The 57,671-nt window shown below is 40.2% G+C and carries 29 protein-coding genes and 1 pseudogene (1 of these 30 running past the window's edge); 12 read left to right on the top strand and 18 right to left on the bottom strand.

Annotated features, from left to right (window positions below; translation table 11 throughout):
• On the bottom strand, nucleotides 1-9,152 hold the 5' portion of the coding sequence (locus AACV33_RS06795; protein WP_182699995.1) for a retention module-containing protein. The gene continues 5,404 nt to the left of window position 1, outside the view; the window shows 9,152 of its 14,556 coding nt (coding positions 1-9,152); its start codon is at nucleotides 9,150-9,152; the stop codon falls past the left edge of the window.
• 222 nt (nucleotides 9,153-9,374) lie between these two features.
• On the opposite strand from AACV33_RS06795, the gene AACV33_RS06790 reads away from it, so the two are divergent.
• Nucleotides 9,375-9,725: a DUF2750 domain-containing protein gene (locus AACV33_RS06790; protein ID WP_012550323.1), complete on the top strand. Its 351-nt coding sequence runs from the start codon at nucleotides 9,375-9,377 to the stop codon at nucleotides 9,723-9,725.
• A 114-nt stretch (nucleotides 9,726-9,839) separates the two neighbouring features.
• On the opposite strand, the gene glpQ is transcribed toward AACV33_RS06790, so the two are convergent.
• The 4 genes and pseudogenes from glpQ to AACV33_RS06770 all read right to left on the bottom strand — a co-directional run bounded on the left by glpQ (nucleotide 9,840) and on the right by AACV33_RS06770 (nucleotide 14,275).
• Nucleotides 9,840-10,898: a glycerophosphodiester phosphodiesterase gene (gene glpQ, locus AACV33_RS06785; RefSeq protein ID WP_182699994.1), complete on the bottom strand. Its 1,059-nt coding sequence runs from the start codon at nucleotides 10,896-10,898 to the stop codon at nucleotides 9,840-9,842.
• Nucleotides 10,899-11,027: 129 nt separating this feature from the next.
• On the bottom strand, nucleotides 11,028-12,398 hold the full coding sequence (gene glpT / locus AACV33_RS06780) for a glycerol-3-phosphate transporter (protein WP_026025520.1): 1,371 nt from the start codon (nucleotides 12,396-12,398) through the stop codon (nucleotides 11,028-11,030).
• A 199-nt stretch (nucleotides 12,399-12,597) separates the two neighbouring features.
• Nucleotides 12,598-13,351: pseudogene (locus AACV33_RS06775) on the bottom strand (5'-nucleotidase C-terminal domain-containing protein); the annotation flags it as partial.
• 282 nt (nucleotides 13,352-13,633) lie between these two features.
• Nucleotides 13,634-14,275, bottom strand: a complete 642-nt coding sequence (locus AACV33_RS06770) for a thiopurine S-methyltransferase (protein ID WP_023603464.1) — start codon at nucleotides 14,273-14,275, stop codon at nucleotides 13,634-13,636.
• Nucleotides 14,276-14,531: 256 nt separating this feature from the next.
• On the opposite strand from AACV33_RS06770, the gene AACV33_RS06765 reads away from it, so the two are divergent.
• Entirely contained in the window at nucleotides 14,532-15,902 is a 1,371-nt protein-coding gene (locus AACV33_RS06765) for an L-cystine transporter (RefSeq protein ID WP_182699993.1), read from the top strand.
• A gap of 172 nt (nucleotides 15,903-16,074) precedes the next feature.
• Nucleotides 16,075-18,093 (top strand): methyl-accepting chemotaxis protein, encoded by a 2,019-nt coding sequence (locus AACV33_RS06760; protein WP_023603465.1) that lies wholly within the window; start codon nucleotides 16,075-16,077, stop codon nucleotides 18,091-18,093.
• Nucleotides 18,094-18,426: 333 nt separating this feature from the next.
• Here the strand turns inward: AACV33_RS06760 and AACV33_RS06755 are convergent, their stop codons facing one another.
• Both AACV33_RS06755 and AACV33_RS06750 read right to left on the bottom strand, forming a co-directional pair.
• Nucleotides 18,427-18,957 carry a 3'-5' exonuclease gene (locus AACV33_RS06755; RefSeq protein WP_023603466.1) on the bottom strand — a complete coding sequence of 177 codons (531 nt, stop codon included), beginning with the start codon at nucleotides 18,955-18,957 and terminating at the stop codon, nucleotides 18,427-18,429.
• 92 nt (nucleotides 18,958-19,049) lie between these two features.
• Nucleotides 19,050-20,567, bottom strand: coding sequence for a sensor domain-containing diguanylate cyclase (locus AACV33_RS06750; RefSeq protein WP_026025519.1), 1,518 nt, complete (start codon nucleotides 20,565-20,567; stop codon nucleotides 19,050-19,052).
• A 250-nt stretch (nucleotides 20,568-20,817) separates the two neighbouring features.
• On the opposite strand from AACV33_RS06750, the gene AACV33_RS06745 reads away from it, so the two are divergent.
• The 4 genes from AACV33_RS06745 (at nucleotide 20,818) to AACV33_RS06730 (ending at nucleotide 26,647) form a co-directional block, all read left to right on the top strand.
• Nucleotides 20,818-21,450: a DUF2760 domain-containing protein gene (locus AACV33_RS06745; RefSeq protein ID WP_182699992.1), complete on the top strand. Its 633-nt coding sequence runs from the start codon at nucleotides 20,818-20,820 to the stop codon at nucleotides 21,448-21,450.
• Nucleotides 21,450-23,270, top strand: a complete 1,821-nt coding sequence (locus AACV33_RS06740) for an Hsp70 family protein (protein ID WP_012550405.1) — start codon at nucleotides 21,450-21,452, stop codon at nucleotides 23,268-23,270. The genes AACV33_RS06745 and AACV33_RS06740 overlap by 1 nt, the downstream gene beginning before the upstream one ends.
• A gap of 138 nt (nucleotides 23,271-23,408) precedes the next feature.
• Nucleotides 23,409-26,225 carry an Hsp70 family protein gene (locus AACV33_RS06735; protein ID WP_182699991.1) on the top strand — a complete coding sequence of 939 codons (2,817 nt, stop codon included), beginning with the start codon at nucleotides 23,409-23,411 and terminating at the stop codon, nucleotides 26,223-26,225.
• Between the two features lie 119 nt (nucleotides 26,226-26,344).
• Nucleotides 26,345-26,647 (top strand): hypothetical protein, encoded by a 303-nt coding sequence (locus tag AACV33_RS06730; RefSeq protein WP_012550407.1) that lies wholly within the window; start codon nucleotides 26,345-26,347, stop codon nucleotides 26,645-26,647.
• A gap of 63 nt (nucleotides 26,648-26,710) precedes the next feature.
• Here the strand turns inward: AACV33_RS06730 and AACV33_RS06725 are convergent, their stop codons facing one another.
• A complete protein-coding gene (locus AACV33_RS06725) occupies nucleotides 26,711-27,184 on the bottom strand; it encodes a DUF2947 domain-containing protein (RefSeq protein WP_012550408.1) in 474 nt (157 codons plus the stop codon).
• A 195-nt stretch (nucleotides 27,185-27,379) separates the two neighbouring features.
• Here AACV33_RS06725 and AACV33_RS06720 point away from each other — a divergent pair, with 195 nt between their 5' ends.
• The gene (locus AACV33_RS06720) at nucleotides 27,380-28,531 is read left to right on the top strand and encodes a DUF1887 family protein (RefSeq protein ID WP_182699990.1); all 1,152 of its coding nucleotides are present in this window, start codon (nucleotides 27,380-27,382) and stop codon (nucleotides 28,529-28,531) included.
• 152 nt (nucleotides 28,532-28,683) lie between these two features.
• On the opposite strand, the gene udp is transcribed toward AACV33_RS06720, so the two are convergent.
• Complete coding sequence (gene udp / locus AACV33_RS06715; RefSeq protein ID WP_017022469.1) at nucleotides 28,684-29,442, bottom strand: uridine phosphorylase; 759 nt, start codon at nucleotides 29,440-29,442, stop codon at nucleotides 28,684-28,686.
• A 368-nt stretch (nucleotides 29,443-29,810) separates the two neighbouring features.
• Here udp and AACV33_RS06710 point away from each other — a divergent pair, with 368 nt between their 5' ends.
• Nucleotides 29,811-38,594 carry a VCBS domain-containing protein gene (locus AACV33_RS06710; protein ID WP_182699989.1) on the top strand — a complete coding sequence of 2,928 codons (8,784 nt, stop codon included), beginning with the start codon at nucleotides 29,811-29,813 and terminating at the stop codon, nucleotides 38,592-38,594.
• 90 nt (nucleotides 38,595-38,684) lie between these two features.
• Here the strand turns inward: AACV33_RS06710 and AACV33_RS06705 are convergent, their stop codons facing one another.
• From AACV33_RS06705 to AACV33_RS06695, 3 genes are read right to left on the bottom strand one after another with little or no spacing between them, the layout of a single operon-like run.
• Complete coding sequence (locus tag AACV33_RS06705) at nucleotides 38,685-39,977, bottom strand: HlyD family type I secretion periplasmic adaptor subunit (protein ID WP_017023634.1); 1,293 nt, start codon at nucleotides 39,975-39,977, stop codon at nucleotides 38,685-38,687.
• A complete protein-coding gene (locus tag AACV33_RS06700) occupies nucleotides 39,974-42,037 on the bottom strand; it encodes an ABC transporter transmembrane domain-containing protein (RefSeq protein ID WP_017023633.1) in 2,064 nt (687 codons plus the stop codon). Before AACV33_RS06700 ends, AACV33_RS06705 begins: the two co-directional genes overlap by 4 nt.
• On the bottom strand, nucleotides 42,037-43,659 hold the full coding sequence (locus AACV33_RS06695) for an ABC transporter transmembrane domain-containing protein (protein ID WP_017023632.1): 1,623 nt from the start codon (nucleotides 43,657-43,659) through the stop codon (nucleotides 42,037-42,039). The genes AACV33_RS06700 and AACV33_RS06695 overlap by 1 nt, the downstream gene beginning before the upstream one ends.
• A 135-nt stretch (nucleotides 43,660-43,794) precedes the next feature.
• Between AACV33_RS06695 and AACV33_RS06690 the strand changes: the two genes are divergently transcribed.
• Nucleotides 43,795-46,317: an HD-GYP domain-containing protein gene (locus tag AACV33_RS06690; protein ID WP_182699988.1), complete on the top strand. Its 2,523-nt coding sequence runs from the start codon at nucleotides 43,795-43,797 to the stop codon at nucleotides 46,315-46,317.
• A gap of 61 nt (nucleotides 46,318-46,378) precedes the next feature.
• Here AACV33_RS06690 and AACV33_RS06685 read toward each other — a convergent pair whose 3' ends face one another.
• From AACV33_RS06685 to ydiJ, 4 genes are all read right to left on the bottom strand, one after another.
• Nucleotides 46,379-48,700, bottom strand: coding sequence for a zinc/cadmium/mercury/lead-transporting ATPase (locus AACV33_RS06685; protein ID WP_182699987.1), 2,322 nt, complete (start codon nucleotides 48,698-48,700; stop codon nucleotides 46,379-46,381).
• Nucleotides 48,701-48,910: 210 nt separating this feature from the next.
• On the bottom strand, nucleotides 48,911-49,327 hold the full coding sequence (locus AACV33_RS06680) for a CBS domain-containing protein (protein ID WP_023603473.1): 417 nt from the start codon (nucleotides 49,325-49,327) through the stop codon (nucleotides 48,911-48,913).
• 131 nt (nucleotides 49,328-49,458) lie between these two features.
• On the bottom strand, nucleotides 49,459-51,051 hold the full coding sequence (locus AACV33_RS06675) for a hypothetical protein (RefSeq protein WP_023603474.1): 1,593 nt from the start codon (nucleotides 51,049-51,051) through the stop codon (nucleotides 49,459-49,461).
• Between the two features lie 167 nt (nucleotides 51,052-51,218).
• A complete protein-coding gene (gene ydiJ / locus AACV33_RS06670) occupies nucleotides 51,219-54,251 on the bottom strand; it encodes a D-2-hydroxyglutarate dehydrogenase YdiJ (protein ID WP_182699997.1) in 3,033 nt (1,010 codons plus the stop codon).
• A gap of 279 nt (nucleotides 54,252-54,530) precedes the next feature.
• Between ydiJ and AACV33_RS06665 the strand changes: the two genes are divergently transcribed.
• On the top strand, nucleotides 54,531-55,226 hold the full coding sequence (locus tag AACV33_RS06665; protein ID WP_182699986.1) for a DUF3334 family protein: 696 nt from the start codon (nucleotides 54,531-54,533) through the stop codon (nucleotides 55,224-55,226).
• A gap of 231 nt (nucleotides 55,227-55,457) precedes the next feature.
• Entirely contained in the window at nucleotides 55,458-56,147 is a 690-nt protein-coding gene (locus AACV33_RS06660) for a DUF2786 domain-containing protein (protein WP_012550597.1), read from the top strand.
• A gap of 131 nt (nucleotides 56,148-56,278) precedes the next feature.
• Here AACV33_RS06660 and AACV33_RS06655 read toward each other — a convergent pair whose 3' ends face one another.
• Both AACV33_RS06655 and AACV33_RS06650 read right to left on the bottom strand, forming a co-directional pair.
• Nucleotides 56,279-56,965: a GntR family transcriptional regulator gene (locus AACV33_RS06655; protein ID WP_017023627.1), complete on the bottom strand. Its 687-nt coding sequence runs from the start codon at nucleotides 56,963-56,965 to the stop codon at nucleotides 56,279-56,281.
• A 27-nt stretch (nucleotides 56,966-56,992) separates the two neighbouring features.
• Nucleotides 56,993-57,671, bottom strand: a 679-nt coding sequence (locus AACV33_RS06650) for a precorrin-2 dehydrogenase/sirohydrochlorin ferrochelatase family protein (RefSeq protein WP_182699985.1), incomplete at its 5' end; no start/stop codon positions are given.

Raw genomic sequence — 57,671 nt, 5'->3', positions numbered from 1 at the left:
AAGCCACCATCAACAGAAGATGCTCCTGAAACACTATTAATAGTACAACCAGAAGGTAGCCCTAAATCTCCAGCGGTTATTGTCCCACTTCCATCACCACCAATAGGGTCTCCATTCGCGTCTACACCTTCTTCTTTTGCTTCAATATCAATAATTTCATCATATGAGCCACCACCTCCTCCATCAGGATCCGTATTTCCTTTAACAGTAATAGTGACTTCAAACGGTTCAGATACACCACCGTGCTTATCCGTAGCCCTAACCCAGAAAGAATCAATTCCAATCTCATCAAAATTAAGTGCATTAGTATCTGGATCAAAGTTATCTAACAAATAGGTCCATTGCCCATTTTCATCAATGGTTAATATTCCATATGTTCCCGATCCATTTTCAACCTGCCAGCTGACTACCTCATCACCTAAATCGATATCATCAGCAATTACATTACCGGTTACTTTCGTAAATTGACCATTAAATTGGCCATCTGGAACAAATTCGTAAGCATCTTCAATGACCGTTGCAGAGCTATCACCAGAAACGACAGGTTTATCATTCGTGCCCACAATAGTAAAATCGATTTGCTCTGTAGTAAAACCACCGTTAGAATCATGCACAACAGCAGCAAAAGTTTCAGAGATGGTTTCCCCTTCATTTAAAGACTGAATCGCCGTCGAATTTTTATCAATTTCATAACGCCATGAACCGTCAGCTTCAAGATAAAACGTACCATAATTACCTACGTAGGTTCGAACTTCAAAAGACGTTGCATCTCCAGCATCTACATCTGTAGCAATCAATTGACCAGTAACAATATCTGTCGCTTGATCTTCTTTATACTCTCCAGTTGCTCCGCCTGTAATTTCAGGAAGATCATTAGTACCTTGGATTGTAATAACAATATCATCAGTCGAAGACTCTCCCATTGAATCCGTTACGGTTACCGTAAACGTCTCTGTGAAAGTATCATTAGGACCAAGTGCTTGAACAGCAGCGAGAGAGTTCATTAATATGTAAGTCCATCGACCACTTGAATCCATGGTAAGCGAACCGTATTGCCCAACTCCGTTATCCAGGTTCCACGCATGAATGTCACCAACATCAGGATCTGAACTGTTTAACTGACCATTAATAGTAGTTGTTTGATCTTCGATTACGGTTCCAGATAATGCGCCGCTTAATGAAGGGGCATCATTCGTTCCTTCAATGGTTATTTCTATTTCTTTTTCAGACACTTGACCAAATGAATCCGTTACTTTTACGGTAATGGTATCAACAATTTCAGCACCTTCTTTTAGTCCATTAACTGTATTGTTATTATTATTAAGAACATAAGTCCAATGCCCATCTTGACCGAGTGTAAACTGCCCATACTGTCCGGTAGAACCAACAATATCCCATACTAAGGTATCTTGAGAATCTAAATCGCCAGACAATAAATCACCTGATATTTCATTTATTGCTGCATCTTCTTTAATCTCACCAGTCGTATCACCAATAATTCCCGGTGAACTGTTGGTACCTGCAATATCAATAACAACTTCTATTTGGCTCGTTCCACCTTTCCCATCATCCACTTCAACAATGAACTTATCTTGAACAACTTGCCCAGATGAGATACCTATCGTTGCCGGTCTTGAATTGTCTAACTGATAAGTCCACATACCAGTATTAGGATCAATACTTAATGAACCATAGATACCATTAGGAGTAAGCGTTGACCATGTATGGTCATCTAAGTGATCGATATCAACTGCCGTTAATTCACCTGTCGCGATGTCTTTTCCTGTCGTGCCTTCAATCGTGCTGCCTGTTGTTGCTCCCGCAATTGATGGTAGATCATTATCGCCAATAACATCGATCGTAATTTCTTTAGAAGTAGAAGCACCAAAACCATCCGTAACAGTGACCGTAAAGGTATCTTGAACTTTTTCCCCTTCAGATAAAGACTGTACTGAATCTTTATTGTTGCTCAGAGTGTAGGTCCACTTCCCATTAGGATCTAATGACAACGTACCATATGAACCGGTATTTGAATCCAAGCTCCATGTATAAGTATCACCAATATCTTGGTCATCTGGGTACAGTTGTCCATCTATTTCAGTAATAACGGAATCTTCTTCGATAATCCCAGTTAGCTTACCTGATAATTCCGGTACATCATTGGTACCTTCGACAGTAACAGTAACGGTAACTGTATCTATCGCGCCATATTGATCTTCTACCTGAATAATATATTTTTCAGTCTCAACTTGACCAGAAAGTAATCCTTGCGTTGTACTTAACGCATTATCAATCGTATAAGTCCATTTACCATTTTCATCTAAAGATAATGACCCATATACACCTTGTGCATCTGTTAATAATGTCCACTCATGAGTATCTGTTGTATCAACATCACCATCGGTTAATTCACCAGAAACAGAGAGAGCATCATCTTCAGTAATTGTTTGAGTATTAACACCACCAATATCGGGAATATCATTAGTACCAAGAACTTCAACGGTAATCATAATGGCATTAGTTCCGCCATGTCCATCATCGACAATAACAGTAAATGTTTCAAACTCTTGTTGGTTTTCTGCTAGTGATTGTGTATCTGAATTTAATGGATCCAGTGTATATAACCAATTGCCATCTGCATCGACAGTCATATTACCGTATTTACCAGCGCCCCCACCATCAACAACCCAAGTATGCGTGTCATTAAAGTCAACATCGACAGCAGTTAATGCACCAGTCGCTGTGGGAATAATATCTTCGACGGCAGTGCCTGTGGTTCGACCCGTGATAACAGGACGATCATTCGTCCCTTCAATTGTAATTTCAACAGTATGTTGTGCAAAACCACTATTTCCATCGCCCACAACGACAACAAAACGTTCAACAACGCTTTCTCCAGCAGCGAGAACTTGCGATTCAGTTCCATTAAGCGTATATGTCCACTTACCTGTTACTGAATCTACTGAAAAACTGCCTAATTTCGATTCAGAGGCCCCAATCACAAACCAATTATGCACATCGGATAAGTCAACATCATCAACCGTTAATGTATCTGAAATAGTTAAGATCTCGTCCTCTTTAACGGTTCCGGTGTCATTACTGTCGACAACACTTGGTAGATCATTGGTACCTTCTAATGAAATAATGATTTCTTTTTGATCGGTGCCACCTTGTCCATCATCAACCGTAACAATAAAGCGATCTTCGGCTGATTCTCCTTCTGCGAGCTGTTGGGTTTCGTCTAAGGCATTGTTAATGGTGTAAGTCCATTTACCATTTGCATCTACCGTAATTGAACCATAAGAGCCAGTTGCCGGCTGAACTTCCCATGTATGGGTATCTGAAAGGTCTACATCATCAACAATGAGCTGACCTTCTGTTGTTTCTATTGAATCTTCTTTTACGGAACCTAATAATTGCCCTGATAACTCAGGATCATCATTAGTCCCATTAATTGTAATTTCAACGGTTTCTGTAATAACACCACCTGCACCATCACTTAGTTCAACGGTGTAATATTCTTTTATTGGCGCATCTCCAGCACCTAAAGATTGAGCGGCATCATTATCTAAGGTGTAGAGCCAAATACCGGTACTTGCATCTAATGTGAATTTGCCATAAGTCCCAGTATCTGAGCCAACGATATCCCAATTAAACGCACTCGTCGTATCTTCATCTGATGCCGTTAATGTTCCCGTTGTCGTTAGTATTGTATCTTCTGTTACTGCACCGACAACATCGCCTCCGATCACTGGTACTCCATTAGTACCAACAACCGTAATCACTATTTCGATGGAATCTGTACCACCTTGGTTATCATCCACAGTAACGGTAAATTTATCTTCGACACTTTGACCTTCGGTCAATCCTTGTGTTGCTGCTAGTGCGTTATCGATGGTGTAAACCCATTTACCCGTAGCAGGATCTATCGTAATCGAGCCATAAGTACCCGTATTACTACCAACACTCCAAGCGTGAACATCTATGAGATCAACATCATCAACGGTTAGTTGACCTTCGGCCTCTGATTGAGTTGCGGTATCTTCTTTCACTAGACCAGTAGACTGACCTGACACCACAGGTTCATCGTTTGTGCCCGTTACTTCAATCGAAATAGTTTCAGTAGTTAAGCCACCTTCCCCATCATCAACTTGAATTTGATATTCAACAGTATGTGTTTCACCATTTGCTAAAGCTTGAACTTGCGCAGCGGTATTATTAAGGGTGTATTCCCATTTACCAGAGCCATCAGCATTAGTCGAAACGATGATAGAACCATAAGGATCTGTGTTTGAAGAAAGTAATGTCCAAGTATGCGAATCTAATGTGTCCACATCATCAACAAATAAATCGCCACTGGTGCTAAGTGTTGTTTCTTCGACAACAGCACCAGAAATGATAGATGAACCTGAAACTGCTGGTGCATCATTGGTCCCCGTCACTTCAACGGTGACGGTATGTGTGACAGTCCCGCCTTCGCCATCATCAGCCACGATTTCAAAGGTTTCAGTTTTGACTTCACCATTTGAAATGGCTTGCGTTCCTACCAGTGTATTGTCTAGCGTATAGGTCCATTTGCCGGTCGCATCGACCGTTAATTCACCGTACGTACCTGCGCCATTCGTCACTGACCACGTGTGTGTATCGGTAACATCGGCGTCCGTTACACCCAATTGACCTGTCGCTTCGGCCACCGTGTCTTCAACAACGGAGCCCGTATCGGTACCACTGATGGTTGGGCCATCGTTCGAGCCCGTCACCGTGATCGTGACTTCTTGTGTGTCTATTCCACCGTGATTGTCTTCCACTTGAACCACGTACACGATATCAAGAGTTTCGCCCACGCCTAATGCAATCACACTTCCTGATGCAGCGTTTAAATTAAATGTCCATTTACCATCGGTACCAACCGTAAATGTACCTAAATCATCATTTGTGTTTGCTTCAACTGTCCACGTATGCGTGTCTAGTGTATCGACATCTTCAAGCACTAAATCACCGGTCGCACTTTCTGTTGCTCTGTGCTCAACCGCCCCTGCGATCACTGACGTATCGGTGATTTCAGGGAGATCGTTGGTGCCCGTTACTTCAACGGTGACGGTATGTGTGACAGTCCCGCCTTCGCCATCATCCGCAACGATTTCAAAGGTTTCTGTTTTCATTTCGCCATTGGAGATGGCTTGGGTTCCCGGCAGCGTATTGTCTAGCGTATAGGTCCATTTCCCGGTCGCATCGACCGTTAATTCACCGTACGTACCTGCGCCATTCGTCACTGACCACGTGTGTGTATCGGTAGCATCAGCGTCCGTTGCATCCAGTTGACCTGTCGCTTCGGCCACCGTGTCTTCAACAACGGAGCCCGTATCGGTACCACTGATGGTTGGGCCATCGTTCGAGCCCGTCACCGTGATCGTGACTTCTTGTGAGTCTATTCCGCCATGATTGTCTTCCACTTGAACCACGTACACGATATCAAGGGTTTCACCCACCCCTAACGCGATAACACCCGCTGATGCAGCGTTTAAATTAAATGTCCATTTACCATCGGTACCAACCGTAAATGTGCCTAAATCATCATTTGTATTTGCTTCAACGGTCCACGTATGCGTGTCTAGTGTATCGACATCTTCAAGGACTAAATCACCAGTCGCACTTTCTGTTGCTCTGTGCTCCACCGCACCGGCGATCACTGACGTATCGGTGATTTCAGGGAGATCATTGGTGCCTGTCACTTCAACGGTGACGGTATGCGTGACAGTCCCGCCATTGCCATCATCCGCAACGATTTCAAACGTTTCAGTTTTGACTTCACCATTTGAAATGGCTTGCGTTCCTACCAGTGTATTGTCTAGCGTGTAGGTCCATTTGCCCGTCGCATCCACTGCCAATGAGCCAAAGACACCTGTACCATCCGTCACTGACCACGTGTGTGTATCGGTAACATCGGCGTCCGTTGCATCCAATTGACCTGTCGCTTCGGCCACCGTGTCTTCAACAACGGAGCCCGTATCCGTACCACTGATGGTTGGGCCATCGTTCGAGCCCGTCACCGTGATCGTGACTTCTTGTGTGTCTATTCCACCGTGATTGTCTTCCACTTGAACCACGTACACGATATCAAGGGTTTCACCCAGCCCTAACGCGATAACACCCGCTGATGCAGCGTTTAAATTAAATGTCCATTTACCATCGGTACCAACCGTAAATGTACCTAAATCATCATTTGTGTTTGCTTCAACTGTCCACGTATGCGTGTCTAGCGTATCGACATCTTCAAGGACTAAATCGCCGGTCGCACTTTCTGTTGCTCTGTGCTCAACCGCACCGGCTATCACTGACGTATCGGTGATTTCAGGGAGATCATTGGTGCCAGTCACTTCAACGGTGACAGTATGAGTAACGGTGCCACCTTCGCCATCATCCGCAACGATTTCAAACGTTTCTGTTTTGACTTCACCATTTGAAATGGCTTGTGTATCTGACTTGGTATTATCTAGCGTATAGGTCCATTTGCCGGTCGCATCGACCGTTAATTCACCGTACGTACCTGCGCCATCCGTCACTGACCACGTGTGTGTGTCGGTAACATCGGCGTCCGTTGCATCCAATTGACCTGTCGCTTCGGCCACCGTGTCTTCAACAACGGAGCCCGTATCGGTACCACTGATGGTCGGGCCATCGTTCGAGCCCGTCACCGTGATCGTGACTTCTTGTGTGTCTATTCCGCCGTGATTGTCTTCCACTTGAACCACGTACACGATATCAAGAGTTTCGCCCACGCCTAATGCAATCACACTTCCTGATGCAGCGTTTAAATTAAACGTCCACTTACCATCGGTACCAACCGTAAATGTACCTAAATCATCATTTGTGTTTGCTTCAACAGTCCACGTATGCGTGTCTAGTGTATCGACATCTTCAAGGACTAAATCGCCGGTCGCACTTTCTGTTGCTCTGTGCTCAACCGCCCCTGAGATCACTGACGTATCGGTGATTTCAGGGAGATCGTTGGTGCCTGTAACATCAATAGTAACCACTTGAGTTGCTTGAGCACCGCTGCCATCAGTAACAATAATTGTAAATGTATCCGTTTCAGTTTGGCCTTGTGATAACGATTGAGTTGCAGAAAGCGTGTTATCTATTTTATAAGTCCACTTACCATCAGCATCAACACTAATAGAACCAAATGCACCAGTATCAGGCGCCAGTACAGACCATGTTGCCGTGTCACCTAAATCAACATCCGCAGAAGATAATGATCCCGATGCTTCTTCTACTGTATCTTCAACAACGGAACCAGTACTTGTTCCACCAATAATTGGGCCATTATTTGAACCCGTTATGGTTATCGTCACTTCTTGAGTATCAATTGCACCATTATTATCTGCCACTTGAACAACATAAATAACATCAATTGAATCCCCCTCACCAAGAGCAAGAAAAGCGGCGGCAGCTGAGTTTAATCCAAAACTCCATTTACCAGTACTATCGACATTAAACGTACCTAAATCGGCATTACTGTTTGGTTCAACCGTCCATGTATGGCTATCTAATGTATCCACGTCTTCTAAAACCAAATCACCAACAGCATCAATACTTACTTCACTCACATCCCCAGAAACCACTGATGAACTGGTTATTTCAGGCGTATCATTTGTACCTGTAACATCAACAGAAATAGTGTGAGTTACAGTGCCACCTTTTCCGTCATCTACAACAATTTCAAACGTTTCCGTTTGTGTTTCTCCACTAGAAAGAGCCTGGGTCGAAACTAAGCCATTATCTAAGCTATATGTCCATTTACCAGACCCATCGATAGTGAGTGAACCGAAAGCGCCCGCACCATCAGAAACGGCCCACGTAATTACATCACCCGCATCAGGATCAACGGCATCTAATTGGCCTTCAGCAGACGCAATAAGATCTTCAACAACTCGTCCTGAGCTTGTACCATTAACGACGGGATCATCATTGGTACCAGTAATCGTGATCACAACTTCTTGTTGAGCTATGCCTCCGTTACCATCATCAGCCTGAATCGTGAATGTTTCAGTTACCGTTTCTCCGGCACTTAATGCTTGGGTTTCATCACGAGAATTATCTAATGTGTATTCCCAAACACCATCATTAAGAGTTAATACACCATAAGTTGCGTTACCGCCTTCGACAATTGTCCAAGTGTGGGTATCTGAAGCATCTATATCAGTAACGATTAAGGTTTCACTCACTGTTGAGTCTGCGTCTAACACATCCCCTTCAGTTAAGTTACCGGTAGAAATACCAGAAATAATAGGTTCATCATTTGTACCAACAATGATTACACTAACTTCTTGAACACTGCTTAATCCATTACTTGACGTAACAGTGATCTCAAAAACATCAGTAATAACCTGACCATTAGCTAATGATTGAACAGAGAGTGCGTCATTATTAAGTACATACTCCCACGCCCCCGTTAACTCATTGATAGATAATGTACCGAACTCACTCGTTGTATTGCCATTAATTGTCCATGTGTAGACTTGGCTACTTCCCGCATTAGACACAATAAGTTGCCCGCTTGCTTCAGTATCAACATCTTCAACCGTGAACCCAGGAGTCTGCCTTGTCACATCAGGCGTTTCAGGTTGAGAGCTTGAGTCACTACCACTTAAATTATCTATTTCATCTTGATTGTCATAAGAAAAGGCATTTGACGTCGTAAAGTTAGTGGTCGCGATCGAGGAATAGTAGGCGTAATCAATACTAACAAACCCATTGTTAGCAGAACCACCCCCTTCACCCGCAGCGGTTGCTTCTAGAATTTCAGTAGGATCTTCTCCAGATAGAATGGCGGCTTGAATCGCAGCAACATCGACATTATCCGCCGATTGCTCTGGATCAACTTTAATAGCACCATCCACTTGCTGAACTTTTAATGGATCATTTTCTTTTGTTTCATCAAGACAACTGACGCAGTTTTTATCGATGGTAACTAATTTACCATTAATTTGAACCACGACTTTGGCATTATAAGGAGTAAACAATACTGAATCACGATCAATGTTTTGACCAACAGCTACTTTTGTTGGTACACCGTCTTTATTCAGTGAATAAGCTTCACCTTCTATTGTTTTTATTTCTATTTGAGAAGGAATAACTGTTTCTTTCATGTAACCACCTAAAATCCATTTAACCGCATCAACAAATTAACTTTTACTTTAGTAGTCTAAGCATAGAATAAAAATTCACAAACACCCAAAACACTAGCCGGTTAATTTATTGTTATAAAATTATTAACTGATAGTTTTATAACATAATTTTTTCTAAATTTAAGTATCAAATTTCTCATAATCCTTTATTCTTTACGTGTTTATTTTAATCGAGACATCATCATGAGCAAATTAACGTCAGATACTCAAGCAAACCTAGATCTTTTCATTGCTGAAACAAAAGAAACTCAACTAGTTTGGAGCCTTTATAACGATGAAGGTTGGATTTCTGTTGAATCTACTGAATTTGAAAACGCTGAAGTAATGCCATTTTGGTCGAACAAAGAAGATGCCGCATTTCATAATGTTGAAGAATGGGCTGATTTTGAAGTCACAGAAATCCCACTAGATATCTTCGCTGAAGATTGGTTAGTGACTTTATCTGAAGATGGTGTTTTAGTTGGTACTAACTGGAACCAACAACTTGAAGGTAAAGAAATAGAAGCGACTGAGCTTGCAAAACTATACCTTTAAGCTACCACTTATCATTTGATAGGTAGTAAAAAGGCAGTATTTATTACTGCCTTTTTTGTGCTTACTCACTTGAGAGCACGTTATAAATTCAAAACAACCACCAATGTATATTAATTATTGTTTGTCCAAAAATTTCACCGCTTTATCTGGATAATCCGTAAATACCCCATCGACTTTCACTGTGTTATAAAACACATCTAGCATATTTTCAAAACTCGTCGCGTAAGGTGCAATACGATCAGGTTCAGCACGGAAAGTAAATGGATGAACCACCAATCCGGCCTCTTTAGCTTGTTTCATTAATGGCTTGATAATAATGTTATCTTTGGTTGATGCATCGTCAACTAACATTGGTTTCCAAGGACCAATTCCATCAGCGTAAGCGGCAACTTTTTTCATTCCATCCGACTTAAACATCCAATCGTAACTGTAAGGCTGTGCGAGCTCACCATTGTACGTCATAGTTTCATCCCAATCCGTATAGGCAATCAATTGAACGAGTTTCAAATCCATATTCATGGCAGGTAATAACTCATCATTAATTCGTTTTAGCTCTATCGGATCAAAAGATTGCAGATAGATTTTGTCGTCTTTGCTGTCGTAACCGTAATCTTTTAATACTTTTAACACCGCTTTACTGATGTCTTTCCCTTCATGCCGATGAAACCAAGGTGCTTTAATTTCAGGATAGAGGCCAATGTCATATCCTAATGTTTGATTTAATCCTTGGATCAATTCAATCTCTTCAGCGAAAGTAGGCACTGTGAAGCTCGATTTCCACATAGGAAAGCGATCTGGGTAGCCTGCCACTTTATTCCCTTTATCATCAACGTTAAAACCTTCAGTTACGCGTAAGCTTTTTATCTCTGCCAACGTAAAATCAATCGCATAATAACGACCGTCATCACGAGCACGATCGGGAAATCGTTCAGCAACGTCAGTCACACGATCCAAATAGTGATCATGCAACATCACAAGTTGATCATCTTTAGTCATAACGACATCTTGTTCGATGTAATCCGGTTTCATCGCATAGGCAAGCGTTTTTGCTTCCAAGGTATGCTCAGGTAAGTAACCCGACGCTCCGCGATGTGCAATAACAAGAGGATCTGCGTGACCCAATGCAGAACAAGCCAAAGTGAGAATTGAAAAAGTGAGAGCTTTACGTTTCATTATTTAATCCTTTAAAGCCCCCTACAACGGTAGGGGGAAAGCCATTATAATTTAGTTACTGATAATCACAGTTTGTGTATACAAAAACTAAACTCATATAACTTCATATTTATGATGTTTTGATTACGATTACGCTATCGTCGCTTGCTCTTTATCTTTAGCTTTAGCTTTATGATGTGCACGCTCTCCTAAGAAGGCATAACACAAGCACACGATAGACAACACACAAGAAGCAACCAGAATCATAAAGCCACCATCCCAACCAAAGTGGTCTACGGTATAACCTAATACAATGTTTGCGGTAACTGCACCACCAAGATAACCAAACAACCCAGTAAGGCCAGCCGCAGTACCTGCTGCTTTTTTAGGAACAAGCTCAAGTGCATAAAGGCCAATAAGCATCACAGGGCCATAAATTAAGAATCCAATAGCCACTAATGCAATCATATCAATCGTTGGATTTCCCGCAGGGTTAAACCAATAAACTAATACCGCAGCAGTTACAAGAACCATAAATAAGATGCCGGCAGGTGCACGACGTCCTTTAAATACTTTGTCTGAAATCCAACCACATAACAATGTACCAGGGATACCAGCCCACTCATATAAGAAATACGCCCAAGACGATTTATCAACGGTGAAACCTTTCGCTTCTTTTAAATACACAGGAGCCCAATCAAGCACACCGTAGCGAATCAGATAAACAAACGCGTTTGCAATCGCGATAGACCAAAGCAGCTTATTATTGAACACGTATTTAAAGAAAATCTCTTTTGCTGTCATCTCATTTTCATGAGACTTATCGTAATCATCTGGATAATCATTTTTATATTCTTCAATCGCTGGTAAACCACAAGATTGAGGCGTATCACGCAATGTAGCCCAAATGAAAACAGCAACTAACGTGGCAAAAATGGCTGGTACATAAAATGCTGAGCGCCAATCGTCGTTAAATGCCCAAAGGCCCAATAAGAAAAGAGGACCAATTAACCCGCCCCCCACATTGTGTGCAACGTTCCAAACCGAAACCAGTTCACCACGCTCTTTACGTGACCACCAATGCACCATCGTTCGACCACATGCAGGCCACCCCATGCCTTGAAACCAACCGTTCAAGAATAATAAAATGAACATTGCCGTAATACTGTTTGTCGCCCAAGGCATAAAACCAAAGCAGAACATAACAGCGGCAGACATCAATAGGCCCGCACTGAGAAAATATCGAGGATTAGAACGGTCAGACACACTGCCCATTAAGAACTTTGACAGCCCATAAGCAATAGATACCGCCGCTAAAGCAACACCAAGATCCCCACGGCTAAAACCTTGGTCAATCAAATAAGGCATTGCTAAACTGAAGTTCTTACGAACTAGGTAGTAACCGGCATAACCGACGAAAATACTGAGGAACAATTGCCAACGTAAGCGAGTATAGGTGCCATCTATCTGATTAGAAGCGAGGCGTGCTATATGCGCTTGGGGTTTAAATATACCAAACATAGTTAACTCCGTTATTATATTTGCGATGGTGAACAACATAAAGCTCGAACGATCAAATAAAACATTTCGTTCGAAAGTGATGCGCATTGTGCTGTTCAAACGAATCTATTTCTGTGACAAATATTACAAGTTGACTAATTAGTTTATTTAATAGGCAAAGGTGACCTTTATCGAGCACCTTTTTGGGAGGAAGGTTGGATTAATTCAATACGTTAGCTATTATCTGATCACGTTGAATACGTGCTTTTTCTGATTCTGTCGTGGCTATTTTAAACTCTTTTTCTAACTGAGATAAATAAACCGCTAATTCTTCTTCATTTTGGAACATTTTGTCTTTAACATTAATTGATGCCACATTGGTATAACGACCATCACTACTTTTAGGTACACTAATTTCACCACTGTTGATCAAATTTTTTATGATTTCACACTTTTTCATATCCCTCAAGACCACTTAATGCCCAACGGTTCATTGGTTTACCTTCGTATTTACCATTTTTCACTTCGCTTAGATAACGAATGGTTAAATTACGGATAGTTCCTTCATCTTCGCCAAACTCTTCTTCAGTATCAAATAATACAGGGAAAAAACGTCCTTCAAGAACACCGCCCACTTTGGTTAAATGTCCCATACGGTAGCTGTTCATCCCTATGCGAATAGGCGTTGTGTCTGTTATGGGTTTTCCATCAGCAGAGTGAAGGTCTGTAATACGTGATCCTGCAGGTTTAGTGAGATCAATGGTATACGTTACACCTGCAAAAAAATCATTGGTAGAATATTTAGATGAACGACGTTCAAGATTGAAGCTGTAAGTCACATCCCCTTCTTTTACGCTATTAAAGTAACCAGCTGACCACTCCATATATACTTTCAAATCTTTGCCGGTCATCTTATAAACTGTAATTTCTCCGCCTGCATATTGATAGTTATACGCGATGTCTATGGCTTTCAATGCCACTTAGAGTTTTTAACTGATAACCTCACGGATCTCATTCATTACAGTACGAATGATGTTTCGAATTTGGAGCTTCATCAGTTCATTCAAAACCCAGCAGAAATAGTGAGCACAGCGACAGAAAATATGAATCATTTATTAAAAGACTTTCTTAATAACATAACAAATGAATACTGCTTATCGAAAAAATAAACGTTAAATTATATTAAAAATACTTATTAAAAAAGCCGTCAAATTAATCATCTGACGGCTTTTTATTGTTCAAGAGTTTTTCGTTTTCTAACTCTTAATCAACCACACTTCTTCTGCAAAGCGAGTTAATCCTTTTTTAATTCTAGGATGCTCAGCATCTGCTTCATCACGTTGTAATTTTGTGATGCTCATACCTGAAAACAACGAACGTACTTCATCCTCTGGTACTGAGAAAGGAGGCCCTGACATTTCATTTTGGTCATAATCTAATGTCACTAACAAGATACGCCCTCCCTCTTTTAAACGAGAACGTAATACTTGCACATATTCAGATCGCATCTCTTTAGGCAACGCCACTAAGGCTGCACGATCATAAATCAGATCGGTCGCCTCAATGGGTGCAGTAAAATAATCGCCAGCAAAAATAGTAAATTCGTCAAAATCATACAGCTCAAGCGTACTACTTAATGTCGTCACCGTAGGTGTGTATAAACGCTCTGCAAAAAATGCACGTACTGCAATTTGGCTTAACTCAACACCAGAAACTGAGTTGTGTCTCTCTGCAAGCCAATCTAGATCCATTGATTTGCCACATAATGGTACAAACACTGTTTGTTCACGAGTGGGATTTAAGGCTTTCCAAAACTCCGACAAGACGGGATTGGTATCTGGTAAATGAAAACCAATGACGTTACTCGCCCATTTTTTTTGCCAAAATTCTTGATCCATTTGTTTTCCTTTTTGATAACTTTTTATTATTTAGAAAGGGTAACTCATCCCCTTCTTCTGTTCTATAGATTCTCTATTTCAGGGGGCTTATTGACTTAAATATAACCTAATAAATGATTTATATTCCATTTGGTTATATAGAATAACTTTTTCTAATTATCATACTGAGTAGCTTATCGTTACTATGATTTTAAATATAAAGAGCTTGTGTCAAATCGACAAAATAACGAGCACATAAATAAACAGGAAAAGCAGTATGTCATTAGCCGTTATCATCAATTTGATCGTCTTTATCGGTCTTATCTTTTTTCTTAATACGCAACAGCGTAAAGAATACACCTTATCCCGCCTTGTGCTTATAGGCTTAATTGCGGGTAGCGTTTATGGGTTAGCACTTCAACTTATTCATGGTGAAGGCAGTGCTATCATTAAGACCACGCTTGATTGGGTGAATGTTGTTGGCAGCGGTTATGTTGGCTTACTAAAAATGGTTATCATGCCATTAGTATTAGTCTCTATGTTTTCTGCGGTAGTGAAACTGGATAAATCAGGCTCTTTAGGTAAGATCAGTGGCGTCACGATTGGCGTACTTCTATTTACCACTATGATTTCTGCCCTTATCGGTATCGGGGTAACTCAAGCCTTTGGTTTAACAGCGGCAGGCTTAACAGAAGGCGTTCGTGAAACCGCTCGCGTTGCCGTATTAGAATCTCGCATTAGCAGCGTTAGTGATTTAACCATCCCTCAAATGTTAGTTAGTTTTATTCCTACCAATCCTTTTGCCGATTTAACTGGCACTCGCTCAACCTCTATTATTGCCGTCGTCATTTTTGCAATTTTAGCGGGTATTGCTGCGCGTAAAGTCAGCCAAGAAAAAGAAGAACTCGCCGGACCAATCAATACGTTTGTTGAAGTTGCACAGTCAATAGTCATGCGTTTAGTTAAAATGATCATGGCACTAACGCCTTACGGTATTTTAGCGTTATTAACTAAAGTCGTCGCAACATCAAACGCTGCAGATATTTTAAACTTACTTGGTTTTATCGTGGCATCTTATGTCGCGATCTTATTGATGTTTGCAGTACACGGTTTATTGGTTTCTTTTGTTGGCGTAAACCCAATTGATTACTTCAAGAAAATTTGGCCTGTATTAACATTTGCATTCAGCTCTCGCAGCTCAGCGGCAACGATTCCATTGAATGTACAAGCTCAAATTACTAAGCTGCGCGTCCCGCCTGCGATTGCAAATTTATCAGCTACGTTTGGTGCGACGATTGGCCAAAATGGGTGTGCAGGCATCTACCCTGCAATGCTAGCGGTAATGGTTGCACCAACCATGGGTATTCCAATTGACGCTCACTTTATTCTTTCTCTGGTTGCGATTATTACTGTCAGTTCATTTGGTATTGCTGGTGTCGGCGGCGGTGCAACATTTGCGGCATTAATCGTTCTTCCTGCTATGGGCTTACCTGTAACCATCGCCGCACTGCTTATTTCAATTGAGCCTCTTATTGATATGGCTCGTACTGCACTTAACGTCAGTGGCGCGATGACAGCCGGAACCATCACAAGCCGAGTACTTGGTGAAAAAAGTACCGATGAGCAAGTAGAAAGCGCGCAAGTGTAATTCTAAATAGCCCTATTCATTTTCAATAGGAAGCCTGCGGGCTTCCTATTTTTTTGCTTAAAAAAAATAACCTTTCATGACATAAAAGTGACATATGGATGTAACACCGTTGTCATTTGATCCATTTAGCATCTACCACTTACTCACTCATTATTATTTGCGTAGGTTATAGATGATATTTAAACAACGACGTTCTATTTCTCTGATCCAAGCGTTTACCGCACTTCTTACTGGCATCGTACTTTGTTTAATTTTTCTTTCTTTAATTAGCAGTAGAGGTATCGACCGGGTTGGTGAGCAATTTACAGAATTAAGCACTCACACTTTCCCCCTCGCACTCACTAACGCCCAACTAACAAAGAATGTCCTGCAACAAGTAAAGCTTATGAATGAAGGGCTACAAGCAAATAAAATCGAGACATTAGAGTATGTTCAAAACTCCATTGAAGAACGCATCAAACAAGCAAATATCAATCTAGATTCATTAAGTCTACATAAAAATACAGTCACGAGAAAACAACACCATCAGCTAAAACAATATTTAGTGCAACTAACCTCTCAATCGTCACAGATCTTAACCATTCAAAAAGAAACGCTTACTATTAATGACGCCATCGACCATTCATTACAGGGATTACGTTATGGATTAAGCTCTATTGGCCCTGAAATGAATCGTATTAGTCAGTTTTTGATTTCAAACAATAGTGACGCTGACGATGCGGCCAATCGATTTGTAGCAAGTGCAATGGCATTAGAAACCACATTTTTGATGTTAATGGCAGAAGAAAAAACGGCCGAAGCGAAACGCTTATATAAAGAAATTTATAACCGTATTTCTGCTTTAGAGTTGGCGTTTGATGATCTTTCTCAGTGGTATCCTGATATTAATAGTTACATGAGTTTAATGGCCCCATTAGACATTGTTTTCAATGAGCTAAAAAGCGATCACTCGATTCCTCATTTTATTCTTACTAAGCTGTCTTTAATCGAACAACAAAACGAATTGATCAATACTGCCTCCACAACGTCACTGTCTATTATTCATGTGCTTGACGCTATTTCTCTTTCGGCTGAAACTAAAATCACACAAGATTCGCAGTGGGTTGTTCAGGCTATCACCGAGTTCAAACACATCATTGTCGTCATTAGCGTCATTCTCATTATTACGGTATGGATTAGTGCATTTTTGATCCGACGTTGGACAACAAAAGGCCTCAACAATATCATCACTCATTTAAAACAGCTGTCTGAGCACAATTATCAACATTCAATTCCCGAACTTGGCCCTAAAGAAATGCAGCTCATTGCAGGTAAGCTGAATAAAGTCATCAACTCCACCACTGATTCCGTGAAAAATATGTCCCGTAATTGTGATGTTCTCTATCAAACCTCGGAAATAACAAAAGAGGTATCAAACGAAATTGAGCAAGGATTAACGCAACAAAATGAATCATTAGGGGCAATGGCCTCTATTGTTACCCAACTAGAATCCTCAATTAACGACATTGCTCAATTAACCCAAGAATCACATAGCGAAACCAGTAATGCGACACAAGCTGCAAATCTTGGGTTAACTGTTTTACATACAAACAACGAACGCTTAACGCACCTTAATGATGCCTTATCAAAAAATGTTAATGCCATGAATACTCTTGATGTTCAAGTAGATAAAATTCGTTCAATGGTCAGTGTTATTGCGAATCTTGCTGAAAATACAAATTTACTGGCTCTAAATGCCGCAATAGAAGCAGCGCGAGCAGGTGAACAAGGCAGAGGCTTTGCTGTTGTTGCGGATGAAGTAAGAAAATTAGCAGGAAACACATCAGAGCAAACGAATAATATTAGAAATACGATGCAATCTCTTCTCGCTGCGGCAGAAGAAGCAAAATCAGCGGTGTTAATCAGTCAATCAGAAATGACACTTGCTTTAGAATCGAGCATGGATGTCAGTACTACCTTCGAACAAATCTCCACCACCATCAATCATATTAGCGATCGTGTCTCGCAAGTCTCTGTAGCAACGGAAGAACAAGCTTATGCAGCAACCGAGGTAACCAATAATATCAACCACATTAACGAGCAAGGTAAAACGATTGAATTACAGTTAAGTGCCTTTGTCGAATCAACAGAAGAAGTGGCAAATATTGCCTCCCAACAGCAACAATTATTGGATAATTATCGACTGAATTAAGGCAGAACAAATAGGGAAACTGATGGGATGTATACCGTAATAAATCGCATTAGTTATTCTAATCTTAAAATACAATTTATCTTGCTTTTATAACCCGTATTTTTATTTATAATGCGCGCAACTCAAGAGGTTGACTCTTAAATTATCACTCATTATTAACTCATTCCACGGTGTCGCTATGACTAAGAATATCATAACTAAAATCGCAACAGCTTATCAGCGCTCATTTGTTGAACTATACAAACGTGATAATAAATAACGCTTTAAAATTAAACGAAAAAAGGAGCTAATCAGCTCCTTTTTTGTTATCTAAACATTTTAACCTTTTGGTTATTATAGTATTTTCAAGGCTAATTGAGCTAGATTATACGCATCAACATAACCTGAATGCTGTCGCCCTTCCCATTCGATATGAAGCTCTTCCATTGCTCTGCGTTGACCCATACGATCATTTTTCTTACGCGATTTAATACGATAAAGAGTCGCTAGATTAATAAATTCAACAAATGGAAATTCAATACCTTTCGCTTCACACTCAGATTTTAAAATCAGTTCATCATGACCCCAAGCAGCATAAATTTTATTTGTGCCACCGAAGTTTTTAATCATTGATTTCAAAACACCTTCTAAAGGTCTGCCTTGTTTCTCAATTTTACGCGGAGTGATCCCCGTAAGTTCAACACAAAAAAGTGAAATTTCATCTTCGTCAGGCTTTACATAATATTGAGCGCGTCTAACCACTTCGCCTGTCTGCAGATCAATTTCAGCCAAACCGACTTCAATGATTTCTCCTGTTCTGCCTTTGCCATTCTCATTCCAACAGCACATTTCTAAATCAAAACAGACAATACGATTAAAGTTCATGGTGTTCCTTTGGTGACTCAACATTTAGTAGATGGGTATTCTACTAAATCAAAAGCGCTTACGCGAGACTCTGCTATTCGTTTGATGAAAAATCAGCCACGAATAGTTACTTGGTTTCTGCCTCTGTCTTTACTATCGTACAACGCTTGGTCTGCCAATTTAAGTAAAACCTCTTTCGGTTCACCTCTCCAGAGTACGGCACCTAAACTGATGGTTTGTTCGATAATAAGATCAGGGATGATGGTTGGCGATTCTTCGATAACCTGATGAATTTTCTTCGCCACATGCGATAATTGCTGAAGATCGCCTATTTCAAGCAGAACAGCAAACTCGTCGCCACCCAACCGTATTATTGGCGTAGCTTCTCCTAAAAGATCAGAAACAAGATAAGTAATATGAAGCAAAACCTCATCCCCTTCCGGATGCCCATAGGTATCATTAATGTCTTTAAAGTTATCGATATCAAAGCAGATCAATGCAAATGGTTTGTCTTCTTCAATAAATCGATTCACTACTTTTGTCATTGAACGACGATTCAATAACCCCGTAAGATCATCATGCATTGCCATGTAATGCAATTCTTCCGTCCGAGCTTCTAGTAATTTCTCAATACGTTTTTTATCTCGAGTAACCATAAAAGTAATGACGGCAATCAAATTAGATAAAATAAGAGCCCCAATAAACATCCATAATAAACTCAGTTGTTGGCTATCACTTAAATCGTTCTTACTTTTGTACTCAACATGCCAAATTCTATTTTCAATATTTATAGAGTTGGTAATACGTAAGCCATTAAAGTCATCCCATTGTGGGCTTTCAAACATGATAGGGTCATCCTCTGCATCAAACCCAGTATCGATAATTTTTACGACTAAAGATTCTCCAAGCAATGTGGATTCGACCAACTTATCAAAATAGCTTGTGACTCTAAGCACCCCAACCATAATGCCTTTCAGTGCTTTTTTGTCCGCAGTAAATACCGGATGATAGACTAACAAGCCCGTTTTGGGTGTGCTTTTATCTAAACCGTCTTGTAAAAGGCGAACTTTATCCGAAATGCTTGGGCGGCCCGCGTTAATTGATTCATCAACCACTCGTTGAAAGCGTTCTTGTGCTGAATAAAAACCTAATAGTGCTATATTTTTCTTATCTCTTGGATAAATATCTGTCGCAACATAAATCGGTTCATGATTTTTAAATACGTAATCGTACGTTTTAGGCTTATCTTGAGGTACGGTATAAATAGAAAAAGACGGAAAGATTTTTTTAACTTCTTTACTGTGCTTCTCAATGTCCTTTTCTTCTACTTTTTGCATCCACTGAAGGGAAATTAAACTTTGTGAGCGAGAGAGTAATGAATTAGCAAATAAGGGGAATTGTTGCCAGTCTTGTTTGGAGCCCGCCTGATAGAAGTTTGCGCCCGCGCCAATAAAATCGATGTCTTTTTCTATTAATAAAGTAAGTAAGGTTGATTCACGTTCCGCTTCTTTGCTAAAAAGCTGACGATTGCTTTCTAAATTTGAATTATATACAAAATGCATACATAACAAGCTTAAAGTCAGTGCCAGCATAAAACTGGTTATTATATGAATAGAACTATTCTTAAACACTCTTCAACCTCTAAATTCAGTAAGCCGTCATATTCTAATCAAAAATACCAAATAGAGAAACAAAATCATTCTCTGATAAAAGCCTTGTCTCAAAACCATTTAAATATGTTTAAAATACCATCAAACGGCATCAGTTCTTCTCTTTGAACTCGGTTCTTTTTCTATCTTATCCCTTGAATATGCTACTATTGACCACAACTTAGTTAGAAACGTTCGGTGCTTCGCACCCTATAAATATAGAGAAAGAATTATGAATTTTGACTTAAATGCCATTCCTTCTACCTTTGATCTAGGCCACATTGTCCTGTTTGGTACATCGGCATTATTTGCGTTGTTGTATGCAACGAAAAAAGGCAAAAACGTAGAAGTTGAAAAAATTGTTGAAATTGAAAAAGTGATTGAAGTAGAAAAACCAGTTGAGAAAATTATTGAAATCGAAAAAATCATTGAAGTAGAAAAGATCATTGAGAAAATTGTCGAAGTAGAACCAAAAGTAAAAACAACGACACCAGAATCTGCTCTGCAATTATTATCTCTTCTGCAAAAAGAAGCGCGTTTCATTGACTTTATGCAAGAAGATCTTAAAGGCTTTGCTGATGCAGAAGTCGGCGCTGCTGCTCGTGTTATTCACGAAGGTGGCCAAAAAGTATTGTCTGAATATTTCACTCTCGTTCCTATTCGTACTGAAGAAGAAGAATCTCGTTTATCAATTCCTGTTGGCTTTAATCCATCAGAAATTCGCCTAACAGGAAATGTGGTTGGTGAAGCACCATTTAACGGCACATTAATCCACAAAGGCTGGAAAGTGGCAGAAATAAAACTGCCTAAACTCGCTGACGGTTATGATGCAACAATTGTTGCTCCAGCAGAGGTAGAACTGTAATGGAACAAGCTAAATTCAGTATTGGTATCGATTTAGGTACAACTCACTGTGTACTTTCTTATGTTGATTTACACGATGAAGGCGCAAGTGTTCAAGTCATGCCAATTCCACAATTGACAGCGCCAGGTCAAGTAGAAGAAAAAGCACAACTGCCTTCATTTATGTATCAGGCGCATGACGCAGAATTGCTTGAAGGCGATACAAGCCTTCCTTGGACAACAAAGCCAAATGCAATCGTTGGTAATATTGCTCGTAACCTTGGTAGCAAAACCCCTATTCGTTTAATCGCCAGTGCAAAAAGTTGGTTATGTCATGCCGGTGTGAATCGTCGTGACGCTTTCTTGCCATTAAACAGCCCAGAAGAAGTGATCAAAGCGTCACCTCTTGAAGTCACTAAACGTTATTTAGAGCATCTTCAAAATGCGTGGGATTACCAAAACCCTGAGCACCCTCTAAATGAACAAGACATTACGCTTACGGTTCCTGCATCGTTTGACCCTGCTGCTCGTGATTTAACAGCAGAAGCAGCAAACAATCTTGGTTTCCGTAATCTTACGTTATTAGAAGAGCCGCAAGCCGCAGTCTATAGTTGGATTAAGAACAACGGTGAATCATGGCGTGAACAAGTATCGATCGGCGATGTTATCCTTGTGGTCGATATTGGCGGCGGTACAACCGATTTATCTTTAGTTGCCGTAACTGAAGAAGAAGGTAATTTGAGCCTAAACCGTGTTGCGGTAGGTGACCACATTCTTCTTGGTGGTGACAATATGGATTTGGCTCTGGCTTATCGTCTAAAGATGAAGCTAGCGCAAGAAGGTAAGCAACTTCAACCTTGGCAAATTCAAGTCATGACACATGCGTGTCGTGATGCAAAAGAAGCCCTTCTTAATGATTCAGAGTTACGCTCAGTGCCAATTGTGGTTCCTAGCCGTGGGTCTAAATTGTTAGGTAGTACACTTCAAACAGAACTGACTCAAGAAGAAGTTCAACAAACATTGGTTGAAGGTTTCTTCCCTGTCGTTCCTGTTACTGAACATCCTGTGCAATCTGCGCGTGGCGCATTAACTCAAATGGGTCTGCCTTACGCTCAAGATGCTGCTGTCACTCGTCACCTTGCAAGCTTTTTAACTCGTCAACAAGCGGCAACGGATGATGTATTTGGTCAGCAAAATGAATCTGACTTTATTAAGCCAACTGCAATACTTCTTAACGGTGGGGTTTTAAAATCAAACCTTCTTGCAGAACGCTTGTTGGGCATTATTAATGATTGGCTAATTGATGCAGAAGCTGAGGACGCAAAACTACTTGAAGGGTTAGACCTTGACTTAGCGGTTGCTTCTGGCGCATCTTATTATGGCTCGGTTCGTACAGGTAAAGGCGTTCGTATCCGTGGTGGTATCGCATCAAGCTATTATGTTGGAATTGAAAGTTCTATGCCTGCAATTCCAGGAATGGAACCCCCAATGGAAGCATTATGTGTTGCCCCATTTGGTATGGAAGAAGGTTCTAACGCTGACGTTCCTAGCCAACAATTTGGTTTGGTTATAGGGCAGCCTGTACAATTCAAATTCTATGGGTCAACGACTCGTCGAGATGATCAAGCAGGCACTCACCTTGATTTCTGGATGCCAGAAGAACTAGACGAACTGCCCGCAATTCAAGTCACGCTACCGGTCACTGAAGGTCGCTCTGCGGGTGAAGTGGTACCTGTTCGTCTTGCGTCAAAAGTGACTGAACTTGGTACTTTGTATCTTGAAGCCATTGCCATTGATAGTGGTGAAAAATGGCACGTTGAGTTTAATGTTCGTGAAGCGTAATTCTATTATTCTTCATTAATACGTTACTTAAGAGTTCAGTCACCATTATGGGGGCTGAACTCTTTTACTATATGCTCTTTGTTTCTTTATTGCTGTCGCCTTTTATTTCACAGCCATGCTAATCATATTGGAGTTTTTATGAGTTCGTCTAATCGCTATTTAATTGGTATTGACCTTGGTACAACCCATACCGTTGTTGCTTATACCGATATCTCTCTTGGTATAGAAACCAGCCCGGTTAACATCTTCAATATTGATCAATTAATTGGGCCTGGTGAGGTCGCTCGTAAACCGCTCCTCCCTTCATTTCGTTATCATGCCTCAAACAGTCAAGTCAGTGATAATGATCTAACACTGCCTTGGAATGTAAAAGCGCTTGATGGTGAAATAAAAAATGCGATTATTGGTGAATGGGCGCGTGAGTTAGGTTCGAAAGTCGAAGGCCGTCAAGTTGTAAGTGCCAAGAGTTGGCTATCACATACTAAAGTTGATCGCACTTCTGATATCCTACCTTGGGCTGGAGCAGAAGACGTTGAAAAAGTCTCTCCTATTGTTGCCAGTGCGAGCTATTTAAATCACGTTCGTCAATCTTGGAATTACCATCATCCAGACGCACCAATGGAATTACAAGAAGTGGTGGTAACTGTTCCCGCCTCTTTTGATGAAAGTGCCCGTTCATTTACTATTCAAGCCGCAAAACTCGCAGGTCTTGATAACGTCATTCTCTTAGAAGAGCCACAAGCGGTATGTTATGACTGGTATCACCATCATCAAGATACAGCAAAAGATATCCTGAAAAACGTACCATTAATGGTGGTGTGCGATGTTGGTGGCGGAACCACAGACTTAAGTTTGATCCAAGCGCGGTTTGATAAAGATGAATTATCACTTGATCGCATCGGTGTCGGTGATCACCTTATGCTTGGTGGTGACAACATCGATCTCGCATTAGCGCATTTAGCGGAGCAACGTTTAGACAGTGGAAAAAAAATGACTGCTGCTGCCTTAACGAAACTTATTCAGCAGACTCGAAAAACCAAAGAACGCTTATTGTCAGCTAACGCTCCAGAATCAGGTCATATTACTCTTCTCGGATCGGGTTCTAAATTATTAGGTGGTAGCCGTAAGGTTGAATTAAGCAAACAAGAAGTTCATGACATCGCACTGGATGGTTTTTTACCATTAACCAATTTTAATGACCGCCCAAATCAACGTCAGGCGGCAGTAGTTGAATTTGGTCTGCCTTACGCATCCGATCCTGCTATTAGTAAACATCTTGCACAGTTTTTAGATAATCACAAAGAAGTGTCGGCGAAAGCATTAGGTTGGAATGATTCAGATTTGGCAAACCACCAAGATCGAGCAATCCCTGTCGGCTTATTATTAAATGGCGGAGTATTTAACAGCCCTCTTCTTGCTAATCGTTCAGTTGAATTGTTGAACAGCTGGAAAGGTGACAGTGTAACTCGACTATCTAATCCTCATCCAGATTTAGCGGTAGCTTATGGTGCCGTGGCTTATGGTAAAGCTCGTCATGGTGCACAGCTTAAAATTGGTGGTGGCTCCGCTCGTTCGTTCTATTTACAGTTAGAAGAAAAAAACAAGCAACCTCATGGTTTATGTTTATTAGCAAAAGGCAGTGAAGAAGCCGAAGAAATTCGTATGACGAGTCGTCGTTTCTCTCTTACTTTAGGCGAGCCCGTTCGTTTTAACTTGTTATCGACCACCAAAGACCAACTTGCTACTTCTGGTATGATCACGGAATTAGCCGATTCAAGCTTTGTCAGTCTACCACCTTATGTCGTTACACTTGAATCCAGCAAACAAAAAGAGACGCTGCATGCGAATCAAAAAGATCGCGTTGAAGTGACCCTAGCTTGTCAATTTACTGAAGTGGGAACCATCAAAATTGAATGTGTTTCTGTAGAAGACGATTCACAACGTTGGTTAGTTGAATTTGAAGTAAGAAATCAAGCTTCAAATAAAAGTCATCATCTAGCAGAACAAATTGCCCTTCCTCCTCGTTTACCTAATGCCATCGCAAACATTAAAGAAGCGTATGGCGGCAGTAAACAAAATCCGAATGCAATTAAAGCATTTTCTAAAAATATTGAAAAACTGATTGGTAAACGAGAGTCATGGGATCTAATCACCTCTCGCGAATTAGCGGCCGCTTTATTAGACAGTAAAAAACGTCGCCGTCGCTCAGAAAAACATGAGCAGAATTGGCTAAAAATGACGGGGTTTACACTTCGCCCTGGTTTTGGGTATCCGGCAGATGAATGGAAAATCAGCCAAGCGTGGGAAACCTATCAACAAGGTGTTCAGTTTGAATCAAAACAATCTTGGAATGATTGGTGGACGTTCTGGCGTCGAATTTCGGGTGGATTAAATCAAGAACAACAAGAAACTATTTTGGGTGACATTGCTAAATACTTACACCCGGGCTCTCTGCGCAACCCAAAAACATTAGAAGATGCGACCAATAAAAGTTACGAAGCGATGGTTCGATTAGCCGCCGCTCTTGAGCATTTAGATGTCGAAGATAAAACATTACTGTCTACATGGATGCTGGGGCATGCCAAAAATGGCAATCAAGCTCAAGTTCATTGGTGGGCGTTAGGACGTATTTGCTCTCGCTCCCCTTTCTATGGCAGCCAACATAATTTGATCCCTGCGAATCAAGTCACTCAATGGCTTCCTACTTTATTGGAACAAGATTGGAAAGCTCAACCAATGGCAGGGTTTGCAGCCGTCATGATGGCTCGATTAACAGGCGACAGAACACTCGACGTATCCGATGAATTACGCGAAAGCATCATCGATAAATTGAAAAAAAGTCGCTCTCCACAGAGTTGGATTGATTTGGTTTCAAGCCAACAAGCACTAACCGATGCGGATTCTAAACGCCTCTTTGGTGATGCACTTCCTGCTGGTCTTCGCTTATTAAACTAGCAAAAAACAGATGGCATATTAATCAATTTTGTCAAAAATCTGTCAGGTTGCTGTTTTTACCTTCAAAAATAGAATGAAATGCGTATACTAGCGTTATCACAATTTGAAGGTAAACCTTTATGGCATATAGCGCTTTTTTAGCTATTGCTGTGTTACTTTATTTTGTTGGTTGGTTTCGCTTCGGCACTCGAGAGTTACGCAAAGCAGCTAAACGGATCGGTGATATTGTCACGGTTCCCCAAGAGCTAATTGTTGAATGGATTATGTATAACAAGCAGATAATGGATATCAATGAGTTTCAACGTTTTATCATCCATTTAAATAAAGCAAGCATAGACGACTTAAAAACTGAATTAGATCGTTTTTCTCACTATCTCGAAATCCATGCTCCTGAGCATGTCTCTTCTATCAGTTACACATAAAAGATAAAGGCCCGCTATCATTTAACGGGCCTTTATTGTATCTAACCAATCTAAAATTACGGTTTAGCCGCGAGAGCCTAACTTAACTTTACCTTTTGAGTTAAACCATAATGCTTGTGATTTTTTCTTACCGATCAGCATCGGTAAATCATCATAGAATAAAAAATTCTTCCACGTTTTTTTAAACGTTCCCCATGATGTTTCAATCAAATTGTATTTTTCATAACAGAAATACACTGTCACATCATCAGACCAATCGATAAATTCGAGTACTTCATCAGGAAGTGATTCATTATCACTGTCCCAACGGTGTTGCCAATCAATTTCATTAACCCACGAGGTTTTCTTCATCGGCCATTCTTTTGAGTCAAAATGGTCTGCTGTTGGGCTATTCGCACTAATAAAATTATTCCAAACCTGAGCCGATTCCGCTTGAGTAAACGGTTTGATCAATGGAAGCAGTTCATCATTAACAGGCATCGATTGATGAGTGAATATCCACTTGCGATTATATTCATCTAACGGTAAATAACTCATAAATTCATTCTATAATTACATACATTGACTCTATTCTATCGTCTTTCTTACTTAAGCCCAAATAAGAATATTTCATAATAGGTTGATTTTTATCATCCCCCCCCTCATAACTGTTATATCAAATAGAAAAAACGAATTACACATGCCTTCTCATTACCATTATATGTGTAGTTATTACATTACAAGGATTATTAAATGATCACTCATGTTGGCATTATGGATCAAGACCCTGTCCGTCTTGTGACTCCACTTCTCGACCTTTCTGTAAAAGGCGAACATATGATTTTCATTGGGGATGAAAATCAAAAAGACATGTTCGTTCGTTTAGAATCTATTCTTCAATACAAAGGCATTAGCTCTGAGTTTTACGAAATCCCTAATATCGTAGATACTCATCTCATCAAGCAATCTCTACAAGCGCTTGCGGCCGATATTAAAGAGAGATACAGCGAAGTAAAACTGAACGCAAGCTGTGGCCTTCGTCACCGTCTTCTTTCTGCTTATGAAGTTTTTCGTTCATACCATTGGCCTATTTTTGTGGTTGAACCTTTCAGTGACAAACTATGCTGGGTTTATCCTGATGGTCGCAAACAAAAACACGTTGCTGATAATATTCGATTAAGTGATTATCTTGCTATTTTTGGTGCTCGTTGTGAGTTCTCTGAAACCGAGCTTCCTGAAAGCATGGATAAGCGTCTGCGTGAATTATGTCAACGCTGGGCAAGTAACGCTCTTGAATTGGGCCCAGGTCTTGCGACGCTAAACTATTTAGCAACAACCTGTCGAAAAGAACAACGTTTAGATGTAGAAGTTACGGAGAAACAACAAAGCTACAAAGAGCTTAATATGTTGCTAACTGATCTTGTTGAAACAGGATTAGCTACCTACGAAAACGGCACATTAACTTTTGATTGTGAAGAAGCTCGACGTTTAGCGAATGGGGAATGGTTAGAAATTCTTGTTCATAATACCGTCGTCGATATTCAACAATATTTACCGACGCTTCAAGATCACTCATTGAATGTACAAGTTCACCGTGAAATTGGCACAAAAGACGTTCGTAATGAACTTGATGTGGTTAGTATCGTGAATAACAAGCTGCATATCATTGAATGTAAGACCAAAGGCATGCGTGATGATGGCGATGATACGCTTTATAAATTAGAGTCATTACGTGACCTTCTTGGCGGCTTACAAGCACGAGCAATGTTAGTTAGTTTCCGACCTTTACGTAATAATGACATTATGCGAGCACAAGATTTAGGCTTAGCGATCATTGGTCCTGATGAATTAGGCGATCTTAAAAAGCACCTCTTAAACTGGTTCTTAGCCGCTGGCGGTCATTAATCTCTTTGTAATTAATGATCCGATAATAAAAAAGACCGATTAACTGATCTTTTTTATTATCGGGACTTTAAATTGCATCAATATACAGCGATAAAAATGCCGCTTATTCGTTAAGAATCAGCGGCATTTTTTATATCTATTTGCTTCTGTAATTATAGAAGATTACGAGCCGCTTCAATCACAACTTTAATTGAACGAGCTTCTGTTTCTTTTAATGTCACGTGATCAGGTGTTTCTTTTTGAGTACGGTTAATAATAACGCCAGCAACACAACCAGCACGTAAACCAGAGCTTGCACACATAGTTAATAGTGTTGCAGATTCCATCTCAAAGTTTAACACGCCCATGTCTTGCCATTCTTGCATAGAACCTTGGAAGCGCTTAACAACACGACCAGAGAACGTATCATAACGCTCTTGACCTGGGTAGAATGTATCACTTGATGCAGTAACACCGGTGTGTACTGTCGCACCTTGGTCAACAACCGCTTTACGCATTGCTGTTGCAACATCAAAATCAGCAACGGCTGGGAATTCCATTGGAGCAAAATGCAAGCTCGCACCATCTAAACGAACTGAACCTGTCGTTACAATCATATCACCTACATTTACATGCGGTTGGATTGCACCAGTAGTACCAACACGTAAGAAGGTACGCACACCCAATTGAGCTAACTCTTCAACAGCAATAGACGTTGATGGACCACCGATACCAGTAGAACAAACAACAATTTTTTTGCCTTCTAATTCTGCTAGGTACACAGTGTATTCACGGTGACTTGCTAAAAATTTAGGATTTTCCATTTGTTCTGCGATTTTCTGAACACGTGCTGGATCACCAGGGATGATCGCCATTTCTGCACCTTGAAGATCTGCTTGTGTTACACCTAAATGGAATACTGCTGCTGTCATGGTTAACTCCTTGCGATTGTAGGGTCGCGTTGATTAAATAGTTATATTTGATTCGATGAAGTTACTTTACCCAAACGGTTAAAGCATTAGTGTGATTAAGATCCCGAAAGGAATGATGATAGATTACACTCTTGCACGGAAAACCGATTGGCATCACAGAAATAGAGACCTTTGGTTAACTTATACTCAAGATTAACGCGACTTACATGACCTTACAATCATTTCAAATTCAATCGATATAATTGATGACGGCTATTTTTATTAAAATGGAAGTCCACTTTTAAATAATTATGAGCCTTAATATTGGCTTTTTAGCCTTTCATATCCTTAACTTATAATAAGTTACATATTATGCATTGAGGTCATGGATGAATAAGCAGTCAGATAAAACAAACTCAAATAATAAAACTAAATCATTTTCAGATTCGGGAAAAGAAAAATCACCGATTAAAAATAAAAAAAATAAAAGCCAACGTTATTTAGCTAGAAGGATCTCTCTCTATCCTCAATTGATGCTAATTTTGCCAAGTTTTTCTTTTTCTAAAACATTTACACCAGAAGAATTCCTCGAAGAAAAATACTCAAATATAGAAAGCGGTACATTAGAAGAGTCAAATCCTCATCATAATGAATCACTCATTTCACCTTTAGATCCTATTGTCGAAAACAAAATGAGCAATATTCAACCTAATCCAGATGATACGAATGAGCACACACCAATAGTAACTCCAAGCGCACGAAGTAGTTCCCATTTAGCTTCGCACGCAATAACTCCCATTGGAATCCTTCCTACGCCAGTGCAAAACCATACAATTAACCAAGCTCCTGCTATGTTGGTCACTCCCCCTACGACATTAAGCACCCCTCCACCACAACACTCACAGCAGCAAGCTGTTATTTCAGGAAAAGACTCTGCGACAATAACCGAAGATGTGACAACTCATGTTTCCGGAAAGCTGACAATAATAGACTTTGATCGTGGTGAGGCACATTTTTCAAATACTGATATTATCGGCACACTCGGTACGCTTCACCTTACTGACAATGGCGCATGGACGTACGATTTAAACAACACTAACCCAACAGTTCAAGCGTTAGGTAAAGGCTCGACAGCAACCGATACCATCACCGTTCATTCAGTCGATGGCACGCCGCATCAAATAACAATCACGGTTAATGGCACTAATGACAAAGCGATAATTGGCGGATCTAATACTGGTGCGGTGACGGAAGAGTCTCAACTTCAAACCTCTGGCACACTGACTGTTACGGATGTCGATACCGGCGAAGCGCATTTCTCCAACACAGATATTATCGGCACACTCGGTACCCTACACCTTACAGACAAAGGCGCGTGGACATACGATCTTGATAACACTAACCCAACCGTTCAGGCGTTAGGTAAAGGCTCGACTGCTACCGATTCCATCACCGTTCATTCAGCCGATGGCACGCCTCATCAAGTAACAATTACGGTTAATGGCACTAACGATAAAGCGGTGATTGGTGGCTCAAATACTGGTACGGTGACAGAAGAAACACAACTTAATACCTCAGGTACACTGACTGTTACGGATGTCGATACCGGCGAAGCCCATTTCTCCAATACCAACATTGTTGGGACTTTAGGTACTCTCCACCTAACAGATAATGGTAATTGGACATACGATCTAGATAATACTAACCCAACCGTTCAAGCGTTAGGTAAAGGCGCGACAGCAACCGATACCATCACCGTTCATTCAGCCGATGGCACACCTCATCAAGTAACAATTACGGTTAATGGCACTAACGATAAAGCGGTAATTGGTGGCTCAAATACTAGTGCGGTGACCGAAGAAACACAACTTCATACCTCAGGTACACTGACTGTTACGGATGTCGATACCGGTGAAGCGCACTTCTCCAATACCAACATTGTTGGGACTTTAGGTACTCTCCACCTAACAAATAATGGTAATTGGACATACGATCTAGATAATACTAACCCAACCGTTCAAGCGTTAGGTAAAGGCGCGACAGCAACCGATACCATCACCGTGCATTCGGTCGATAGTACTCCTCATCAAATTACTATTACCGTTAATGGCACTAATGATAATGCTGTCATATCAGGATCAAATACCGGCGCGGTGACGGAAGAATCTCAACTTCAGACTTCAGGAATACTGAGTGTGACTGATGTCGATACTGGCGAAGCGCATTTCTCAAGCACAGATATTATTGGCTCACTAGGCACGTTACATCTAACTGATTCAGGTGCGTGGACGTACGATTTAGATAACACCAATCCAACCGTTCAAGCGTTAGGTAAAGGCTCAACAGCTACCGATTCCATCACGGTACACTCTGCCGATGGCACGCCGCATCAAGTAACGATTACGGTTAACGGTACTAATGATACTGCCGTAATTGGTGGCTCGAATACTGGCGCAGTGACAGAAGAATCACAACTTCAAGCTTCAGGAACACTGACTGTCACCGATGTGGATACTGGCGAAGCACATTTCTCCAACACAGATATTATCGGCACACTCGGTACCCTACACCTTACAGACAACGGCGCGTGGACGTACGATCTTAATAATACTAACCCTGCAGTCCAAGCATTAGGACAAGGCGCAACAGCAACGGATACCATCACCGTGCATTCGGTCGATGGTACGCCTCATCAAGTAACAATTGCGGTGAATGGCACCAATGATGCTGCAGTGATCATGGGAACATCGACAGGTGATGTTCATGAAGGACACACTTTCACCGCACCAGACGGTAGTATGACTGGTGGCAGTGTCGATGATCGTTCACCTGACCACATGCATGGGAATATAGGAAAATTATGGAACGATGAAATCCATACAGATGGCCACCTATCGATAGTTGATGCTGATACTGGTGAAAGCTATGCCCAAACAGGTGTTTATTATGGTTCACATGGTCGTATCATACTTCAAACTAACGGGGACTGGACCTACTATGCTTCCATCGGCCAAGATGCAACCGGCAGAACAATTGATCACTTAGGAAAAAGTGAAACACTAACCGATACAATCACCGTTAAGTCAGCTGATGGTACCACACACGATATTGTTATCACCATTCATGGCGACAACGACCGTCCATACTGCTCTTCAGAAGTGCAGCTCAACAGCGGTAAAGAAGACCTTGCGCAAACCATCACAGCCACCGAACTCTTAGCAAACACTATAGACGTGGATAGCAACGACCTAGGCAAACTCACCGTTGCGAATCTTCACGCTGATCATGGTTCTATTCTAGATAATCAAGACGGCACATACACTTTTACCCCAACCAAAGACTATAACGGTCAGGTTCATTTTAGCTATGACGTGACAGATGCGCATGGCGGAACGACTCATACAGGGGCGTCTACCACACTCACGGCTACCCCAGACAGCGCCATCATTTCAGAAGTGACAACTGACCACGTCACTGAAGATGGGTCACATAGCAGGCACAATGCAGGCGTCACAACTGAACTTTCAAATGGAAGACTACAAGTTGTAGATCCAGATAGCGGGGAGAATAAATTCCAGTACAGCCAGTTTGGTGAATCAGCAGTTCACGATCCGTTTGGTGGCATGTTACGTATTGATAGCATGGGCAATTGGGGGTACAGCGTTAATAATGCCAATTTGCAACACCTTGCTCAAGGGCAAACTGAAACCGTTGTCTACCGTGTTCATAGTTATGATGGAACGGCATACGAGTTGCACATAGACGTTGTTGGCACCAATGACGCGCCAACCGTTACCCAAGTTGCGCTAAGTAACGGCACTGAAGACACGCATTATCAAATGCAAGCGAGTCAGTTTGGGTTTACGGATGTTGATACCGGCGACACGCTACATTCCATCGCAATCACAGATCTACCACCAGCAACACAAGGTAAGTTTGTACTCGATGGCCACGATATTACTGCGGGGCAGCACATCCCTACAGCTGACATCAGTAAGCTTCAGTTCGTCCCTGCGCAAGATTTTAATGGTGATGTTCAGTTTAAATATACTGTTAACGATGGGCATACCGACTCTACAGAGGCTACAAATACTCTTCATTTTGATCCCGTTGGGGACGTAGCAGTAATCACTGGAACGACAACTGGCGATGTCGATGAAGGGCATGGTAGTTTTGGTGATATGTCACCAGATTACGCACAACCTGGCATGGCGAAACTCGGACAATCTGCATTAACGGCTGATGGTAAGTTGGATATTGTTGACCCTGATACTGGTGAATCTCAATTTGACTCTAAAGGCGGAGCTTGGAATAACTCCTACCATGGACAATACGGACACTTATTGTTAAACACTGATGGTACTTGGCATTACGACGTGACCGTTGGCAACGTTGATTGGGTTGGTAATCGCAAAACAACAGTCGGCACAACCATTGATGAACTGGGTGAGAATCAAACACTGACCGACACCATCACCATATATTCTAAAGATGGTACAGCTCACGACATAGTAATTACCATTCATGGCGATAACGATAGACCTTATATCAGTTCTGAAGTAACACTTGCCACTGGTACAGAAGATACAGCGCAAACGCTAACCACTACAGATCTACTTGCTAATACTGTTGATGTAGATGCAAATGATATCGGCAAACTTAGCATTGAAAATTTAGTTTCAGATCATGGGTCGCTCTTAGATAACAAAGACGGTACATTCACGTTCACACCAGAGAAAGACTACAACGGTGCTGTTCATTTTAGTTATGATGTCAAAGATGCCCATGGTGGTGTTACGCATACAGGGGCAACAACGACACTCGTTGCGGTACAAGACAATGCAATTATTAGTGGTGTTGATACCGGCAGTGTGACTGAAAACACGGCAGGCAAAGATATGTCGCCTGATCATGCCCAGCCTGGAATGAGCCATTTAACGGGGGCGATGTTATATGCTGATGGCAAACTTTCCATTTCAGATCCGGATGCGGGAGAAAACGAATTCGATACCAACCAAGTAGGGTCTCAGGGCTACACCTATCATGGCAGTTATGGCCAGCTTATATTAAACGCGGATGGCAGTTGGCATTATAATGTAAATGCTGGCAGTCAAAACAATGGCGCAATGCCAGGAACTGTAGGTTCTGCCATTGATAAATTAGGCGATGGAGAATCGCTTACCGATACCATAACTATACGCGCGAAAGATGGAACAACCCATGATATTGTCATTACAATTCATGGTAGTAACGACCGCCCATATTGCTCATCAGAAGTACAGCTTCACTCAGGTAAAGAAGATACAGCGAAAACGCTAACCACTGCAGATCTACTTGCTAATACCGTCGATGTTGACGCCAATGATGCCAGTCAATTAAGCATTGCTAATTTAGTTTCAGATCATGGTGTTGTTATTGATAATAAAGACGGGACTTTTACATTCAATCCAGACAAAGACTATAACGGACAAGTACATTTCACTTATGACGTGAAAGATACTCATGGTGGTATGACTCATACTGGGGCCACTACCACGTTAGCAGCAGTCAATGATACCGCTTTATTTTCAGTAGACGATACAGGCTCAGTAAAAGAAGATATCCACGTTCAAGGTGACTCTCAACATACAGTGGCAGTATCAGGAGTGTTAATTGTTTCCGACCCTGACGCAGGGGAAAGTGAATTCGTTGCCAACCGAAATGTACATGCGGTGAGTGACCCATTTGGAGGTGATTTAAGTATTGGCCGAGCCGGCGACTGGACTTACTCGGTTTCGAACAACAATTTAAATAGGCTTGCTGAAGGCGAAAAACATCAAGTCACATATGAAGTGGTTTCTCGCGGAGGAGATAAACACCAAATAGTCATCACCGTCGTTGGTACCAATGATGACCCTATACTATCCGTTACCCAAACCACCCCGACAACGGGAACCCTCACTGAAACCGATGTTGACGTTAAAGATACACATACTTTCTCTGTCGTCAGTTCAACAGGGCAATTTGGTTCAATCTCTGTCGATCCGGATTCAGGTGCCTATGTGTACACTGCAAACTCTTCGGTTGCAGGGATGGCTTATAACAAAGCAACGCACACCTATCACGGAACCGATGTTTTTGAAGTAAAGGTGGCTGACAATCATGGTGGCGAATCATCGACGTTCATAACTTTTGATACCAATGGTCATATTTCAGTTGTACCTGGACAACAACCAACAATTTCAACAAGTGTACTTACTAATCCATTAATCACGGCAATTCAACCAAGCTTACCTACTGGAACAAATACGCCACCAAACAATGGAGTTACAGTAGATTTAATAACACCGAATGATACAGGTAAATCAAATACGGATAACGTCACCAAAGAGACAACGCCAACAATAACGGGACACACTGATATTCCCTATTCGCAGGTCACTATTTACGATGGCTCCACACCAATTGGACACGCAGTATCTGACGCATCTGGTCAATACAGTGCAGTGGTAAGCAACTTAACAGATGGCGATCATAACCTATCGGCTAAAGCGCTTGCTCCGTCTTCATCTATACCTGCAACATCTTCACTACTTTCAGTTCACGTCGACACTGTGATTGCACCACTGACCATAGCACTGACTCACGACACTGGTAGTAGTAATTCTGACTTAGTCACTCACGATGGCGCCCTAACGATTGGAGGGCAAGAAGTAGGTGCAACCGTTGAATACTCAACAGACAACGGACACACATGGACGTCGAGTTTTACACCACAACAAGGTTCAAACAACGTTAACCTAAGACAAACTGACACCGCAGGTAATGTGTCGGCCAACACGTCATTAAACTTCACCCTTGATAATTCAATTGCACCACCAACAGTGTCATTGGCCCACGACACAGGTCGACACTCTACGAATACTCCGGACTTAATCACTAAAGACTCTCAGCTTTCAATTCAAACGGAAGCAGGCGCAAAAGTAGAATATTCAAATGATGGCGGACACAGTTGGAGTTCAGTATTTAATCCAGTAGAAGGTGTAAACAACCTGCAGGTAAGACAAACCGATATCGCAGGCAACTTATCTCCAGTGGCTCACTTTAGCTTCACCTTAGATACAACCCCCGGCACAGTGACAGTGAACCCGATATCGCAAGATAATGCACTAAATGCTGCTGAGAATAACCAGCCGTTGGTAATAACAGGAACCACCTCTAACATCGACCCTGGTGATGTCGTGTATGTTGTCGTTGGTAATAATCATTTTTATGACGCGACCGTAAAATCGGATGGTTCATGGTCATTGACCCTTAGTGCATCTGTTCACCAAAACATTCTGGCGTCCGATCACGACTACCCAATACAAGTGGGTACCGTAGATACTGCTGGCAATTCAACACCTCGTATTTCAACTCAATTATTAGTCGATACACAGAACCCCATTCCACATATAACCGTCGATTCAGTTACACAAGATAACGTACTTAATGCCCTTGAATCGAGTCAAAGTGTTCCAATAACAGGGACGGTGACTGGCGATTATCACGCAGGTGATATAGTAAGCTTGAAAATAAACGGTGCTAATATTCAGTCATTGACCGGCACCGTCGATGCAAATGGACGCTTCTCAATTCCAGTTACAGGGAACATATTAGAACATGCCAATATCCATACTAGTTATGCGAATGGTCAAGCTGCGCCAATACATTCTATTGAAGCAACGATCCAAACAACAGATGCAGTGGGAAATACGGGGAGTGCAACCACAGGTTCACAAGTTTTCACCGTTGATACGCAGATACATGTCGCTATTCAGACCGATCCAATTACCGCTGATAATGTAATTAACGCCCAAGAATCCAATTCATCTGTTGATATCACAGGGGTTGTTTCTGGTGATTTTAATGTCGGTGACATTGTTACTTTGAACGTAAATGGGGCACAACATACTGGCGTTGTAGACTCACAAGGACACTATTCCATTGCCGTTCCTGGTAGCGAGTTAACTGCAGATGCTGACCAAAAAATTGAAGCATCAATCGTAGTAACAGATAGCGCAGGTAACAGCGCTCACGCCACCACAGATGTTGTTTATCAAGTCGACACTCAGGTTAGCCTCCCTACTATTACTTTTGAAAACGCAGGAGCTGACAACTTATACAGCAAAACTGAAATTGCTCACGGACACCAAAATACTATCACAGCAACAATTACGCCTCCTGGTGACGCAAAAATTGGCGAGCACCTTGTCGTTAATGGACAAGACCATGTATTAAATGCTCACAGCCTACAGCATGGGTTACAAATTGAAGTCCGTCCGGGTTCTCAAGTACAGGCGACCATGACTGACGAACACGGAAATACCGCAGGTAGCCAAGGTTTTGCTGCAAGTGCCATACCTGAGCCAATCGTGGTCAAGCCGCCGTCAGGAAGCCATCAAGTGTCTGCCACGCTTGGCGCACTGCCACTACTTCCGTCTTTAACCCCAGTTCCCACCACACAACACGGTTGGCGGATCCATTTACCAAATGGGCAGTATGTGACCAGTCATCATGGGCAATATGGAACACTAACCATTGATCCTCAAACCGGTGATTTACATTATCAAGAACAAGCAAATGTTCACACAGGGCCACATGGTAGTGCTTCTGGCATTGGACAGCATGAAGATAAGTTCGAAGTTGCCTTACAAGGTACAAATCAAGATGAAGTTGTCGCGCATGTCAACATTCAGATACTGAGTCACGGCCCGGGGAATAGTGGCAAACTAAATATTGGTACTGAGGTGGTTGATATGACAATCACACCTATAGCACATACTTCACACCCAGCTCCGCCACCTCAAGTTCAACATGATCAACCAGATTTTAGTAATGAGCATATTAGTGAATTGTCATTCTCGGTTGACTTAGATGAACACTCGTCTGGTGCCTCAGCCTATTTAGATGCTTTAGGTATCACACCACCACCAAAACTTACAGAACATAATGATCACCACACTCCTACAGACTTAGATATTGTATTAGCACATGATAATACTGATATAACAGATGACCACTCATCACACATCGATTTATCTGATGCAATGGAGCACCACAATCAAGATCATAGCCACAATAAACAAGAGGATGAAAACCACCATCATCACAATGACATTGATGGTTTGCCTGATATTGACCCTAATACCTAAAAATAACGAAGTTGGATCTAAAAAGGAACGCAATTTAGCGTTCCTTTTTTATTGTTGATTAGTATTACAACTATCTATTCAGAATCATAATTAACGCTCGCCAAAGGCCCGACTGACATTGGTGTAAATCGGTTTCCATAAATACTGGAAGACACTTTTTTCTCCCGTTGTAATATCCACCTCTCCTGTCATTCCTGGTAATAAAGAAAAAGCGTCAGGATCATCACGAAAATACGATTTTTCAATAGATACCGTAACTTCGTAATAAATATCCCCTCTTTCATTTTTACTGGTCGTTGGTGATATTTTTTCAACCTCTCCCTTTAATGCACCAAAGCGACTGTAATCAAACGCATCCACTTTAATTCGTGCGGGTTGACCAATAGAAACAAAACCAATATCACGAGGTGATAAACGAGCTTTAAAACTTGCTTTACCCTCTACTGGCACTATTTCTGCAATCGTACCTCCAGGGACAATAACTCCGCCATTTTGAGTTGATGGAATACTTTGAACCAATCCTTTTACTGGCGATTTAACTACAGTATCTAATACTTTTTCTTTACCAGAACGAATACGTGCTCTTAATCCACTTAAATCCGCTTCTGCTTTAGAACGCTCAATATTAGCCTGAACTCTGGCCTCTGCCCCTATCTGTTTTAACTGAGCGCCCACGGTTTCCGCTTTACGCTTCAACACATTCTCTTGACTCTTTGCTTGTTGGATCTCTTTTTCTATCGAAGCTAATTTTTGCTTCATTTCTAAAACTCTTAATTTAGAAATATTCCCTGCTTTTTGACCCTTAATTAATATGTCTAATTCTTGTTTAGTCGCATTCAATTGACGTTGATAAACAGGCAACTCAGTTTGTAATCCTTCCAATTCTGCGGCGACTTGGGCTTGCTCTTTAATCACAGCGCTGCGTTTTTGAAAAAACAATTCCTTCTCTGCGGCAAGTTGTTTTAACTGCTGAGATACCTGTCGAGGATAAAAATCAGCGTATTGTGAGAAATCAGGGTCACGTATTTCTACCAATGAATTTAAACGCTCAATCGTTAATTCTAACGCTGCTCTTTGTGCATTCAACTCATCTAATGCGGTATTCTGAAATTTAGAATCAAACTCAACTAATGTTTGACCTTTTTCAACCAACTCACCTTCAGAAACCAAAATTGATTTAAGCCGCCCACCGGTTTCACTTTGAATGATTTGGCGCTCCCCTTCAGGAATAACAGCACCTTTAGCTTTGGCAATCTCGTCAACTTTAGTGAATACCGACCATGCTATAAATAGAACTAAACAAACAGCAATAAAATAAGTACTCAATGACAATAAACGAGCCGTCACTCTTGATTCAACAACATCCACATTTTGCTTGTTCATAGAGAGGCCTCCATTGCTATCTCTGTATTTGAATTATCTGGTAACGGTCCTGCGTATACGAGTGACCCGCCATCAAGAATGATCACTTGGTCTGCTAATTTAATTAATTCAGGATCATGTGATGAAAACACAATTGTCGATCTTCCTTTACGTTGAGATATCCATAGTTGGAACAAGTCACGCGAAGCGGTATCCATGACCGGATTATCCAATAAATAAAACGGATACTCATGAAGATACAATTTTGCTTGCGACAACACTTTAGCTTCATACCCTGATAAAGCATGAGAAATACTCGCCACTATCGATTCATTCAGTTGAGTATCTAAACCACAAGATAACGTATCAAACCATGCTTTTCCCCCAACCTGCTCAATCGCATCAATCATAAGATCATCAGTAAGGTTTCGATTATCACTAACAAACTCTCGAATGGTTAATAATAAAAGCTCAGGCTTTGCCGAGTAGTATCCCAACCATTGACGGTATATTTGAGGATCGTATTGCGATAAGTTATGTCCATTCACTTTGATTACCCCACTTTGTGGTTGGTTTAACCCCGCAAGCAATTCTAACAACGCCGTTTTTCCACTAGCCATTGGCCCAGTAATGACGACCACCTGTCCTGGTTCTATTTTCAGTGAAATCCCAGAGAGCGCAGGCTTCATTTGTTGAGGGAAACGTAGCGTAATTTGTTCTAATTCAATGGTCGGCTTCTCCGACGATAAAGAGTGATGCTGAAATGAGAAGTCACCTTCTATTTTTTGATTAATCGACTGATTGATTTGTAACCTAGCTTGCTTTGTTTGCGTAAAACGAGAGCCACTATTCGCAAGCATTTGTGCTGGTCCTGTCACACGAGAGATCAGCATCATGGTTGCGATCAATCCCCCTGCCGTCATCGCTTGATTAAAGATAAGACCAATACCAAGAGCGATTACCGCCAATGTACTAAGTAAACCTAAAGCATAATAAATCGAGGTATACTTGGCTTGATGACTACTATGAAAAAAACTATTTTTGGCTGCTAATACATTAGCTTTTTCGAATCGTTTTATCCAAAACTCATTCATATTTGCACTACGTAAAAAAGCCAATTTACTATTTAATTCAAATAATAAAGAATAACGATTCGTTCCAGATATCGTTGTTTGATGAGATGTTCTCATCAGCTTTTTTTGACTGTGATGAGCTAACCCGTAATAGCAAAGAAGTGAAAGAAGAGGCACAAGAACTAGCCATCCTCCTAAAAAACCAATCGCAATAATAAAGAGGAGAACAAAAGGAAGGTCAAACAATGCTCCCCCAAGAGGACCTTGAAGTAATCCCTTAAAACTCTCAGCTGTCGTTAGCCGTGACATTAATGCTGACGATGACAATGAACGATTCACCAACAATGAAGAACTAAATATTCGGTATAGCACCTTTTCAGAGATCTCTCGACTAATACGATTTGAAATGGTCGTTAACAATTGGCTTCGTATGACTTTTAATAACAGCATCATCGTAAATAACAACGCTGCTCCAATTGCAATACCGCCAAGTTCATGACCTGCATCTCCACCAATGACATGATCATAAATAGACATAGTAATAAAAGGGATGGCCAACGCAAACACATTAGCAAAGAAGCTAATACACAGCAGCATCGGTAATAATGACTTAAATTTATCTATCCGTTCGCCAACCCAATCTGTCGAGTTTCTCTCTCTAGGTTGTTCATGAATAAGAACGACAAGAGATGAGATAGCGTAACGGGGTAATGAATCACTTTCAAATTCATCTTGTTGGTAAGTTTGAAAATCATTTAATAAAAATCGACAAACTTTAATGTCATCATCCGTAATATACAATGCTGCTAAATGCGATTTTGAAGCAAGCTTTTTAGTATAAGGGTGCACTGTATATGCAATACCTAATCGATCCAATAATGTAAAAACATCATCCATACTTTCAAGTCGGTTTGATGCTATCCATTCCTGACTAAAAGCATGAACATTGGTATTAACATCCATCGCCATCAATAAATTAATGACCTGCGATTGATAACTCTTATCCATTAACCTTCTCCTTGCAATGGTATAAGCTCTGCTTGCGTTTTTGCTAACTCAACTAAAAGCGGATGATCAGTATTTAAAATAATGGTTTTGCCATTACTTGATAAAATTGAAAGTACTTTTGCTAACCGAGTTACTGATTCAATATCTAACGCAATTTCAGGTTTATCTAAAAATAACAACGGCACCGGCTTTGCTAGTTGACAGACTAGAGAAACCAATTTCACACCACCTTGACTTAATTGCTCACCTAACTGAAAACCCACTTTTGTTTCTAAACCGTTAGGCAATTCTGAAATAACTTTATCTAAACCAAGCGCCTTAATTAATGGCAATACCTCTTTTACCTGATTAACATTAAATCCCGTTAAGTTATCTAAAAGCGAACCAGAAATAAGTATAGGGCGGCTTGTCACAAACGCTGTTTGATTTCTATAATCATAATAATCACTAGTGGATACTTGATTATTCCAAAGTAGTTTTCCTTCTGTTTTGGCCTCTAACCCAGATAGATTAATCACCAGTTGACTGAGTAGATCGGTATCCCTTCCATGGAAGGTAACAATATCGCCTTTATTTACCGAAAGCCTTAATTGGTGACGAAAACCAAAACGCTCAATGCAATAATCCTTGGCTGTTAAAGATTCAAATACAGGCAGTTTTTCCGATGTTACTGCTTCTTTTGAAGCTATATTCTGAAATAAATCTTTTACTGAATTATTGGCAACTTGAAATGAGCTGTATTTTAAACGTAATCCCACTAATGCACTCATTGGGGCAACCGCTCGACCAGATAAGATAGAACACGCGGCTAATCCTCCGGTAGTTAATTCACCAGATAATACCGACAAACTGCCAATAATAACCATAACAACAGAGGTTCCCAACGCGGCAATTTGGATGCATTCTTGTGCGATAGCCGTATTACGCTCTGATTCTGCGATAGATAGCCATCGATTTTGGTTTAATTCCTTAAAGTATTGAAATGTTCGTGATTCTGCTGCTTGTTTTTTTACCCCTTCAAGCATCGTAAAAACAATAACTAAGAAATTCATTCGACTGATTTCATTTCCTGCTGCAGTCTTAGCATGCTGATATGATTTATTCGAAAACAAACAAACAAACACTGCCGCAACAACCCAAACAACAATAGGAATAAGAACAAGTTCCCCTCCCACATAAGCAACTAATGAAAGGAAAATAAGCACAAAGGGCACATCAATTAACCCACTCAGTAAACCGCCGGAATAGAACTCTTTAATTGAAGAGATCCCCTTCAACCCTTCCTGAAGATGGCCAGGCTTTAAACTCAATAATTGCTTAGCAGGCAGTTCAGTAAGTTGATGTAAAATATAAGAATACATCTTTGTTTCTGTATTTATTGAGGCAGCGGCTAATATCCAAGAACGTACGAAGCGAAGAAAAGCATCTATTAAAATAGCAATACTCGCACCACTAAGAAGCAGTACCGCAGTGCCATAGCTTTGATTTGGTAAAATTCGATCGTAAATTTGCAGAACAACGAGAGGAATTGATAACGATAAGATATTAATAAGTAACGATGAAGGTAAAACCCGCAGCATTGTTCTTTTTTGATTAGAGCGGTAAGAAGACAACAAATCCATTTATAGTCACCTAATAGTAATTATGCATAAATCAAGTCTTGGACAAGAATCATTAATTATCAAGTAAATAATTGGTTTTATTGTTTTTATGCACTAGGTTAAAGGTTAGATATCACATATTTTTACGAGGGTGCAATGAAACGGATTTCATTAAAAACGTACTTATTCATTATTTTTGCGACTATTTTTATCCTATTTTCAATCAATTTATATACAAATATAAAAAGTGCCGTCACAAAACTATCAAGCGAACATATATCTGACGTTGCCGAACTTCACCAGCAAATTATCAGTAATAACGTAAACTTCACCATATACCAAATAGATGCATTAGCAGAAGAGATCTCTGGTATAACATCACTGGATATTCATAATATCCCACCATCGTTAATTAACTTTACATCTTCCGCTTTCTCTCACTTTCCCGCATTAACTAATGTGTATATCTATGATATTAAAAACAATGGTATTAATTTAAAAAACATCGACGGTAACATCGAAGCAATATTTGCAACCAGTTCATCATTGGAGAAAATGTGGAACACAAATAAAACGTACACCGTCAATGATGAATATCTATATTTAAGTCGTTCTAAAAATGCGAACCTCAAAATTATCTTACAAATATCAACGGCCATTTTCTTTGAAACGAAAGACCATCAACTGGTTAACAAACGTAACGTTGGGTTTTATCTTTACGACTATCAATTAAAAGAAATCATTTACTCTGATCATGTGCCCACTCCTTTATCTTATTCACAGCTGCAAGGCGTTTTACATAATGAGCATGAGACCGTATCTCTTGATGGTTCAACCTACACCGCTTTTGTTCACAAATTAAATCATAGATCTCTTTATTTTGTTTCTCTCATCCCTGAAAGTGTAATTAATCAGAATTTTAATACCGTCTCTAATGATTTATTTTTGAATATCATCGCCTACATTTTTCTCGCGATATTGATTATATTCCTATCCACATCTTACATATCAAAACGGCTAGTTACGCTCCTAAAAAACGCACAGAAAATAAATCACTTCCAATTTAATCAACAACAAAAACAAAATTCGATTGTTAAAGAAATTCACAACCTCAGCAGCACACTTGAAACAATGGATAAAACCATCGATGATATTTTAAAAATGGTTTTCATCATTGCAAAAAGCGGTAATCTATTTCAGTTAGGCGCGGTTGTTGACAAAAAAATACATCAAATTACGACAGGACACAGTTATCTTTATGTCACCAATAACGAGAGTACATTAAGCAGTATCGAGGGTGGGAAAAAGATCCCTATCAAGAATCAAGATAAATCTTATTACTACGATGCTTCTGTCCATTACTTCAATTTACATAATGATAAGAAAAAGCTTATTGGCTGCCTACTCATTGAAGTCCCTCTTAATCATACTGTCCCTAAATACCGGCTATTATTTATTGAACGTTTAGTTCAAATAATCGCAATTTCAATTGATAAAAATAAACTTCTAGAGCAACAAAAAAACCTCTTACTTTCTTTTACTAAATCGATTGCTTCTGCCATTGATGCAAAATCGCCTCATACTGCAGGCCATTGTCAGAGAGTGCCGGAATTAACCCTAATGTTAGCAAGATCGGCTCAAAAAAATGAAACACAGTGGAAAGAGTTTTCGCTTAGTGAACCTGAGTGGGAAGAGTTGTACCTTGCTTCTTGGCTGCACGATTGTGGGAAACTAACCACTGCAGATCACGTAATAGATAAAGCAACAAAACTGGACATGTTTACTAACCGTATTCATGAAATTCGCACTCGATTTGAAGTACTAAAACGAGACGCCGAAATCCTTTATTTAAAAACAATTATTGAACATAAAGAGAATACGCCCGAATTAGAGCGAAACTACCATGATACGATCGCTCAATTAGACAATGAGTTTTCTTTTATTGCGGAGTCCAATCTTGGTAATGAATTCTTCAGTGAAGAAAATCAACATAGACTACAACAAATAGCACAAAGAAATTTTGTGAGAACCTTAGACAAACAACTTGGACTATCATGGGAAGAAACTCAACGTCTTTCTGATGATGAAAAAGTAACCCCCTCTGTCGAACTCATTTTACAAGATAACCGCAGCCAACAAATACCGTGGGATATAAACAAAGCTACCGATACGCGATTTGCACTCCAACCATTTGAGTTTAAATTTAATTTCGGAGAAGTTTATAATCTATCAGCACAGCGCGGTACCCTTACGAACGAAGAGCGCTTCTTAATAAATGATCATATTATTCAAACCATCACCATGCTTGAAGCCCTTCCTTATCCTGAGCACTTAAAAAACATCCCGATAATTGCAGGTGGGCACCATGAACAAATGTCAGGCAAAGGTTACCCTTATTCAGTTCCGGCATCAGAGCTCCCCGTAACCGCAAGGATGATGGCTATTGCTGATATTTTTGAAGCACTTACCGCCAATGACCGTCCTTATAAAACACCTAAAACATTGTCTGAATCATTAAAAATATTGGCTTTCATGGCAAAAAATCAACATATAGATAAAGAGATATTCCAACTATTTTTAGAAGATGACGTTTACCTTGAGTACGCTCACAAATTTTTAAAACCAGAACAAATTGATGACGTTGATGTTTCGACTTACCTTACTCTTGCAAATTCATGAACAAAAAAAACGCCATTTTAAACAAATAAAATGGCGGTTTTATTTTTACGGTATCCTACGTTTATTTTTCTTTAAATCGTAAGAGACGCAATGCATTTAATGTAACTAATGCCGTTGCTCCACTATCAGCAAGAACAGCAACCCATAGGCCGGTAATACCAAACAAGCTTGTCACTAAGAATATGGATTTTAATCCCAGCGCTAGCGTAATGTTCTGGCGAATATTACTTAGTGTTGCTTTTGACAGCGCAACCATTGGTGCAAGTTCTTCTAATCGATTATGAGTTAACGCTGCATCAGCCGTTTCTAGAGCAACATCCGTTCCCCCGCCCATCGCGATACCAATAGAGGCAGTTTTCATTGCTGGCGCATCATTAATACCATCACCGACCATTGCCGTTTTTGCTTTTGCTGTTAACAGCTCAACGTATTTCACTTTGTCTGACGGTAATAAACCCGCTTTATAGTCAATATTCAGCTCTGCAGCAATCGCTTTGGCAGCACGTTCGTTATCACCCGTTAACATGATGGGTGTAATGCCGAGTGCAACTAACTTCTGAACTGCAATTTTCGCATCAGGACGTAATTCATCTCTCCACGCTAATAAACCAGATATTTGATCATTTACTAGCACTAAAACAACCGTTTTTCCTTGCTCTTCTAAAAACGCGATTTGGCTCTCGGCTTCAGAAGTAACTTCTCCATCAAATTGTTGAGGCGCATAAAGTGCGATTCGTTTTTCATCAACGACCCCTTTTATCCCTTTACCTACAACCGTTTCACGATCATCCGCTTCAATAACCATCAGGCCTTGTTCTTGTGCTTTTATTACCACCGCTTTTGCTAATGGATGTGACGACCCCATCTCTACCGCGGCTGATTGCAATAAGATACTGTCTTCAGTTTCCGTCTCAACAAGTACTCGAATATCAGTGAGAACTGGCTTACCTTGCGTTAAGGTACCTGTCTTATCAAACGCGATATTTTTAATATGGCCTAGCTCTTCTAATGCTGCGCCACCTTTAATTAACGCCCCTCTTTTCGCTGCCGTTGCCAAACCAGAAGTTATAGCTGCGGGTGTTGATATCACTAACGCACACGGACAAGCGATAAGTAGCATTGCTAAACCACGGTAAATCCACGTATCCCATGATTGACCAAACATCAATGGTGGAATAATAATAACGAGTAGTGATAACAGCATCATTGCTGGTGTGTACCAACGGCTGAATTTATCAAGAAAACGCTCTAACGGTGCTTTACGGGATTCCGCTTCTTCAATCAAATGTAAGATACGATCAATCGCGTTTTCACCTTGAGCTGACGTTATCTCGATTTCAATTACACGGTCATTAACAATCGACCCTGCCATTAATACATCACCCGTCTTTTTATCAACAGGAACAGACTCTCCCGTTAAGGCACTTTCATCAAAAGAAGCAAACTCTGACGCTAATATTGCATCGGCAGCTAAACGATCGCCTGGAGAAACTTGAACTCTGTCTCCGACTTTCAGATCGGAAGCCGAAACCTCTTCTTTAGTGCCATCTTTATTGATGCGTAGCGCTGTATCTGGCACTAAGTCCATTAACGCTTTTACGCCACTACGAGCTTTCGCTGACGCATAGCCTTCTAATTGTTCACCTAACATAAACAATAAGATAACCATAGCGGCTTCAACCGTTTCACCTAAATACACAGCACCAATAGCGGCAACTGTCATTAACGTTTCTATCGAAAATGGAGAGCCATTGATAGCTAAACGAATCGCTTTTTTACCAATTGGAATAAGGCCAAATAAACCAGCAACCGTGAATGCAATGGTCCCGAGTTCTTTGTTAACTAAATTAATACCTGTCGCAATGACTAAAAAGGCAACAAGGATGATCAATAAAATATTTTTACGCCAAAATGGTTGTGCATCACTTTCTGATGCGTTTTTTGACCCCATGTCAGATAATGGAAAACCCGTGGTTTTCGCGACACTAATTACTCGCTCAAACGCCGCTTCGTTATTGGTTCTTACCGTCAGTTTCTCTGTTGCAAAGATAACGTTAGCGTCCGTCACTTCTGGAATGGCAAGAATCGCTTTTTTTAATTTAGCAGCACAACTTGGGCAATCCATGTCAGCAATCAGCCAACTGCGAGAAAAAGTACTTGTTGCAGGAATGGCAACTGAGGGGTCCGATTCTCCAGGATCCGAACTACAACAAGAATCACCGTCACTTGACTTATCAACTGAACTACAGCAATCAGACACTGCCGATTCCGCTTTAATGCTTGTGATTTGTGGTGCGGCACAACATGAGCTTGAAGGGTTATGTTTGTGATCGTGATTGTGTTGCTTGGTGTTGAGATCGAGTGTTTTATGAGATGTACACATGAGAATATCCTTTCTTACTGTTAGGTATTATTAACTATTACAGTCACTATAAACCTTAGAGTTAACTCTAAGGTCAAGCGATAACATTAATTAATACAAAAAGAATAAGATCAAAAAAAGGCACCGAGGTGCCTTTCATTAATTACCAATGTCTAACCGTACAATAACTGACAAATTTGTAATCGGGAGATGGTGAATGCTACTAAATGATTAAACTGGATGTTTAAAACAATGACCAATCGATTCACTGATCGCTTGCAGTACATTACGTCGAGTAATAATACCAACCAATTTACCACCATCGACAACAGGGTAAATTTTAGGTTTATCCGCCGTCATACTTTGTGCAAGCTCGATAATATTATCTTCAGGCGTTACCGTTAAGACATCTTGTCTCATTACATCACCAACAACGTGCGTATCTTGGCAATGGTAACTCACACCCAAAAGTGACTTAATCAAATCTTGTTCTGAAATAAATCCAATCACTTCTCTTTGTTCATTAACAACGGGGCCGCCAATATGTTGTGAAGTAATAAATTGGTCTAACGCTGCTGATAATGACATATCCGCTGTCAAAGAAAGTGGGCGTGCGCTCATGTATTGTTTTACTTTTTTATTTTCCATCATGTATACCCCTAGCAATCGCTATCTTTTATTTTGATAACTTAAGTGTGGACTATTTTTAGAAAAAAGCTAAATCACTCTTTCCTATCTCTGTGATGGATGAAACCTATTAAGAAAAAAAACAGATAAAATTATGAGCTACCTAACAATACATCAATAAGAATTTTTTTATTTTGCTCAACTGATGACATTACATTCTCGTAACCTGCGGTGTTATTGGTCTTTTCCATTCGATGAATAATCGCCAAACATTGTTTAATGTTTTTAGGATCTTTCATCAAATTTTTCCCTCTTAATGTTAGCGTTAATAACATGTAATTAAGATCCGAAGAATAAGGGTACGTTTGACCGATTTTTACCAATTGTAGATTGTTTTCATCCGCAGACTTTTGAGCTCTTAGCCATTGGTATACTTTATTCAACTTTTGAAAATGGGCCATCGATTGCTGTAATAACTGAGGGGCCGTTTTTTTAAGTCCAGCTTGATCAAACATTTTATACAGTGTGACACACAGCTTTATTTCCCCCGCCATTGCTAGCACACCAAAAGTAGCAACACGAAATTCATCAGAAGCAACTTTTCGATTAGAAAGAAAACGATGATAATTTAATACCGCAATCGCTTTTGCTTTATAACGCTTACCTTGCTTATACAATTGACGAGCAACAAGTACATTAATGAACCCTTGCAGTTCATCGCGTTTATCCATAGAAATACGTTTCTTTAATGTCATAATTAATTGACCAAAGAAGCATTTATAATCGTTTTTATTAAAAACGACGTTCGTTTTATAAACAGCATTAGCAAGATCTATTACCATTCGGTTTAATGTCGAAGGAGTAATCCCTATATGATAAAAACGTTTCATGACCATATTATGCAATAATAATGATTCATTGTTCTCGATGATAAAATCAAGAAACGCATAAAATACATCGTCATTTTTAGGATTATTTTCATACGCTTTTGTAAGTGCAATCTGAACCTTACTCGTATGCTTTGCTTCTGCATAAATAGCAGAAAGCATAAAATTCGCTTGGAACTGATAACGCTTTGAGCGTAATAATAATTCAAGAACAGGAATCGCTTTTGGTTTCTCAACCATTTCACAATAAGCCATTAAGTTCTGAGGCATGATCTCGCTTTTATCATGGCGTTGGTATACTTTTTTAAATGTGACAGAATCTTTCGCTTTATTTAACTCTTCTAATGTCATGTTTAAAAGCATACGGTTCTTATACGTGCCAGTATAAGTTTGAGCTCGCTTAATAAAAGCCGCTTGGGAGTTATTGACTTCAGCAATCAATTTCTCAATCAATAAGGTTAAATTGAATGATTTACGAATTAACTCATCAATATAACCAAAATTAATTGGGCTATTTACAACAAAATCAGGGAAGAGTTCTCTCGCATTGATTTCATCGACTTGAGACTCTTCATTTTCAATATCAATAATAAAGATTGGTCGCTTACCAAATTTAGCTTTAGCTCGTGCACTCTTAACGATGTCCGATATTACTTCATGTTCAGAATAACGATATTCAATGAAGTAATATTCATACACGGGCAAATCAGACGCCTTCATACTTACATTAAAGTTATCTGCACTCTTAAAGCCCGCCTTTTGAAAAAATTGGCGGATCTGGGTACTACGTTCTCGTTTTTCAGTGAAAACAAGAACATTCATGTGCGGAATACGTTTAATTAATTCAGCGGTGCTCATCTATATTATTAACTCTAATTAGAAACATTGATTACAATATAACAACCCGTAAATAACAAAATGGTAGTAATACCACCGCTTTATCATTCGTTTATAAAAAATAGTTCTACAACTATGTGTAAAATCCGCGCTACTTTACCATAAAGTAACGCAGAGTCATTCCAATATTAAATATTTGTCAGTAGCGCTTGTAAGGGGTGCTTTAATTGCTCTCCTTCAAATCGTTTAACCTGACTACGACATGAATATCCAGTAACTAAACATCGATCTTTATCTAACACTTTAAGGTTAGCTTTCCAGCTTAGATCATAGACGGCTTTAGACGTTTCAACTTTATCGGCTTCATGACCATACGTCCCAGCCATTCCACAACAACCAACAGGTACGGTATGCAGTGTTAATCCAAAGTGGTTAAATATTTCTCCCCACTCTTTCTCCGCATTTGGCATTTTTGTTTTCTCTGTACAGTGAGCAAACAATTTCCATGGCCTAACATCAATAATGTTCGATTTGTTAAACTCAACTAATCGCGGCATTAACCATTCATGAACCGTGAGAACTTCAAAATCACCACGTTGGTCTTTAAGCATTTCTGCGTATTCATCTCTATAACAAAGAACCAATGCAGGATCCACGCCAACCATTGGAATATCCAGTGTCGCAATTTGATTTAGAAACTCACTCGTATTCTTTGCTGTTGAGGTAAATTGTTTTAAGAAACCTTTTACGTGTTGAGCTTTTCCATTTGGTTTAAATGGCAGCAGTATTGGTTTTAAACCTAAACGCTGTATTAACTCAATAAAATCACTGATAACACTCGCATCATAGTAGCTAGTGAAAGGGTCTTGAACAATCAACACATAACTCTGCTTCTCTTTATCAGACAACCCTTTCAAGGTTTCTAGGTTAAATGTCTCAATATCTCGTTCTCGACATTTTTCTTTTAAGGTAGGAACAGATAACAATGGCATATCAACATACCCAATCGCACGCTTCGTCATGCTTTGTGTAAGACTTTGCTTTAAAACACCATTAATTACGGTTGGCATCGTTGCCATTATAGGTAACATCGTTTCAATATTTGCCACCAAGTAATCTTTTACTGGGCGCTGGTAACGACTGTGATACATATTTAAAAAGCGTGAACGAAAGCTTGGTACGTCAACTTTTATTGGGCATTGGCTTGCACATGCTTTACATGCTAAACACCCCATCATCGCCTCATGTACTTCATGAGAGTAATCGTATTCTTTCTCTTTATTTATACGATTACGAATACGGTCGATGATTTGTTTTATCGATGGACGCTTTGTTAATAAATCGTGCTCTAACTTGACGGGATCAACACCTTGCTCAGCCAATTGACGTAGCCATTCACGTACAAGGCCGGCTCGCCCTTTTGGTGAATGACGGCGATCAGAAGTCACTTTCATTGATGGGCACATTGGCGAACTGGTTTCGTAATTAAAACATAAACCATTGCCATTACATTCCATCGCTTGATTAAAGCTATCTCTGACTTCAACAGGAATTTGGCGATCATAAAACCCACGTTTAGTGTCACTCACTTTGACAAGCTCATCAGTACTGTCTAATGGTGTACAAATTTTGCCTGGGTTCATTTTATTGTAAGGGTCAAACGCGGCTTTTACTCTTCTCAACTCAGTAAAAAGCTCATCACCAAAAAATTCAGGACCATATTCTGAACGGAAACCTTTACCATGTTCTCCCCACATTAAGCCGCCGTATTTAGAAACCAAAGCCACCACTTGATCAGAAATCGTATGCATTAAAGCTTCTTGTTCCGGATCGCACATATCCAATGCAGGACGAACATGAAGTACGCCAGCATCAACATGACCAAACATACCGTAGTTAAGTTTGTGCCCATCAAGTAGGGTTCTAAATTCTTGAATGAAATCGGCTAAATTTTCAGGAGGTACGCAAGTATCTTCAGCAAAAGCAACGGGCTTAGCCGCGCCTTTTGTAGCACCGAGTAACCCAACGGCTTTTTTACGCATGGTGTAAATACGGCCAATACTTGCCACATCTTGTGTCACTTGATAGCCGATTAACCCTGATTTACCACTTTCCATCAACACATCAAGTTTTTCGATTAACGCAGACACTTGCTGATCGACTTCTTGTTGATCTGCGCCTGCAAACTCAACCATATTTAGGCCAAGCATATCTTTGTTTGGTACATCAGTGATGAGATCACTCACGCTATGCCAAACAATGTCTTGTTTCGCAAAATTTAAAACTCGAGAATCAATTGTTTCAACAGATAATGCGTTTGCATCAACCATGAATGCCGCATTTCTTAATGCCGCATCAAAACTGTCATATTTCACGTTGATTAAGGTTCTTGCCTTTGGAATAGGCGTAATATTTACAATGGCTTCAGTGAGAAAAGCCAAAGACCCTTCTGCGCCACACAGCACTCGAGTAATATCAAAATTGTCCGTTTCAATATTCAACGCATTTTTTAGGTCATACCCCGTCAAGAAACGGTTTAACGGAGGGAATTTATCCGTAATTTGTTGACGTTTAGTTCGGCATACTGATTCCGTCACTTCAAGAGCCGTTAATGCCGCTTTCGGTTGATTCTCTTTGGTTAAAGCCGTATCTAACACAGTACCATTAGCTAAAATAGCAGTGACACTTAATACATGATCGGATGTTTTACCGTATTTGAGTGATCCCTGACCGGAAGCATCGGTATTAATCATGCCCCCAAGTGTTGCTCGGTTACTGGTTGATAAATCAGGAGAAAAGAAAAAACCATACGGACGAAGTGCATCATTAAGTTGGTCTTTAATAAGCCCAGCTTGAACTTTGGCCCAGCCTTCTAGCGGATTAATCTCGATCACTTTATTCATATGACGAGAGAGATCAACCACAATACCTTTTGTTAATGATTGTCCATTAGTTCCCGTACCGCCTCCTCTAGGAGAAAAGGTAATCCCTCTAAATTCAGGTTTATCTGCCAGTGCAGCAAGACACTGAACATCCTCAGTGAAACGGGGCAATAACACCGCTTGTGGTAGTTGCTGGTAGACGCTGTTATCGGTAGATACCGCTAAGCGACTGGCGTAAGTGGTTTCTATATCGCCTTTAAAATCAGTATGTTTTAAGGCTTCTAGATAAGTTAATACAACAGAATCGATAGTCGATTGAAATTTTAACGCTGGTAACATTGCTTCCATGCTCCTTCACTTGCTGATCCCTCAGCACCATATTGTTGTTCTAAACACACTTTACAACATCTCGCGTGGATAAAACATCAAACCTATGCTATATCAACCAAATATTTTATGTCTTGAATTAATACTCACACACAAACCTAATGCCCTCTTATTCCTTTTAGCTGTGGCACTGTTCTTGCTTTAGTATATGGCCCATATTAGAAAGTCGTCGATTCAATGATCACGCGATATGGCATCAGCTCCTCTTAACTCATTTTGATAGAGAACGTTATGAAACCTGCGATAAGAAAAAATAAAACAATTACAACTGATGATATTTTATTAACGTTGTGCCGCTCGATGTCAGGCGTATTAACGAAGGCAACTCAAAGTTCAGTTAATTACTCAGCCATGGTTCAAAAAATATCGAAAACAAGCTTAAAACCAGACTTTGGTTGCTTTGTTTTATTTGATGGTGGTTTCTCTGGATTGGTTATCACTAACTTCACAAAAGATGCCGCTCTTGAGTTGTATACTCGATACATGCAAACAATGGGCATGCCTGCTGAAGAACTTGCTATCTTGCATACATCAGACGAAGTTGGTGACGTATTGGGTGAGTTAATGAATCAAATCGTAGGTGATTTTACGGGTCAAATCCGCAAACAGCTTCAAACCACGATTTCGCAAAACCAACCAAAAATGTTGGCCTTAAATAAGCAAGTCATTCTGTCTGTAGATACGAACCTTGATCGCCCTCAAGCACGTCGTGTTACATTTACGACTCAAAATAATAATATTTTCTATCTTGAACTAGCGATGGATAAAACAGAGTTTATTCAACTTGAAGAATTCGAACAAGAAGACGAATTCGATGCTGATGATTTGTTCGAACAACATAAAGTTGGAAACAATCAGAAAACGGAACAAAAAATAGAGAATACTCAGGATATTAACGACTCATTATTTGATGAACTAGGCATTTAACGCCCTCTCCTTTTTCAGCCACGAGTCATTTTGACGGTGTTTTTATTTACTTTGATTTTATAAAAACACCCTTATCTCTCTTCTTCTTTTATCATTTCCTTAATAAACCACACCAACCTTTCTTTTATCCCCATTTATTTCATTAAGAACACAAAGTAAGCGCCTCTTCTATCTTCCAAATTTTGAAAGAGAAAGGTAGAATATACGCCCCAAAAAAAGAAAGGATAGATAATGTCATCAGCAAAGCAAAAGGCTCTAAAAAAGATCGCTAAATGTCTTGAACTTGGTAATTCAGCAAATGTGAATGAAGCCGCTCAAGCCATTAGAATGGCGCATCGCCTTATGCTTAAGTATGGTCTTGAGAAAGATGACATTGAGTTTATCAAAATGGGGAAAACGCAAAGTACCCATCTTCTTCCTGCCAATGTAGGCAGTAATATTCTAAAAATCATTCGTGGTATCAATACACGATTTGGGGTTGAAGCGGTTCTGCTGAACCATAAAGGACTAAAAAAAGTAGAATTTATTGGTTCTGCTGATCGCGCTATTTTTGCGGCATTTGCCTTTGATATTGTTTATCGAGAAATGAACGAACAAACAGGCCAATTCAAAAATAGTTTTGCCGGCTCAGGGACTGGGCAACTTGAAGTCACTCGACGTGTGAATTCATTTTTAGCGGGTTGGATTGAAGGCGCGCTTGAAAAATTACCCGTGATTGCCCCTGATGATGATTCTGCAAACAAAATTAATGATTACATTGATAAAGAATTTCAAAATATTGATAGAGAAACATTCAAACAGCAGTTAAGAGAAGCAATGGCAAACATTACTGCTGATTATGAAAAAGGATTAAAGAAAGGCAGAACAATTTCGGTAAGCCGTCCTGTTGGCGGAACTCAAGCCAAGAAATTATTACGCTAATACCGCTGTAATCCACTTCCTCTATAAATAAAAATACCACGATTTATTCGTGGTATTTTTACATTCAGAATCGGCTTCTGTTTTGCATCAATGTCATTAATTCTGAAAAGATAATTACTGGCATTAGCATATTAACCTTCTATATTTACCGCATCATGACACCAATTAGTCACTTGGTACAAAAAGGCCTTACCTTGAGAATCATGAACCGTTTGTTTCACAGAAAAAAGCATGCTTCCACTGCTAATATTCAATGCCGTTGACTCAATCAGTTCCGCAGGTTGAACGCCTATTTTCATTGTTATCAAATCAGCCTGACACAAATAGTGATCTTTCAAATAAGTCACTATAGAGGGTTCATTTTCAGGTTGTTGCCACTTAGGAAAACGCTCTACTGGAATGTATTGATACTGAATAGCCACTTTTCTGCTATCAATAGAGATAACAGATGACAACGCAAGTACATAAGAAAAAGGCGTCAATTGCAACGCATTTGCAATGGCTTTAGGTGCTAATATTTTATGTGCATTGAGGGTGGTTTTTATATAACGTCGTTTTTGATTCGAACATAATACAGCCAGATCTAAATCGACCATCGGATTTAACACGATCCCTTTCGAAGAAACAAACCATCCGCGACGTTCTTCTCGGTATATTTTACCCGATAACTCTAAGTGATAAAGTGCTTCACGAAGCGTAATTCGAGTCGTTGAAAACGCTTCTGCTAGTGTTCTTTCTGATGGTAATTTATGCCCAACTTCTAGCATTCCACTTTCTATTTGCTCTTCAATCGCGTCTTTTATAGCAAGGTATTGCATTCATTATCCTAGGTTTAACGATCAATATTATAACGTCGGTACGTAGACATCATTACTCATATAGCCTTGTAACTCATTGTTACTGAGTAAGCGTCCTTTCTTCACTAGTACAGTTACTCTTATCTTTTCTTTCTCTGCTTTTTGTAAGCGCTCTAATAAAGCCGCTTCAGTATCAATGTAAATTCGCTCTGCATCACGACGACAAAGCTCTATAAACTCATCAGGGCAATCAGAGAAGCACAATACCCATTCGGCTTGTTGCATTAAACGCAGGGACTTTAATGACAACATCTCGGTCTCTTTGTTGTACTCAATCCAATTACGCTCTGCCTGTACTTCTACCGATGATGATAAATGGAGTCTGAATAAATCTTCTAATTCATTTCTAGTCGTTAATTTTTCTATTTCAGGGGATCGCAAAAAAGCTTCCCAAAATTTACGTCGTTCATCCACTGTTGAAAATGCATCTTTAACAACACTGCGTTTGTCTGCACCAAAATCCGCTAACATTGCGATTTTTGTTGATAATTGAGTCTCTAATTGTTCTCTAATTATTCGTATCAAAACAGGTGAAGCACCACCACTAGAAATGGCAACTTGAACTCTTCCTCTGTTCACCATTGACGGGGTAATGAAATCACAATGAGCAGTATCATCAACCACATTAACGAGGATCCCCGCGTTGTGGGCATCTTTATAAACTTGG

The organism is Aliivibrio sp. SR45-2, from assembly GCF_963890165.1.
GTDB lineage: Bacteria > Pseudomonadota > Gammaproteobacteria > Enterobacterales > Vibrionaceae > Aliivibrio > Aliivibrio salmonicida.
This window is presented reverse-complemented; position numbering and strand designations above follow the sequence as displayed.

Excerpts from the sequence above, each read along its gene's own strand:
- AACV33_RS06790 (WP_012550323.1), top strand. The coding sequence starts at position 9,375 with ATGAGCAAATTAACGTCAGATACTCAAGCAAACCTAGATCTTTTCATT.
- AACV33_RS06675 (WP_023603474.1), bottom strand. The coding sequence starts at position 51,051 with ATGAGCACCGCTGAATTAATTAAACGTATTCCGCACATGAATGTTCTT.
- AACV33_RS06705 (WP_017023634.1), bottom strand. The coding sequence starts at position 39,977 with ATGAACAAGCAAAATGTGGATGTTGTTGAATCAAGAGTGACGGCTCGT.
- AACV33_RS06730 (WP_012550407.1), top strand. The coding sequence starts at position 26,345 with ATGGCATATAGCGCTTTTTTAGCTATTGCTGTGTTACTTTATTTTGTT.
- AACV33_RS06680 (WP_023603473.1), bottom strand. The coding sequence starts at position 49,327 with ATGGAAAATAAAAAAGTAAAACAATACATGAGCGCACGCCCACTTTCT.
- AACV33_RS06700 (WP_017023633.1), bottom strand. The coding sequence starts at position 42,037 with ATGGATAAGAGTTATCAATCGCAGGTCATTAATTTATTGATGGCGATG.
- AACV33_RS06745 (WP_182699992.1), top strand. The coding sequence starts at position 20,818 with ATGAATTTTGACTTAAATGCCATTCCTTCTACCTTTGATCTAGGCCAC.
- AACV33_RS06760 (WP_023603465.1), top strand. The coding sequence starts at position 16,075 with ATGATATTTAAACAACGACGTTCTATTTCTCTGATCCAAGCGTTTACC.
- AACV33_RS06660 (WP_012550597.1), top strand. The coding sequence starts at position 55,458 with ATGTCATCAGCAAAGCAAAAGGCTCTAAAAAAGATCGCTAAATGTCTT.
- AACV33_RS06720 (WP_182699990.1), top strand. The coding sequence starts at position 27,380 with ATGATCACTCATGTTGGCATTATGGATCAAGACCCTGTCCGTCTTGTG.
- AACV33_RS06655 (WP_017023627.1), bottom strand. The coding sequence starts at position 56,965 with ATGCAATACCTTGCTATAAAAGACGCGATTGAAGAGCAAATAGAAAGT.
- AACV33_RS06765 (WP_182699993.1), top strand. The coding sequence starts at position 14,532 with ATGTCATTAGCCGTTATCATCAATTTGATCGTCTTTATCGGTCTTATC.
- AACV33_RS06665 (WP_182699986.1), top strand. The coding sequence starts at position 54,531 with ATGAAACCTGCGATAAGAAAAAATAAAACAATTACAACTGATGATATT.
- AACV33_RS06710 (WP_182699989.1), top strand. The coding sequence starts at position 29,811 with ATGAATAAGCAGTCAGATAAAACAAACTCAAATAATAAAACTAAATCA.
- AACV33_RS06695 (WP_017023632.1), bottom strand. The coding sequence starts at position 43,659 with ATGGATTTGTTGTCTTCTTACCGCTCTAATCAAAAAAGAACAATGCTG.
- udp (WP_017022469.1), bottom strand. The coding sequence starts at position 29,442 with ATGACAGCAGCAGTATTCCATTTAGGTGTAACACAAGCAGATCTTCAA.
- ydiJ (WP_182699997.1), bottom strand. The coding sequence starts at position 54,251 with ATGTTACCAGCGTTAAAATTTCAATCGACTATCGATTCTGTTGTATTA.
- AACV33_RS06685 (WP_182699987.1), bottom strand. The coding sequence starts at position 48,700 with ATGTGTACATCTCATAAAACACTCGATCTCAACACCAAGCAACACAAT.
- AACV33_RS06725 (WP_012550408.1), bottom strand. The coding sequence starts at position 27,184 with ATGAGTTATTTACCGTTAGATGAATATAATCGCAAGTGGATATTCACT.
- glpQ (WP_182699994.1), bottom strand. The coding sequence starts at position 10,898 with ATGAAACGTAAAGCTCTCACTTTTTCAATTCTCACTTTGGCTTGTTCT.
- AACV33_RS06690 (WP_182699988.1), top strand. The coding sequence starts at position 43,795 with ATGAAACGGATTTCATTAAAAACGTACTTATTCATTATTTTTGCGACT.
- AACV33_RS06740 (WP_012550405.1), top strand. The coding sequence starts at position 21,450 with ATGGAACAAGCTAAATTCAGTATTGGTATCGATTTAGGTACAACTCAC.
- AACV33_RS06755 (WP_023603466.1), bottom strand. The coding sequence starts at position 18,957 with ATGAACTTTAATCGTATTGTCTGTTTTGATTTAGAAATGTGCTGTTGG.
- AACV33_RS06735 (WP_182699991.1), top strand. The coding sequence starts at position 23,409 with ATGAGTTCGTCTAATCGCTATTTAATTGGTATTGACCTTGGTACAACC.
- AACV33_RS06770 (WP_023603464.1), bottom strand. The coding sequence starts at position 14,275 with ATGGATCAAGAATTTTGGCAAAAAAAATGGGCGAGTAACGTCATTGGT.
- glpT (WP_026025520.1), bottom strand. The coding sequence starts at position 12,398 with ATGTTTGGTATATTTAAACCCCAAGCGCATATAGCACGCCTCGCTTCT.